At 63.1% G+C, this 57,105-nt stretch carries 51 protein-coding genes and 2 pseudogenes (1 of these 53 cut by a window edge); 28 read left to right on the plus strand and 25 right to left on the minus strand.

Annotated features, from left to right (window positions below):
• Positions 1-45 precede the first annotated feature (45 nt).
• The 6 genes from ACFQPG_RS07320 to ACFQPG_RS07345 all read right to left on the minus strand — a co-directional run bounded on the left by ACFQPG_RS07320 (position 46) and on the right by ACFQPG_RS07345 (position 6,696).
• A complete protein-coding gene (locus ACFQPG_RS07320; protein WP_380811473.1) occupies positions 46-1,113 on the minus strand; it encodes a GlxA family transcriptional regulator in 1,068 nt (355 codons plus the stop codon).
• A 69-nt stretch (positions 1,114-1,182) separates the two neighbouring features.
• Positions 1,183-2,319, minus strand: a complete 1,137-nt coding sequence (locus tag ACFQPG_RS07325) for a DJ-1/PfpI family protein (RefSeq protein WP_380811475.1) — start codon at positions 2,317-2,319, stop codon at positions 1,183-1,185.
• Between the two features lie 499 nt (positions 2,320-2,818).
• Complete coding sequence (locus tag ACFQPG_RS07330) at positions 2,819-3,577, minus strand: hypothetical protein (protein ID WP_380811477.1); 759 nt, start codon at positions 3,575-3,577, stop codon at positions 2,819-2,821.
• A gap of 382 nt (positions 3,578-3,959) precedes the next feature.
• Entirely contained in the window at positions 3,960-4,157 is a 198-nt protein-coding gene (locus ACFQPG_RS07335) for a hypothetical protein (protein ID WP_380811478.1), read from the minus strand.
• Between the two features lie 785 nt (positions 4,158-4,942).
• Complete coding sequence (locus tag ACFQPG_RS07340) at positions 4,943-5,599, minus strand: hypothetical protein (RefSeq protein WP_380811479.1); 657 nt, start codon at positions 5,597-5,599, stop codon at positions 4,943-4,945.
• Positions 5,600-5,739: 140 nt separating this feature from the next.
• On the minus strand, positions 5,740-6,696 hold the full coding sequence (locus ACFQPG_RS07345; RefSeq protein ID WP_380811480.1) for a toll/interleukin-1 receptor domain-containing protein: 957 nt from the start codon (positions 6,694-6,696) through the stop codon (positions 5,740-5,742).
• Positions 6,697-7,413: 717 nt separating this feature from the next.
• On the opposite strand from ACFQPG_RS07345, the gene ACFQPG_RS07350 reads away from it, so the two are divergent.
• On the plus strand, positions 7,414-7,830 hold the full coding sequence (locus ACFQPG_RS07350) for a hypothetical protein (RefSeq protein WP_380811481.1): 417 nt from the start codon (positions 7,414-7,416) through the stop codon (positions 7,828-7,830).
• A gap of 121 nt (positions 7,831-7,951) precedes the next feature.
• Here ACFQPG_RS07350 and ACFQPG_RS07355 read toward each other — a convergent pair whose 3' ends face one another.
• From ACFQPG_RS07355 to ACFQPG_RS07365, 3 genes are all read right to left on the minus strand, one after another.
• On the minus strand, positions 7,952-9,262 hold the full coding sequence (locus ACFQPG_RS07355) for a hypothetical protein (RefSeq protein WP_380811482.1): 1,311 nt from the start codon (positions 9,260-9,262) through the stop codon (positions 7,952-7,954).
• Positions 9,263-9,443: 181 nt separating this feature from the next.
• On the minus strand, positions 9,444-9,908 hold the full coding sequence (locus ACFQPG_RS07360) for a transcriptional regulator (protein ID WP_380811483.1): 465 nt from the start codon (positions 9,906-9,908) through the stop codon (positions 9,444-9,446).
• Between the two features lie 43 nt (positions 9,909-9,951).
• Positions 9,952-10,275, minus strand: coding sequence for a hypothetical protein (locus tag ACFQPG_RS07365; protein WP_380811484.1), 324 nt, complete (start codon positions 10,273-10,275; stop codon positions 9,952-9,954).
• 433 nt (positions 10,276-10,708) lie between these two features.
• Here ACFQPG_RS07365 and ACFQPG_RS07370 point away from each other — a divergent pair, with 433 nt between their 5' ends.
• On the plus strand, positions 10,709-13,549 hold the full coding sequence (locus ACFQPG_RS07370; RefSeq protein WP_380811486.1) for a hypothetical protein: 2,841 nt from the start codon (positions 10,709-10,711) through the stop codon (positions 13,547-13,549).
• Between the two features lie 57 nt (positions 13,550-13,606).
• On the opposite strand, the gene ACFQPG_RS07375 is transcribed toward ACFQPG_RS07370, so the two are convergent.
• Positions 13,607-13,852 (minus strand): antitoxin Xre/MbcA/ParS toxin-binding domain-containing protein, encoded by a 246-nt coding sequence (locus tag ACFQPG_RS07375; protein ID WP_380811488.1) that lies wholly within the window; start codon positions 13,850-13,852, stop codon positions 13,607-13,609.
• Positions 13,853-14,259: 407 nt separating this feature from the next.
• The gene (locus tag ACFQPG_RS07380) at positions 14,260-14,550 is read right to left on the minus strand and encodes a hypothetical protein (protein ID WP_380811490.1); all 291 of its coding nucleotides are present in this window, start codon (positions 14,548-14,550) and stop codon (positions 14,260-14,262) included.
• Positions 14,551-14,877: 327 nt separating this feature from the next.
• Between ACFQPG_RS07380 and ACFQPG_RS07385 the strand changes: the two genes are divergently transcribed.
• On the plus strand, positions 14,878-15,195 hold the full coding sequence (locus tag ACFQPG_RS07385) for a hypothetical protein (RefSeq protein WP_380811492.1): 318 nt from the start codon (positions 14,878-14,880) through the stop codon (positions 15,193-15,195).
• Between the two features lie 399 nt (positions 15,196-15,594).
• Positions 15,595-15,930, plus strand: a complete 336-nt coding sequence (locus tag ACFQPG_RS07390) for a hypothetical protein (RefSeq protein ID WP_380811494.1) — start codon at positions 15,595-15,597, stop codon at positions 15,928-15,930.
• Positions 15,931-16,233: 303 nt separating this feature from the next.
• On the opposite strand, the gene ACFQPG_RS07395 is transcribed toward ACFQPG_RS07390, so the two are convergent.
• The 3 genes from ACFQPG_RS07395 to ACFQPG_RS07405 all read right to left on the minus strand — a co-directional run bounded on the left by ACFQPG_RS07395 (position 16,234) and on the right by ACFQPG_RS07405 (position 18,508).
• Complete coding sequence (locus ACFQPG_RS07395) at positions 16,234-16,494, minus strand: hypothetical protein (protein ID WP_380811496.1); 261 nt, start codon at positions 16,492-16,494, stop codon at positions 16,234-16,236.
• Positions 16,495-16,597: 103 nt separating this feature from the next.
• Positions 16,598-17,068, minus strand: coding sequence for a GreA/GreB family elongation factor (locus ACFQPG_RS07400; protein ID WP_380811498.1), 471 nt, complete (start codon positions 17,066-17,068; stop codon positions 16,598-16,600).
• 738 nt (positions 17,069-17,806) lie between these two features.
• On the minus strand, positions 17,807-18,508 hold the full coding sequence (locus ACFQPG_RS07405) for a type 1 glutamine amidotransferase domain-containing protein (protein ID WP_380811500.1): 702 nt from the start codon (positions 18,506-18,508) through the stop codon (positions 17,807-17,809).
• A gap of 171 nt (positions 18,509-18,679) precedes the next feature.
• Between ACFQPG_RS07405 and ACFQPG_RS07410 the strand changes: the two genes are divergently transcribed.
• The 3 genes from ACFQPG_RS07410 (at position 18,680) to ppsA (ending at position 23,089) form a co-directional block, all read left to right on the plus strand.
• Entirely contained in the window at positions 18,680-19,771 is a 1,092-nt protein-coding gene (locus tag ACFQPG_RS07410; RefSeq protein ID WP_380811502.1) for a zinc-dependent alcohol dehydrogenase family protein, read from the plus strand.
• A gap of 74 nt (positions 19,772-19,845) precedes the next feature.
• The gene (locus ACFQPG_RS07415) at positions 19,846-20,601 is read left to right on the plus strand and encodes an SDR family oxidoreductase (RefSeq protein ID WP_380811504.1); all 756 of its coding nucleotides are present in this window, start codon (positions 19,846-19,848) and stop codon (positions 20,599-20,601) included.
• Between the two features lie 7 nt (positions 20,602-20,608).
• A complete protein-coding gene (ppsA, locus tag ACFQPG_RS07420) occupies positions 20,609-23,089 on the plus strand; it encodes a phosphoenolpyruvate synthase (RefSeq protein WP_380811506.1) in 2,481 nt (826 codons plus the stop codon).
• Here the strand turns inward: ppsA and ACFQPG_RS07425 are convergent.
• A pseudogene (locus tag ACFQPG_RS07425) lies at positions 23,046-23,420 on the minus strand (universal stress protein); the annotation flags it as partial. The gene ppsA and the pseudogene ACFQPG_RS07425 overlap by 44 nt on opposite strands.
• A 78-nt stretch (positions 23,421-23,498) precedes the next feature.
• On the opposite strand from ACFQPG_RS07425, the gene ACFQPG_RS07430 reads away from it, so the two are divergent.
• Positions 23,499-25,994: a cation-translocating P-type ATPase gene (locus ACFQPG_RS07430; RefSeq protein WP_380811508.1), complete on the plus strand. Its 2,496-nt coding sequence runs from the start codon at positions 23,499-23,501 to the stop codon at positions 25,992-25,994.
• A 50-nt stretch (positions 25,995-26,044) separates the two neighbouring features.
• Here the strand turns inward: ACFQPG_RS07430 and ACFQPG_RS07435 are convergent.
• Positions 26,045-28,174, minus strand: a pseudogene (locus ACFQPG_RS07435) (copper-transporting P-type ATPase); the annotation flags it as partial.
• A 166-nt stretch (positions 28,175-28,340) separates the two neighbouring features.
• Here ACFQPG_RS07435 and ACFQPG_RS07440 point away from each other — a divergent pair.
• On the plus strand, positions 28,341-29,393 hold the full coding sequence (locus ACFQPG_RS07440) for a 2-hydroxyacid dehydrogenase (protein WP_380811510.1): 1,053 nt from the start codon (positions 28,341-28,343) through the stop codon (positions 29,391-29,393).
• A 22-nt stretch (positions 29,394-29,415) separates the two neighbouring features.
• On the opposite strand, the gene ACFQPG_RS07445 is transcribed toward ACFQPG_RS07440, so the two are convergent.
• The 3 genes from ACFQPG_RS07445 to ACFQPG_RS07455 form a co-directional block, all read right to left on the minus strand.
• Positions 29,416-30,717, minus strand: a complete 1,302-nt coding sequence (locus ACFQPG_RS07445; protein ID WP_380811512.1) for a family 1 glycosylhydrolase — start codon at positions 30,715-30,717, stop codon at positions 29,416-29,418.
• Positions 30,718-30,746: 29 nt separating this feature from the next.
• Positions 30,747-31,025, minus strand: coding sequence for a hypothetical protein (locus ACFQPG_RS07450; RefSeq protein ID WP_380811514.1), 279 nt, complete (start codon positions 31,023-31,025; stop codon positions 30,747-30,749).
• Positions 31,026-31,266: 241 nt separating this feature from the next.
• Positions 31,267-32,085 (minus strand): universal stress protein, encoded by an 819-nt coding sequence (locus ACFQPG_RS07455; protein WP_380811516.1) that lies wholly within the window; start codon positions 32,083-32,085, stop codon positions 31,267-31,269.
• A gap of 121 nt (positions 32,086-32,206) precedes the next feature.
• Here ACFQPG_RS07455 and ACFQPG_RS07460 point away from each other — a divergent pair, with 121 nt between their 5' ends.
• From ACFQPG_RS07460 to ACFQPG_RS07515, 12 genes are all read left to right on the plus strand, one after another.
• Positions 32,207-32,692: an Hsp20/alpha crystallin family protein gene (locus ACFQPG_RS07460; RefSeq protein WP_380811518.1), complete on the plus strand. Its 486-nt coding sequence runs from the start codon at positions 32,207-32,209 to the stop codon at positions 32,690-32,692.
• 435 nt (positions 32,693-33,127) lie between these two features.
• The gene (gene acsA / locus ACFQPG_RS07465) at positions 33,128-34,813 is read left to right on the plus strand and encodes an acetate--CoA ligase (protein WP_380811520.1); all 1,686 of its coding nucleotides are present in this window, start codon (positions 33,128-33,130) and stop codon (positions 34,811-34,813) included.
• Positions 34,810-35,799 (plus strand): pyruvate dehydrogenase (acetyl-transferring) E1 component subunit alpha, encoded by a 990-nt coding sequence (gene pdhA, locus ACFQPG_RS07470; RefSeq protein WP_380811522.1) that lies wholly within the window; start codon positions 34,810-34,812, stop codon positions 35,797-35,799. The genes acsA and pdhA overlap by 4 nt, the downstream gene beginning before the upstream one ends.
• A gap of 5 nt (positions 35,800-35,804) precedes the next feature.
• Complete coding sequence (locus ACFQPG_RS07475) at positions 35,805-36,770, plus strand: alpha-ketoacid dehydrogenase subunit beta (protein ID WP_380811748.1); 966 nt, start codon at positions 35,805-35,807, stop codon at positions 36,768-36,770.
• A gap of 5 nt (positions 36,771-36,775) precedes the next feature.
• On the plus strand, positions 36,776-37,906 hold the full coding sequence (locus ACFQPG_RS07480; protein ID WP_380811524.1) for a dihydrolipoamide acetyltransferase family protein: 1,131 nt from the start codon (positions 36,776-36,778) through the stop codon (positions 37,904-37,906).
• A complete protein-coding gene (locus ACFQPG_RS07485) occupies positions 37,903-38,154 on the plus strand; it encodes an acyl carrier protein (protein WP_380811525.1) in 252 nt (83 codons plus the stop codon). Before ACFQPG_RS07480 ends, ACFQPG_RS07485 begins: the two co-directional genes overlap by 4 nt.
• Before the next feature lie 64 nt (positions 38,155-38,218).
• Positions 38,219-39,559 carry an erythromycin esterase family protein gene (locus ACFQPG_RS07490; protein WP_380811527.1) on the plus strand — a complete coding sequence of 447 codons (1,341 nt, stop codon included), beginning with the start codon at positions 38,219-38,221 and terminating at the stop codon, positions 39,557-39,559.
• Between the two features lie 2 nt (positions 39,560-39,561).
• On the plus strand, positions 39,562-40,224 hold the full coding sequence (locus ACFQPG_RS07495; RefSeq protein ID WP_380811529.1) for a dienelactone hydrolase family protein: 663 nt from the start codon (positions 39,562-39,564) through the stop codon (positions 40,222-40,224).
• Positions 40,221-40,877, plus strand: coding sequence for a phosphoribosyltransferase (locus tag ACFQPG_RS07500; protein WP_380811531.1), 657 nt, complete (start codon positions 40,221-40,223; stop codon positions 40,875-40,877). Before ACFQPG_RS07495 ends, ACFQPG_RS07500 begins: the two co-directional genes overlap by 4 nt.
• A gap of 27 nt (positions 40,878-40,904) precedes the next feature.
• Positions 40,905-41,408 (plus strand): flavodoxin family protein, encoded by a 504-nt coding sequence (locus ACFQPG_RS07505; RefSeq protein WP_380811533.1) that lies wholly within the window; start codon positions 40,905-40,907, stop codon positions 41,406-41,408.
• A 115-nt stretch (positions 41,409-41,523) separates the two neighbouring features.
• A complete protein-coding gene (locus ACFQPG_RS07510; protein WP_380811535.1) occupies positions 41,524-43,077 on the plus strand; it encodes a PAS domain S-box protein in 1,554 nt (517 codons plus the stop codon).
• Complete coding sequence (locus ACFQPG_RS07515; RefSeq protein ID WP_380811537.1) at positions 43,070-43,690, plus strand: response regulator transcription factor; 621 nt, start codon at positions 43,070-43,072, stop codon at positions 43,688-43,690. Before ACFQPG_RS07510 ends, ACFQPG_RS07515 begins: the two co-directional genes overlap by 8 nt.
• A 504-nt stretch (positions 43,691-44,194) precedes the next feature.
• Here ACFQPG_RS07515 and ACFQPG_RS07520 read toward each other — a convergent pair.
• Positions 44,195-44,728, minus strand: coding sequence for a divalent metal cation transporter (locus ACFQPG_RS07520; protein ID WP_380811750.1), 534 nt, complete (start codon positions 44,726-44,728; stop codon positions 44,195-44,197).
• A gap of 257 nt (positions 44,729-44,985) precedes the next feature.
• On the opposite strand from ACFQPG_RS07520, the gene ACFQPG_RS07525 reads away from it, so the two are divergent.
• The 5 genes from ACFQPG_RS07525 (at position 44,986) to ACFQPG_RS07545 (ending at position 51,043) form a co-directional block, all read left to right on the plus strand.
• Positions 44,986-45,513: a pyridoxamine 5'-phosphate oxidase family protein gene (locus ACFQPG_RS07525; protein ID WP_380811539.1), complete on the plus strand. Its 528-nt coding sequence runs from the start codon at positions 44,986-44,988 to the stop codon at positions 45,511-45,513.
• 44 nt (positions 45,514-45,557) lie between these two features.
• Positions 45,558-46,244, plus strand: a complete 687-nt coding sequence (locus ACFQPG_RS07530) for an ABC transporter ATP-binding protein (protein WP_380811541.1) — start codon at positions 45,558-45,560, stop codon at positions 46,242-46,244.
• Positions 46,241-48,589: an ABC transporter permease gene (locus tag ACFQPG_RS07535; RefSeq protein ID WP_380811543.1), complete on the plus strand. Its 2,349-nt coding sequence runs from the start codon at positions 46,241-46,243 to the stop codon at positions 48,587-48,589. Before ACFQPG_RS07530 ends, ACFQPG_RS07535 begins: the two co-directional genes overlap by 4 nt.
• Positions 48,586-49,794: an efflux RND transporter periplasmic adaptor subunit gene (locus ACFQPG_RS07540; protein ID WP_380811545.1), complete on the plus strand. Its 1,209-nt coding sequence runs from the start codon at positions 48,586-48,588 to the stop codon at positions 49,792-49,794. The genes ACFQPG_RS07535 and ACFQPG_RS07540 overlap by 4 nt, the downstream gene beginning before the upstream one ends.
• Positions 49,795-50,077: 283 nt before the next feature.
• Complete coding sequence (locus ACFQPG_RS07545; protein ID WP_380811547.1) at positions 50,078-51,043, plus strand: L,D-transpeptidase family protein; 966 nt, start codon at positions 50,078-50,080, stop codon at positions 51,041-51,043.
• Here ACFQPG_RS07545 and ACFQPG_RS07550 read toward each other — a convergent pair.
• Positions 51,040-51,744, minus strand: a complete 705-nt coding sequence (locus ACFQPG_RS07550; protein ID WP_380811549.1) for a VIT family protein — start codon at positions 51,742-51,744, stop codon at positions 51,040-51,042. The two genes, ACFQPG_RS07545 and ACFQPG_RS07550, sit on opposite strands and share 4 nt — an antisense overlap.
• 81 nt (positions 51,745-51,825) lie before the next feature.
• Here ACFQPG_RS07550 and ACFQPG_RS07555 point away from each other — a divergent pair, with 81 nt between their 5' ends.
• A complete protein-coding gene (locus ACFQPG_RS07555; RefSeq protein ID WP_380811551.1) occupies positions 51,826-52,422 on the plus strand; it encodes a hypothetical protein in 597 nt (198 codons plus the stop codon).
• Positions 52,423-52,497: 75 nt separating this feature from the next.
• On the opposite strand, the gene ACFQPG_RS07560 is transcribed toward ACFQPG_RS07555, so the two are convergent.
• From ACFQPG_RS07560 to ACFQPG_RS07570, 3 genes are all read right to left on the minus strand, one after another.
• Positions 52,498-53,751 carry an MgtC/SapB family protein gene (locus ACFQPG_RS07560; RefSeq protein ID WP_380811752.1) on the minus strand — a complete coding sequence of 418 codons (1,254 nt, stop codon included), beginning with the start codon at positions 53,749-53,751 and terminating at the stop codon, positions 52,498-52,500.
• 244 nt (positions 53,752-53,995) lie between these two features.
• On the minus strand, positions 53,996-54,376 hold the full coding sequence (locus ACFQPG_RS07565) for a VOC family protein (RefSeq protein WP_380811553.1): 381 nt from the start codon (positions 54,374-54,376) through the stop codon (positions 53,996-53,998).
• Complete coding sequence (locus tag ACFQPG_RS07570) at positions 54,373-54,717, minus strand: cupin (RefSeq protein WP_380811555.1); 345 nt, start codon at positions 54,715-54,717, stop codon at positions 54,373-54,375. The genes ACFQPG_RS07565 and ACFQPG_RS07570 overlap by 4 nt, the downstream gene beginning before the upstream one ends.
• 89 nt (positions 54,718-54,806) lie before the next feature.
• Here ACFQPG_RS07570 and ACFQPG_RS07575 point away from each other — a divergent pair, with 89 nt between their 5' ends.
• Positions 54,807-55,265 carry an Lrp/AsnC family transcriptional regulator gene (locus tag ACFQPG_RS07575; protein WP_380811557.1) on the plus strand — a complete coding sequence of 153 codons (459 nt, stop codon included), beginning with the start codon at positions 54,807-54,809 and terminating at the stop codon, positions 55,263-55,265.
• Between the two features lie 216 nt (positions 55,266-55,481).
• On the opposite strand, the gene ACFQPG_RS07580 is transcribed toward ACFQPG_RS07575, so the two are convergent.
• A protein-coding gene (locus tag ACFQPG_RS07580) for an EAL domain-containing protein (protein WP_380811559.1) crosses the window boundary here: on the minus strand, positions 55,482-57,105 show its 3' portion. The gene runs 890 nt beyond the window's last position; 1,624 of the gene's 2,514 nt are visible here — the last part of the coding sequence; its start codon lies off the right edge, out of view — the gene reads right to left on this strand; its stop codon occupies positions 55,482-55,484.

Consider the following 57,105-nt stretch of genomic DNA (forward strand, 5'->3'; position numbering starts at 1 on the left):
TGGCGCGTTTTCGAGAAGGTGCCGTTCAAGCCCAGCCTTGGTCACCTATGAGTGGCTCGAAAAGCGCAAGCGATGTGTGGCTGGGCTTGTACCGAGGTGCCGTTGGAAGGCGCGGCGAAGCTTTTGTTCGTCGCCATACCCTGATTGCACAGCGACGCTCTTCATGGGCAGATCTGTTTCTTCCACCGCGTGACGCGCGGCCTCGAGCCGCATCAACTCGACAGTCTTGGCAGGCGTGCGTCCCATCTTGGCGGTATAGACCCGTGCAAAGGTTCGCGGCGCCATGTTCGCGCGCTCAGCTAGCCTTGAAACCGACAGGTCTGCCGTCAGGTTTGCTGCGATCCAGGCGTGAAGCTCGGCAAATGCACGGTCGCGAGTTTGCATGGCGAGGGGCTCGCTAAATTGGGACTGCCCGCCCGCTCGCTTCATGAACACCACCATCTGCCGGGCAGCATCGATCGCTACCCGGGCACCATAGTCCTGCTCAATCAGTGCAAGGGTGAGATCGATGCCGGAACTCACCCCGGCCGACGTCCATAGATTGCCGTCTCGAACGAAGATGCTGTCCGGATCTACGTCAAGCGTAGGATGGCGGGTCTTCAACTTGTCGAGCCACGCCCAGTGGGTGGCCACACGCCTGCCGTCGAGTTGGCCTGCGGCTGCGAGCAAGAATGCACCCGTACATACCGAACAGAGCCTCCGGACCGATCCGGCCCGAGACAAAATGAAGTCGCGCAGCCCCGTGTCGACGCGATACTCGTCCCCGGAGCAGCCGCCGGGCACAATCAAAGTGTCGATTGGCCTGCTCGCTAGCGAGGAGGCTGGCACGGTGACGACTGGCAGACCCGATCCGGTATCTATCGGACCACCTTGCTCCGATGCCACAATCGTCTCGTACCGCCTCGGCCCATCCGGAGGCGTGCTTCTATTGGCCGTGGTCAGCGCCTGAAGTGGTCCAGCAAGATCAAGCAGATTCATACCGTCGTAGGCGAGCAGCACCACCGACAACGGCTGTTGCGGCTGCCTCAAGTCGTCAGGCTCGCTTGCCTCCCCCGCCATAGACGCTGTGTTATCAGAGGCCGAGGACAACGCCATATGGTCCTCCGTTTCCATGCGAACGGCCGCCGTGTCGGAGGAGGGGGCGAACTTGATCGGCCCGGTCGACTGAGCGAATTATCAAGGTCATTGCGGTGCCTCGAGGTCGCCCCACGGATATTCCATCGCAAGCGCTGAAAGGCGGGCGGTTCCGCTGCCATGACGCCGGGCTATCGCGTCAAAGGCCGCAGGCAGGGCAGCGCCCGCACGAACGGAATCGCCTAATGCGAAGCGCACGTCCGGCTTCACTGAGGAGGCCGCCTGCGTCTGCACGCGCAGTCCTCCGCGCAGCCGCACTGGGCCACCAGTGGCCGATACCACGCTCACCTCATCCCGCATGGTTCGGGACCAAGCTTCCGCGTACAATGACAGCGCTACCTCGTCCTCGCCATCACGGACTTCGAGCGCCACGACATCGTTGCGCTTGAAGCGCATGTTGGCCTTGTGAACGGAATGGTCACCAGGCCGCAACTTGAACACGTCGCTGTCATGGGCGGCTCCCCACGACTCTACGCCTAGTCGCGCGGCGGTGGCGTGAGCGACTTCAGGTCCCGCAATCGTCTCAACCAGCGCTAAACTGATCGGGAGCGAGGCAGACACTCCGGCGCTGGAGGCTACCGCGCCATCGGCCACATAGCGCAGGTTCGTCAGCCAAGTGACCCTCGGATAGTGCTTCTGACGATCGCGCAGCGAAGCCCAGTGACCGGTGGCGCGGCGTCCGTCGAGGGCACCAATCTCAGCCAAAAGCTCGACGCCGTCGCAGGTCGACACCAGCGCCGCGCCACGCGCGTGCTGCGTCCGCAGCCAAGCGCTTTCTTCCTTGTGCTTGTTCCCAGTGGCGGGGACGATCACATAGTCGGCTCCCTCCGGATGGGCCCGGTCGAACTCGGCTGCAGTCATGTCGGGTAGGAGAGTAAGGGGGCCAGCCTTTAAAGGGCCAGCCTTCATGTTCACAGCGATGACCTTTGCGGCTCCAGACTGTGCAAGCACGCCATAGGGCACGACGAAGTCTGAAAGGACGGCCGTGTCCTGCGCGACCACGACCACGACGGGTAGTGAGCCGGGACGCTTTGGCTTGTGGACGATAGGAAGACCTCCGGCCGGTGGGTTCTGAACCTGCGGCGATGCCGAGGACGGAGGGGCTGCGGCCGATGCACTGCCGCCGAGGAGACTGGCAGTCACAAGAAGGAGAGTGGCGGAACGTAAGCGACAATTCTGAGACATGGCGACTTTCTGTGTTTGTCGCTCCTCCTTCAACCGGATCCGGTTTGGCTCAAAGGTCGATTTTCCTTCATTTTCTGCCAGAAAAGCATATGTGGCCCCGGCACATCTTCGACGCCGGGGCTCGCAAGTCACAGTTCGGCTTTCCCAACTCAGGCCCAAGCCAGTCTGGACTGACGGTCCGGTTAGCCCGACCGGGTGAGCTAGAAGAGCGGATTAGCGCCGTCCCCTTCCCGCGATCGTCGGCTGAAAGCAGATGGGCAGCTTCCGGCCACTTGCCGATGTTGCGCTGGCTCAAACTCAATCGTCGATTTTTGGTGGGAAGCGGACCGGCTGCTTTCGAGTGACCGCAGGCGAATAGCCGACGCCTGTTCATACGAAGTGGACGCCGGCATGCGTCCTTTGAGGATGCCTTGGGCTCGTTGGAGGACTATAGAAGCCGGCCCTCGCCAGCCACAAACTGCTTGTGCCCACACTTCCCGAATGCAAGTCCTCTGCCGTTTCAGTGCAGAGCCTTAGCAATAGCATCCAGGTCCACAGGTACCACTGATGAACCGAACCGGCCCCTGTAGAAGCGACCTATCCGGACCCTGCGCTTCACGGGACTCGTGCTCTCGGGAGGAAGGCCTTGAAGCGCCCGCTCGCCGGAGCGCTGAAGGCGGATTGCGTGATCGACTAAATTGGAGCCACTCGGCTGCGCGAGCCGGCAAAGGTCGGTGGCAACGTATTTCACAATTCGGGTCAGCAGGAGGAAGTCGTCGAAAGTCAGCTTTTCTGGCTCACTAGGCGCAGGCACACCGTAGGCGGCACGGATAATCGGGTCGAGCGATGTGATAGTGGCATGCTGAGCGGCGAGCGACGCTCGGCTCTTGCGAGGATGGCTTAGATAATTGCGGGCTAAACGGTAGTAGTCGAGGATCATGAAGCGTTCGATCCAGATGCGCTTCTTGTTCAACTCCAAACCGCCGGGCAGGACATCAAGCACCCAATCAAGTGGAGCCTCGCCCTTATCTCTCGCACGAACTGGCGAGCCGGCCACGGTGCCGACTTCTTCAGCAAAATCGTATAGAAAACCCTCAAGTTGTTGGTAGGCGCCGACCAGAAACAGCGTGGCTGCTCGTGTCGGTAAGCTCGCGATATCCAGCTCAAGGACTGAGACGCCTTGTGCGGCTGCGCGCGCGTGCAGGTAAGCGGTAGGATCTCTGGAAGCCCTTGCGGCGTCCAAAAAGTCGCGAACAGCGACTTCGATCGCCTCATCCATGCCATCGTTGTGGCCCAGTGCATTCAACAGTGCGCGATAGGATGCAAACCGCCAGTTGATGCTACCAGAACCGTGACTTACGGCTGGCAAGCGCACCCTATGATGTAGAGCTATGCGTAGCTTGGCCGGGATCGGCTTACTTACCATGTCGTCCCCTCCCAGAGACTGCAACGCGGATCAAGGTCCGAACCTGCCCGTCTTGGTTCGAGATGCCAATGGCTTAACTCGGACATGGAGGACGACGAGCATCGTTTGACCTAGCCAATATGACGGAAGGTCGACCGTCGCGCGCCAGCAATCGCCGAACGTTCGAACCGCCTTAACCGCACGCCCGCCTTTTGGTGGTGGCAAGCGGAAAGGCCGCTACGGGAGCGTACAGGGTTTAGCGGACGTTCGGGTCAGCCCTTTCCACCCAGTTTAATCGGCAAGGCACTCCATTTGGCCATTGATCAACCTCCTGCTGAGGATAGCCGTTGGCAAGCAGCCAGTCGTCCAGGTGCTCTTGGTTATTCCTAGGCACGTACGGCTTGGGGAAGCCGTAGCGCCAGCCGGCAGGAGGATCGATCATCTGAACGCGCATGCGATGCTCCTTGCTATTCCTCATCTCTGGCGCCCGAAATGAGGAATAGACTGCTGTTCTATTCCTCACTGAGCACAATCTGACCCTCGCATACCATCTGCCCTTGTGTAGCCTGTCTCAGCAGAATGCCTGCCACTGGTGGATAGCGGAACGGCCGCTTTCGGTTGCGCACAGGCGGATAAAAGGCATTCGTCGTGCGGAGTGGACGCTCCGAACCGTTCTGGTGCTGTCGATCTGCAGCCAAGTCGACGTCCGGAGAGGCCTCAGCGTGGACGACGGAGCGCAATGGCTAACGGTCGGTCAAGTCCACGCTGAAGAGAATAGTGGAGCTGCCGGTAGGACCTGTTACGATCTGCCAGCAAGTGAAGGCAACGTCTCCGCGCCTGATGTCACGCGGATGCTCGGCCGGTTCCAAGTGAATGGGAAAGGTGCGTGATCTGCCGTCCGCGCTGCCGGCTATAATGGCGGCAGCACCATCGATCATCACCAGGGCTCCCCGTGCGGGATGAAGTTCGTCAGCCAAGGCGATACTCGTATGATCGACCTCGAAGCGAATGCCCGATATCGCGGCCCCTGGGGCTCGGCTCCACTCGTCCGCAAACGAAAAGGGTATCTGCCCGTCAAGACAGACGAGCGTGCGTCTATTGTTTAGCAGCCCTGCGAGGAAGCGCTGCTGCCCTTCATGCGCTGGCAGGAAAAGCGTGCCCAGTGGCTGAGTGGAGAGTGACGTAGAGGTGACTTGGCTTAGGTCTAGCATCTGTCTTAGCTCCAACTCCTAACCTAGCTCAAGCACGCTGACCAAGTTGAAGCGTCTTGGACTCATTCCCGTCTACGCCCACTCTAAAAAGGGAGCCGTCGGCCTCGATTTCGAATACGTGGCTCATGAAGCCTAGGTAAAGGGTATCTGCGGGATCCGTGATCGTCGTGCTTCGCGGCATATCCTCCAACTTTTCCGGGTCGCTAGCCGTGATGATCCGGTAGCTACAGAGGCGCCAAGATTTCGGTTCGCGCCCAAGCTCGTCAGTGATCGCCTGGAGCGCAACGACGGCAGCACCTTGCCGGTTGAGGTAAGCTGGGATCCGAAGAAGAGGGCGGAGCCTTGCAGCGATCTTCGGCCAAGCCTCGAGATTCTTCTGAATGGGGTCGCCCGCGAAGAAGGCGGCGGCGAACCAAACCCAGTTCGGCACCTCCTTCCCGACCTCAAGCAGCGTCAGAAAAGCTGGCAGACTTGCGCCCGGACCAACGTCGCCGTCCTCAAAACGCATCTTGAACTTGGCTTCGAGATCCTGACGAAACCGCTCTCGCATCTCGCCCCAGTCTTTCTCGTCACCGCAGTCACCGTATGTGCGATCAACAACCGCAACTAAGATCGTGCCCTCTTGCTCAAACGTCTGCTCGTTTGGGCCCACGGGAAAACGCGGATCAAATCCTTCGACAACCATAATTTCTCCACCCTTTGAGGCAGGCACATGGACACGACCTCCCTCAGCCACGGCAGGCCTCAAGCAAAACGATCTGTCCGCAGCTCTTCACGGGCCTACAAAAAGGCGTCTCTACTTTCCGCTTGTCCAAGGTTAGATCCTTAGCGTTGCTGCAGTGGGCTGATGAAGATGCTCCAGTAGAGCTCCGCAGCGCCCTCAAGACTGAGCTGCTCGTCACGGCCTCGGCCGTGAAAGGCCATGCCCATGGCACTCAGGAATAGCGCTTGGTCATCTGAGCCGACCGTCAGCTGCTCGTTGAAGCTGTTGCTCTGGTCAGTCTCTCCATGAGCGAAGCCGATACTGTTGGAACCAAAGCCGCTACTCATAAAGATCGTGCAACGCGCCTCGGCCTTGCCGTGTCGATAAACGGCAGCAGTGAACCGATTGGCATCTACTCGCCGGAAGTGACCTTCCACCCCGGGGTTGCGGTTGCCGAGTTCGATAAGCGAGCTTTCGAAGAAGCGTGCAAGATACTCGAATGCTTCCAATAGGAAGCGATCCTTGTCACGATCGGTGAAGGATTTTGCGAGCCGAAGATTACTGGATCTTGCCGGGACGCTGAGAGCGTCCGAGACCGCAGTTGTTCCGAACCCGCCGGCGGGCTGTGCGCCAGCGCGTGACGTCAGCCGTCCAGCAGCATCTCTGACCGCCTGTGCCACTTCCAGCAGGGCTGCGTCAGTGTTTGGCATCAGGGTCACCGGCTTGCCATCCGTTGGCACAGCCTGAAGCTTGCCAAAGGGCGCGTGATGCCAGTCGCATGGCCGTAAGATAACCGGGATCACTATCGCTTCGCCGGCATCGTGTCGCTCAAGCGCCCGATTCATTTCCCGATCGTAGCAGTAGTCCGATGCAAGGAAGTCTGGACTAACGAGAAGGAGAATAATGTCGTCCGTCTCGACGTGATTATCGATGGCCGTCGCCCATTCGTTACCGGCACCAATCCGGCGATCGTGCCAAGCCTCGATGATGCCCTGCCTCTTGAGCATGGCAAGTTGTCGCTCCAGCTGGTCTCTCAACGCTTCATCAGCATGTGAATAGGAAAAGAATAATCGGGCCACTGCTCTTATCTCTCGGATGTGAGCGCGACGCGCCCGTTCTCAGAACTGTTCGTGACTAAGCTGATGAAAAGTTCCAATTCGGGAACAGGGGTCGAAGCGAAAAAGTCCTCCAAGCGGCAACTCAGTCCCAGCCGGGCCGGTAATCACTGCGTCCGCAGCCCGGACAGCGGATCTGCGAGAACTGAACACCCTCTCGCTGAGCGTCTCGCTTCTCTTCTGGCGAATACAGATCAACCTTGAAACGCTCACCGCAATTTAGGCAACGGTACTTCTCTTTCATTGGCATACAGGCATGCTCCGCCAGCAGTCGTTGCGAAGGCGGCAAGCGATCGCATCGAAAGCTAAGTTCCCGAGCGCAGGCGAAAGTACACATCAACGGCGATATGTGAAGCCGTGGACGGCGGCTTGGGCCGACCATTCTGCTGCAATGGCAAAGTAATCTCTGAAGCTTCCGTGAGCAGACAGGCCAGTGCCTAACATTGGCGCGCATGAACGTACGTCCGGTTGTGGGAAGCGGCGATGCGGCACTGAACGTCGGCTTGTGGCTCGTCCCAACGACCCGCGGTAAGGGCGGTTAGAGACGGTCAGTGCGTGATATCTAATCAGCGGCTCGCGTTCCAATGTCAGCCTTAAGAGCCTAAAATGGTGCCGACCCCAATTTCGAGGAACTAGGGGCCGAATGCGTGCGCTCCCGGCGCAGCCATCGAAGGGACGACCATGGACGAATTTGCCCGGTTGATGAGCATGGAGGGTGTGCGTCCTCTTGATCAACCGAAAGAGAAATCCCGCAGTCGGACTGAAGAGCCAGGTCCCGTCTCCACTCAAGGCATCGTGGCTACGCCGGATCTGGTCCCTGCTGGCCACGCGTGGGTCAGGGGTCCCCGCGCGCGCACTGCGCTCGAGACAGCGCTTGAGCGCCTTGCCACCGAGATCCGCGATGGACGGCCTGGCTGGGCGACCGGCATCCGTCAGGACGGTAAAACGGTCACGTTGCCTGCTTCGTCAGGAGCGGCGGCGCTGCTTGGCACCGCAGATCGCCAGTCGCTGCGCCTTATGATTGTCGGCGGCAACGGGTGGACGTTCGTCATGCATCCGCTGATGGGGGTCGCAACCCTGGATGAGGATCCCACCTAGATCCTGCTGAACGGGCGTCCGAAACCGGGAAGCGGCAAAGCGGCCCTGAACGTCGGCTTGGGGGTCCTTTTGGACGTGGATGAGGCCGGATGACTAGCCAAACCTGAAGACAGTTTGGGTCTCAACGAAGGCGCTTCTGCCGGCGCCTAGGCGGTGGAATAAGCGCTCCCCCGCACTTGCCTGCAAGTTCGAAGATCACGTCTTCGATACCGCCAACAATCGTCCTGAGATAGTCGGGGCTGAAAATGACATAACGATCCGTCGTCTTGCTTAGTGGCCGATGACCCAACGCTATCTCAAGCTCGAAGATGCTGACCCCACGGTTGGCCAGGATCGTGGCCATAGAGTGCCGAACAAGTTTTGGTCCCCAGCCGAAAGGCAGCTTGAGATGGTCACTCATAGTGTCCCATCCCGACCGAATTGATGAGACCGGAATTTGACGGGCTTCTTCCTCGTTATCACTCCCAGCAACAGGCTTGTACGCGTGCCGACAGACGAGGAATTCGTCAGTCGCGTCCAGCCAGTCTTGAAGTGTATCAGTGACTGGCATCACGGGGCGATACTTCTTGGTCTGAATGCGCTGAGCGGGATTTAAGTCGTATCTGCGCTCTCGCTTCATCCATTGGCCACGGTTTGCAGAAACGCTCATATCGAGCACCGCATCAGGACGAGCGATCGTACAGATGGCACCAACAAGATACCGGCGCAGAGGTATGAGAAGGTCGGAGTGTGCGGAGTAGCTGCCGGCGCCAGTCGCCGAAAAGTCGAGGACTTCGGCCAAGCCATCTACGGAGAGGCGGTAAGTGCGCTTCGGGGTAACTTCGTCGCGGGTGAGATGCTTTATTTTAGGCGCCACCGACAACCGATCGTGTTCAACGGCGTGGTTCAACGCAGCCTTCAACTGGATAACCGCCTCTTCCGCTGTTGCGGGTGAGCGCTTCCGTACTGGGACCTCAACCCAGTTCCCGAGTTGGTCTTTCTTCCGCGTCACGATGGGGTCGGAGAGTGCCCACTTCCGGAAGCGGTCGATGAAAGCTTTGTTGAGCTGCGATGGAAGAAAGGGGTCCTTGATCCGCCCCTCTTTGACCTCATGATCGATGAAGCGGCTCATCAGCTTCAGCCGAGCTCTGATCGCCTCGGCGCTGGCCCGCTCCTGACCATGGAGAACGTAGTAGTCCACCAGTGCCTCGGAAACGGTGTAGCTCTGCTGATCCGAGGCTGTCGGTTTATGACACGCAAGGTAGTGCGCATCCAAGGCATCGCAGGCTAGCCGAACGTCGCTCTTGCCCGTGCTCTTGCGCCGTTGCTTCCCTGATGCTGGGTCATACCACCAGATGTAATATTTACTGCTGGCTGGATTCCCACCTGCGCCACGGACGAGATCGAGCCAGAACTCACCTCGCTGATAGATCCCGCCTTTGCTTGCCGACATTTCGCTTGCTCTTTCAGAATCTCAGCTTTCGCTTGTGCTAGCTTTTCCAGCAGACCGATCTCCGTCAGCATGTCGAGTTGATCTGCTGAGAGAGTAAGGCCCTTCCCACGTGACAGCGCTCTCGAGACCTTGCGGTCGAGATCTACGATTGCGACAGGGAAGGGCCGGTGGACACTCATGATCAGCCAGAGGTCTTCTTGCGATCAGGGAGGGGCTCGTAGACTGCCTTGAGAATATGAGAGATGCGATCAGCGCGGATGGGCTCATCGTGCGAGATCAAAGCTTCAACGAGGAGGTGAATACCCGGCTGAACCAACGCGTTTACGCGAATGCGGATCAATCCATCCGCCTGGGCCGTCGACTGCACACCCTCCGTTAGATCCATCGAAGCTGACCTGGTGGAAAGTTGCTGCAAAGCAGTCGGATCTAAGTCGAGAGCCATAGCGATGCGATTGGCATGCTCGCGGCTGAGAGGAATCTGACCGCGCACGATGCGGCTGATAGTGTACCGGGGAAGTTTTGTGGCTCGGCCCAGATCTGACTGGTTCCAACCGCGACGGCTTAGTTCGTCCTGTATGAGCTTGGCCTGCATCTGACGGTGGAGATCGGTTTTTCCCGGATCACTTTTGGCCCCAAGATTGGTCACGTGCCCTGCCTCTTCGATGTCGCATTCTGTAGCTAGCACGATGCTACAAATTGCGCAATCTAATGATTACCGCCCAGCAAAGTTCGTAGACTTCTCGTGCAGGGGAGGCCTGTTCTTGCGCGCGCTCGGAAAGGAAGATCTCGTGCTCGCAGAGACGCATGATAATCTTCAGCATATCGCGTAGCAGGCTGGTCGATGGCGCGCTGAGCATGTTGGCGTCCAGGCTATGATACAATGACATACGTGCAACGGGAGAGCTGATAAGTTCGGTTGCAGGTGCGCCGCGCTTCCCCATGACACTCAGCGCCAGGCTCAGGGGCGCGTTCGGGTGTTCAAGGATTGCGTCGAGTTTCTCAGTCAAATCCATGTTGCATGTTCTCGATTTCGGCTTCCGTCACACCCCCATGTGTGCCTGTTGCCGCTGCTGTCCATACTTGTTGCACCGGCACCGTATTAATACGGATGCGAGGCTGCGGCGTTCTCTCACCGTCGTACGGCAGAACTATGGCCGTTGTTGCATGTGTGTAGCCCTGAGACATAGGAAAGACCGCTGCATCAGTGGCACCTTTCCCGCAGACATAACTGCGCTGCCTGGAAAGACTTTCTAGGCCACAAGTAAGCAGAAATCGATCCCAACGAGACGCGAGAAACCAACGATTATGGCCTGAAGAACTCAAGATACGCTTTTCCCGTGAGCATCGCCTGTGAGTCCTTGCCCGTACGGCTCAGTGGGAAAGCGTCGGACAAGCCGCACAAGAAACACGTTGCCTTGCTGTCGCAAACGGTGCGACAATGTCGCCATGGATATGCTTACTGGTTCAATTGCGCGATCTGCCGATTATGGCCTGAGAGGCCGCACGGTCCGTGCGCAAATTACCGATCGCGTTCAGGAACTGGGAGCTTTGCTCAGAGAGCGCGGACTTGCTGTGCCGGAATCAACCCGCAATCCGGGGAGCCCTCACGTTGAGCTTATCGCGTCCCTTGTGAGCTCCAACGCAGCGTCGTTCGGCATGACCAATGGCCGCCCCTCGCGCGGACGGGTCGCCCTCTACGATCTAGTTAAAGAGCTTGGTTTCTGTGAGGCGAGCGTCGTCAAATCCTCCTTTGCAAGGTCGCCATCGAACATACGATCGCAGAAGCTCGACCACGCTATGGAGTCTTTGCTCAATTGGGCCGACGCTCTGCGTAGCTCCGGAGGGCGAGTGCCTCTCAATGGGGATGTTCCGAGCTTCAGTCTGATAAGCAGCATCGTCGATGTGCCGGCCGTCAAGCTCGCCAACCCCGCGCTCCCCTATCGCAGCTTCCTCCTGGCCCTCGCCGATGAAATCGGCGTCGTAGATCATGATATCGCTCGGAGGACGCTGGAAGGTAGTCGTGCGGACAACGCAACAAGTGCCCGAGTGCGCCGCCTCGCCGATTACCTTACCCATTCCTTTGTCCAAGCCGATCGACCGCTTCCGGAGTCCAGTCGCGTACCCGGCAAACCGCCTTATCGCGCTCTCTGCTCGGCTGCCGGTGTGAGCTGGAAGTCGAATAGTCGAGACGATGAGTTGCGTACCCTCATAGATCGTACGGGGCTCCTCGTGGGCGTGGGGCTGGACCGTTATCGTCAGAAAGCCACTTCTGACCTTCCAACCTACGAGGAGATGATCGAACTAGGCGGCCAGTGGTTCGCGCTAGAATCAGGATCTAAGTCAAGTCAGTCAGTCGCGAGGTTGCGCTGGGCTTTGCGGCATCTGCTTCGTGAATGGGGAGCAACCGAAGCAGATCGTCTCCACGAAGACTTTGTCCGACGATGCCGAGATGAGGCCCGGAATATTGCTGAGCGAATCGAAAATCGTGACACGCGGCGCCACTGGCTACGAGAGATCGAGAGGTGGCAGGCGTACGTCGGTCGAGTCATCGACAGCCAAGGCACACAATTGCCGGACACACTTGGTGGGGCGGTGCAGGCCCTTCTTAGGGCTAGTCCCTTCAAGAACATAGTCGAGCTAGCTCGCTCCGCGAACGTCCTTGAGCATATCGACGCAATCCGGGGCTGGATCGCGCAAGATCGAAATTCATTCCGTACCGAAACTAGCGTCGTAGAGAGATTGGAAGTCGCATTAGGAGTCGAGGTGGGAACGCTGACAGGTCGGCTTAGGCGCATCGTACGGCCTACGCGTGGTCACATTCGCTCTGAGTTCTGGCCACCTTCTTTGGATTCCAACGTGCTCCGCAAGGCTGCTCGCCCGTTCTTGCCCCTGAATTTCGCGTACATGCCTGAGGGGCAGAGGGAAGAATTCGGCCGGCAGATACGCCTCGAATGGGAAGGCCAGCTCGAGCATCGTCAGAAGCTGCGGGATGCTGAGCATTGGCAATTGCATCCCTTCCCCTCAGGGCTGAAAGAGGAAATCGCAGAGCTTGTCGATTTCAAAACCACCTCAGTACCAGAGCACCCACGTCGCAAGCCGTGGAAGGCTGGGACGGTAGACCGGAGTATCGCCACCCTCCGCGAGCTCTTCAGTGCAATGACTTTAAGCCCCAAAGACGGTGGGTTGGGGCTTAATCCTGAGCAACTGTGTCTTGCTCACCTTATCTCGCCACAAGTTGTTCGTTGGTACAGTCGGTGGTTGGCACAGCGCTACCCGAAAGGGCTAAATCTGGGTGCTCGCGTGAACCTTGCGCTCTTGGGGTCACTTACTGCCAGGGAGAAGAAGGTCAGAGTGCACATCGAGCCTGTGAAGGGCTATCTGCATTACAAATCAGCGCTTGCAGAGCGGCTTCGGGCGGTTGAAGGTCTTCTTACGAGCGTTGAAGTCACCGACATGCAAACTCCGGAAGGCTGGGCTCTGGCGGTCTCAGCAGCGAATTCTCAAGTCTGGCAAATCTTCTTAGGGCAGAACGAACGGTTCGCCCCAACTCGGGATCCCTTCGAACCTATTCTACCGATCCTTGAGTCTGATAGGCCACTGGACGCACTCTACACGATGCTTGAGCTGGCATATCACGACCTTCCGGATCGGGAATCTACTCCAGCTACTACTCGCGCGATCGCAGTACGATCGTTCGTCTTGGCCCTCATTGCCGTGCGTACGGCGTTGCGACGTAAGAACCTCGGCGAAATCACATATCGTGCAGATAACCGCGGAAAGCTGAAGTTTGACGGTGGAGTTTGGAAGATAGAGATACCAGCGCACGAGTTTAAGAATGAGGATGGATCATTCTTTGGCGTTCGTAAGGCAAAGTATAGCTGCTCTCTTGAACCAGAAGACAACGAGATCATCAACGAATACGTGATGGTATCAAGAAAGGTGCTGGGCGATTATAAAGACTGGCTCTTTGTTTCGAATGGAGGGTCCAGACGAACTGATGACCTTCTCTACCAAGAGTTCCAAGAACTCACATGGCGTTATCTGGTTCACCATCAGGTCACCGGAACAGGCATCATGGGTGTCGAGCGTTTCGGCTTGCATGCCGTCCGGGACATCACGGCCACCCACATCCTGAAAATGACGGCTGATGTAGGGCTTGCTGCAGACGCCCTCCAAGACACCCAGGAGATGATTCTAAGGCACTACGCCCACTACTTGCCAGATGATCGAACCAAACGCGTCCGGCGCTTCTTTTCAGCCGACTTACCGCGTGCCGCTTGGGGGTGAGACGCTTGCGAAATGGTTCAAGCTGGCTGAGGTCCAGTAGTGCCGTGGCGAGGCCTGCTACCAACGCTTTGGGGGAGCCGCTGCCTTGCCGTTCCGGTTTCGCGGCAAGACAGGCACTCCAAATGCACGATCGGTAAGCTCTTCGATCACCCAATTAGCGCCTTTGTGCGTTTTCGCGACCTCTATTGGAGCCTTACCCCCAAAGACGGCACTTGATCGCGTAAGATACTGCGAGACAGCCTCATCTGATTTGTAGACTAACCTAGCCCACTCTCGAACTCGATCCTGCGGTTTGCTCGCCATCACGTGGAGGTAGGTTTAGAAACCTGTCTTGCAAGCGAACGAAAACACGCTGGCCACACAGCCGTGAGCTTGGCCATTAAGGGCACTCAGACGTCAGAGGTGAGATCGCCAGTGCACCTCAGAAACGATTGAGATGGGTACGACTTGACCCCGCATCTCAGCAGCCCTGATGATCTTATTGCCGAAGGAAGAGTGCTTCCAAGACTCTGTAGCGTACGAGCCGATGACGAGCACATCTGTACGCTTGGTGAGCGTAACGCTGGTGCCGCCTCGATCCTCGACTGCCCTAGCGCAGTCCTTCCGTTGTCCGAAACTGAAGGTGCCAGTGAAGCAGAATGAGCGGCCCAAAAATGAGAGTACTGGGGCAGGGCTGCATAACGGCAGAGAGGAGGACCTCATCGCTTCTCCTAACTCGATGTCTGATGCCGTGAAGCTTTCGAGCGTGTTAGAAGGTCAATGCGCTCATCTTCGTCAGCAATCCCATCTTGGAGAATTCCTTCAATCCGATTGTAGAGCAACCGGATCATCGGGTGCGTGCTGATCGACAAGTTGCCGACCAACCACTTTTCTAGAAACGTGACCTCTGCCTCGCTCACCACGCCATCTGCGATTACGCCGCGAGCCAACCCGATGAGCTCGTCAATCTGGCGAGATTCCAATCGACCATTGTTCAGGCGGTTAAGTAGCTGCTCGTTCATGTCCATTGTTCCTTGGAGAGCAAAGCGCAGGCGCGTTGTCGTCTCCTGAAGGTGTCAGGATTGCGAGAGCCGTCAACCTCAAGGATGCCCGAGGAAAGCGCTTGCAGGCTGGCCGGTCTTCTGTAAGCCCTTTAGTGCCGACGGAGAAAAGCCGTTGGCGGGGCGTGGTAACCCCAGGATGCTGTCGACCGGTCGCGAGCTTTGCGGCCGGGTGGCCGTCGCGCATGTCCAAGGCTCGCCTAAAGGCGGCGGCGCCTGGAGCGACAGCCTAGGTTGCCAACACCCGGCTCTGCGCCGGTCCGCCCCAACCGAGATTGGAGGACCGGTATGCTTTTCTACTTTCCAACTGAGATCAAGCTGCCCGACTTGCCTGCGGCGCTCACGCAATGGTTGCACCTTTTGCATGGCAGCCCGCTAGACGCAGTCTCACAACTTCAGATCTCCGTGCTCGGCTGGAAAGGGGACAATCGTTACGAATTACGCGGCAGCGGAGGCTTCGACTCCTACATCATCTTTGATCGAAGCTTTGATGCCGGCGATGAGCCACTGCGCGAATGGGTACCGCGACTTTCGAGCAAGCTGTTTGATGATGAGGCCCAGGCCCGCTCACCAGAATGGTTCGAACGACCCACGGAGAAGCGCTAAGATGGCAATCCGTCATATACCTGAGGATGAGCTATTCCGTCGCTTAGATGCTTGGTTGGCAAGGCAGGAGAGCCCGCCCACACTCTGGGACGTAGTCCGGCAACAGGACGGGCTGATCGCAGCCGCTTACATCACTCGCGTCTTCCGCAAGGCAGCTCGAGAGGCGGTACTCAGTCGTGAGCGCCTTCGAGAGCTACTGCAACTGACTCTACTAGCCTTCGGCGGGGATGCAGCGGAAACTGAGCGCTTCTTGCGGGCACCCTCGCTGCTATTTGGCCGATCGCCGCTGGAGGCTACCGTAGAGTCTAACGATGGCATGGATGAAGCTCTGAGAACCTCGCGATACCTCTCCAAGAGCATGCTTTGAGCCTGTTCGACCGGATAGCTGGATCGTGGAGCTTGACGGCTGACGAGCGCCAAAGACTGCTTGGTGCCGATATGGAAAAGGTCGAGCGTTGGCGCGCCCAACCCTTTAGGGTTCCGCTGCGCCTGGTGGTTCTATCGATTTCGCTACTGATGACGCACAAAGCGATCCTGAAGGTGATTGGCGAAGGCGGGGCAGCCGGTGAGTGGCTGAGGGTGACAAGGCTGCTGGCACCCTTCAACGGTGATAGCACGCTTTCACTGATATTGGCGGAAGGACGACGTGGAATCGTATTGCTCCGAGATCACCTTGATCAAGAGGCAATCGCAGGTGAGCTGCCCGAGATGCAGCATGGCGGCGAGACTGCTTAGTCCTAATCTGCCAGCGCAGCCGGCGACATGGCTTGGGTGAAACTTGGGTGAATCTGGTGCAGGTTTCTGCCTTGTTCTACTTCTGTTTCGACGCTAGTATTTAATAAAACCGCTAATTCGCGCCCTTTTTGCATTCGTGACTTGCGTTGACATCGCAGGGGTCGCAAGTTCAATCCTTGCCACGCTCACCATTCCCTCCCCGGAAAACAGCGACTTAGAAGATCCTGTCCGATGTGGACAGCTGCGATCGTTGGTGCCTTAGGTCTTTAAGCAACAAGGGGTCGCTTAGGCCCTGCCGGATGATCACTCCTCCCTGGCGCCCCCAAGCAAGTCCATAAGGTTTCGTGCAGCATTACGATCAACTTCGTCCTCGAAGGTGACGTCCAGGTCGGGCGCTTGGCCCAGCATGTACAGGACCGACCAGAGCGCAAAGCGCCGTTGACGATCCGTCTCCAGGCCGAGATCCACCCGAAGCCGATCCGTGCCGCTCTCCATGACCGCGGGCGAGACCTCCGACAGGTCGGAAGCCCCGAAGTAGCGCTGCAGGAGATCGTCGAAGTTCATTCGTGAGGTCTAGCGGGCGATCGGACAGCTGTAATTGGCACTCTGGTTGAAGCCGACCAAGGAGCGCCGCCTCGAACGTCCATGCATCGTGGAGCCTAGACGTTCAGCGTGCATAGACTGAGGGCTCGACGGCGATGATGGTGAGAATGTGTCCGCCGGGGAGATCGATTTCGTCACCAACCTGGGCGCCAAGCATCGCCCGCACCAGTGGGGCAGTGAAGCCGACGCGGTCCGTGGCCGGCTCGCTCTCGTCGTGTCCGACGATCTCGATCGTCCGGGACTGACCTTCGCGCTGGTAGGTCACGCGGCAGCCAATCGCCACTTGCTCGCCGGTCGGCGCGGCGATGAGTTGGGCGCTGGCTTGGCGGGCGCGCCAGTAACGCGCCTCCCGTTTCACGGCACTACGCTCCTCTTCCGAAAGCGGATCTGTCAGGCGGGCCTCGAGCTCCGAAACGCGTGCCTCGATCAGCGACAGCCCCCGTGGTGTGACGAGATTCGGGCCGGGCGGAATCGGCAGCTCGAACTTGGGCTCGAGATGCTCCTCGTCGCTCTCGCGGCGGAAGGCGACGCTCATCGGACGGACTGTGCCTGGCTCATGTGCGTCAAGGTAGAGGTATCTGCTTCGGCTGAAAAGGTGACGGTGCAACGCAAGCGGCAGGAAGCAGCGACCGGTACAAGACGATCAAGCGCCCCCGATATGTGCAAGTCTTGCCCGAGGAAGAAAGAGCGGTTCGGCGCTGCCGCAACCGCAGCGAGGAAGTATTGGGAGAAATTTCTCGGTTAGCCAGAACAGCGCTCATCGGAACGGGACGGCTACGCGAGCGCAGCTCCAGTCGTCTTCTTGATCAATAGCCAAAGCCATCGTCGGGCAGCTGAACGTGGCTCCCCTCGCGCGCGTCCCGATCCAAGGTTGAAGTCGATGACAGCCCATATCCTGTCATGACGACAAGCGAGCAGAGCATGAAGAAGGTACGCAACACTCATCCCCTTTGAAGGTGATGAGAAGGAAACCTCGTGGAGGACGTTCGATTTCAAACATCTCGCTTCCGAACCGATCCCGAACTAAACCCCCTGGTCTCGATATCCTTCTTGCTGCTGCTCTGCGAAGCTGAGAAGATCTCAGACTGGGATCCTGATGATGGCTGATCTTGAACCCATCACGCGAGAGGTTCAGGAAGTCTACGTCGACTGGCCGTCTGTGGTACGTGAGAAGCTTCGCCGGGTGGGACATATCGATCCGCTGAGATTCACGCCTCCTTTCCACTGGCATGCCGTCCATCTCTTCACCAATTTTCGGGATGGCTAACATGGACTAGGCGTTCGCGCTCGCCATCTCCGAGGTGAGAGCTTCCAGCAAGGCTTCGGCCGTCGGTTCGCTTGAGGCCGGATTCTGGCCGGTGATGAGCAGACCCTCACGGATCACGTGCGGCTTGAAGGCCTCGGTTTTGCTGAAACTCGCGCCAAGCTGCTTCAGAACGTCTTCGAGCAGAAACGGCACGACTTCCGTCAGCCCGACCGCTTCCTCCTCCTCGTTCGTGAAACCGGTAACGCGCTTGCCCGCGACGAGCGGCCTGCCATCGTCGCCAGTGACGCTCTTCAGCACGGCCGGAGCGTGGCACACAAGGGCGACGGGTTTGCCATGTGCGAGCGTCTGCTCGATCAGTGCCTTCGATCGCGCGTCCTCGGCCAAGTCCCACAGCGGTCCATGACCACCTGGATAGAAAACGGCATCGAAATCTGACGATCGAATGGAATCTAGGCGTTCGGTCGACGCCAGTTGGGCCTTCGCCTCCTGATCGCCCTTGAAGCGGCGCGTGGCCTCGGTCTGCGAAGCTGGTTCATCGCTTTTGGGGTCGAGAGGCGGCTCGCCGCCCTTCGGACTCGCGAGCGTGATCTCGTGTCCGGCGTCCTTCAACACGTAATAGGGGGCGGCGAACTCCTCAAGCCAGAACCCGGTCTGCTTGCCTGTATCGCCAAGCCGGTCATGGCTTGTGAGAACCATCAGAATTTTCATTGAAGCGCCTCCGTACCGTTCCCACGCCCCCGATCACATGGGGACGCAAGCGTTCGCTTTCCACCTCGCTGAGTACCGCCCCGGCGCTTTAGCGCCTCGCCGCGAGGCCTTGTCCCGGATGCGGCGACTGCTTGAGGACTACCGACGCACGAAGGCCAAGCTAAAATTTGAATGGCCCGGGCCGGTGACCTGCGTATCATCTTGATCGCCTGGTCGATCGCGCTGCTGATCCGCCCCTTCGGCCTGCTGCGGGCGTGGGAAAGGAGGCTTTCAATGCCGACCTTGCATGGGATGCGACTTGAGATTCCACGCGAAGCGCTGAGGCCGTTCGAGCGGCCACTGACAGCGCCCCTGGGCAGGCAATTGTTAATCGAGGTCTCAGCCTGCGGGGTTTGCCGGACCGACCTTCATGTGGCGGACGGAGAGATTCGCGGCAGGCTGCCCATCGTGCCGGGACACGAGATCGTCGGCCAGGTGATCGCTCTTGGTGAGGACGCGTCCGGGTGGGAAGTGGGGGACCGTGTCGGGGTCCCCTGGCTGGCATGGACCTGCGGAACGTGCCCCTACTGCCGGGAAGGGCGCGAGAACCTGTGCGACAAGGCCTTATTCGCTGGCTTCACCCGAGACGGCGGTTATGCGACGCACTGCCTGGCCGAGGCGGATTACTGCCTGCCGATCCCGGACGTGTTCGGCGATGCCGAAGCGGCGCCGCTGCTGTGCGCCGGATTGATCGGTTACCGTGCCTACCGAATGGCAGGGGCCGGGGAGTGCCTTGGTCTCTATGGTTTTGGCGCGGCCGCGCACATCATCGCCCAGGTCGCAGTTTATCAGGGGCGGAGCGTCTTTGCCTTCACTCGGCCGGGCGATGCGGCCGGGCAAGGGTTCGCGAGAAGGCTCGGCTGCGTGTGGGCCGGCGGCTCCGACGAGCCAGCGCCTGAGCCGCTCGACGCGGCGATCATCTTCGCGGCCGTCGGACCGCTCGTGCCTCAAGCACTTAGGCAGGTGCGCAAGGGCGGCCGAGTGGTGTGCGCCGGCATCCACATGAGCGACATTCCCGCTTTCCCTTACTCACTCCTTTGGGGCGAGCGCAGCATCTGCTCGGTTGCCAATCTGACCCGGGATGATGGGCGCGCCTTCATGAAGGTCGCGTCGGAGGTGCCAGTGCATACCCATGTGCACACGCTCCCGCTGGCGCAAGCGAACGAGGCTCTTGCCAGGCTTCGCGCAGGGGAGGTCGAGGGGGCGCTCGTTCTGCGCCCCTAGGCTTCCGTATTCTTCCGGAGTGCGTGGCCGATCGGCTTCCCGCATGATTTCCGGAGCACAGCAGGAGGTCGGTCATGCCGGCAATCAGGGTGGCGCTGGTGACGGGGGCGAGTTCCGGAATTGGCCGGGCCACCGCTTTGGCCTTTGCTCGGGCAGGCTATTCGGTGGTGGTCGCCGACCTTGGCGAGGAGGGTGGGCAGGCCGCCGCGGCAGAATGTGTACAGCAGGACGGCGCCGAGTGCATCTTTGTGCGCTGCGATGTGGCCGATGAGGACAGCGTGCATGATCTCTTCGCCGAGATCGGGGGCCGCTATGGCCGACTGGATGCAGCCTTCAACAATGCGGGGATCGAGGGGCATCAGGCGCTCACGCACGAATGCACCGCCGGCAACTTTGATCAGGTCGTCGCAGTGAACCTGCGCGGTGTGTGGCTGTGCATGCGCGAAGAGGTGCGGATGATGCTGGCTGCCGGCCGTGGAGCCATCGTCAATTGCTCCTCCGTCGCGGGGCTGATCGGACTGCCGAGCATGCCGGCCTATGTCGCCTCAAAACATGGAGTTGTTGGGCTAACTCGGACGGCTGCGCTGGACTACGCCAAAGCAGGCATCCGCGTGAATGCCGTGTGCCCCGGCGCGATCCAGACCCCGATGCTCGAACGCTACATGGCCGGGACGGCGGCCGGCCGCGAAGCGATGGAGAAGACTGAACCAATCGGCCGCATCGGCCGACCGGAGGAGATCGCCAGTGCCGTGCTCTGGCTATGCAGCGATGGCGCGAGCTTCACGACTGGGCAGGCCCTGGCCGTCGACGGCGGCTGGACCGCGGCTTGAGGGAGTAATGCCGATGCAAGGCCTGGTGCTGCCGCTGGAAAGCGTCGGGAAAGGGGACGTTGCGTCCGTCGGCGGGAAGAACGCTTCGCTCGGCGAGATGCTGAGTGAGCTTGGGCGCGGGGGTATCCACGTACCGTCGGGATTCGCGACGACCGCCGAGGCTTATCGCAGACTGCTGCGTGAGAACGGGCTGGAGCAGCCGATCCGGGATGCGCTGGAGCAGTATCGAATTGGGAAGGCCAACCTTCGCGAAACGGGCGGGCGCGTCCGGTCCTTGGTCCTAAACGCGGCTTTCCCGCCGGAACTCGAGCACGGCATCCGCACGGCGTATGAGAGACTCTGCAAGGCGGCCGGGCAGCGCAATCTCGCCGTGGCGGTCCGCAGCAGCGCTACGGCGGAGGATCTCGCGGAGGCAAGCTTCGCCGGCCAGCAGGAAAGTTTCCTCAATGTGCGAGGGCTCGATGCGCTGCTCGACGCGTGCCGCCGCTGTTATGCCTCCCTCTTTACCGACCGCGCGATCACCTATCGCGAGCTCAAGGGCTTCGACCATCTCGACGTCGCCCTGTCCATCGGCATTCAGCGGATGGTCCGGTCCGACAAGGCGGGTTCAGGGGTCATCTTCACGCTCGATCCGGACAGCGGCTTCCCTCGCGTGGTGGTGATCAGCGCTGCCTGGGGCCTTGGCGAGATGGTGGTCAAGGGCGCGGTCGATCCAGACCGCCTGACCCTGTTCAAGCCGTTGCTCGAGGCGGACGGCGCGGTTCCGATCATTGGCAGGAGTCTCGGCGCCAAGGAGCGTAAGATGGTGCTCGGCCGCTCCGGCGAGCGCACGCGGATCGTGGCGACAAGCGGGCGCGAGCGGCGGAGCTTTGTCCTGACTGACGAAGAGGCACTGCAGCTCGCCCGCTGGGCCGCAACGATCGAGCGGCATTATGGCCGGCCGATGGACATCGAGTGGGCCAAGGATGGCCTCACCGGCGAGTTGTTCATCCTCCAGGCTCGGCCAGAAACGGTGCATTCCACGGCGGAGGGTGGCAGCTTCGACATCTACCGCCTGAAAGGAAAAGGGCCGGTGCTCGTAAGCGGAGCGGCAGTGGGGCAGGGAATCGTCAGCGGCCCAGCGGCGATAGTGCGGACCCCGGCGGACGCGGAGCAGCTCGCGGCGGGGTCGGTCCTGGTGGCGGAGGCGACGGATCCTGACTGGGTACCGGCGTTGCGGCACGCAGGCGGCATCGTCACCGACCATGGCGGCACCACCAGCCATGCTGCGATCGTCAGTCGCGAACTCGGCATTCCGGCCGTGATCGGCACCGGCAACGCGACACGCCTTCTGCGGAACGGCCAGGAAGTGACGCTGTCCTGCGCGAGCGGCGAGCGCGGGCTGGTCTATGCGGGGGCACTGCCTTTCACGCGTGAAACGCTGAACGTCGGGAGCCTGCCCGAGCCGCCCGTCGACGTGATGGTCAACATCGCCGATCCCGGCGGTGCATTCCGTTGGTGGCGGTTGCCGGCAAAAGGTGTTGGTCTGGCGCGAATGGAGTTCATCATCAGCGCGCTGATCCGCCTGCACCCGATGGCGGCGGCGCACCCCGAGCGGCTGACGGCGACGGAGCGGAGAAGAGTCGAGCAGCTGAGTGCCGGCCATGCGTCCCCCGCCGACTATTTTGTGGACAGGTTGGCTCGCGGCATTGCCACTCTCGCGGCGCCCTACCACCCGCACCCGGCGATCGTGCGCCTCAGCGACTTCAAGACCAACGAATATGCCGGACTGCTTGGCGGAGCGGCGTTCGAGGAGGCGGAGGAGAACCCGATGCTCGGGTTCCGCGGCGCGTCCCGGTACTACAGCGACCGCTACCGCGACGGCTTTGCGCTGGAGTGTCGTGCGCTCAGGCAAGTGCGTGAGGAGCTTGGCTTCACCAACGTGATCGTCATGGTCCCCTTCTGCCGCTCACCGGCCGAAGCCGACCGCGTACTCGCGGAAATGGCCAAGCACGGCCTGCAGCGCGGTGAGAATGGCCTGCAGGTCTATGTGATGTGCGAGATCCCATCGAACGTGATCTTGGCCGACGAATTCGCAAGACGGTTCGACGGCTTCTCGATCGGCTCCAATGACCTCACCCAGCTGGTCCTCGGCGTTGACCGCGACTCCGCCTTGCTGGCAGAACTATTCGACGAGCGCGACGAAGCCGTGATGCGGATGGTGACGGACACCATCGCCGGTGCGCACCGCGGCGGGATCAAGGTTGGCATCTGCGGCCAGGCTCCCAGCAACTCGCCTGAGTTCGCCCGCTTCCTGATCGCGCGGGGCATCGACTCCATCTCGCTTAACCCGGACAGCTTCGTGACGACGGTGAAAGCGCTCAGTCGGATGAATCCTCCTGCGAGCGCACGACCAGCACCGAACAGGACGCGCGCCGCGCGATCCGGGCGCCATGGGCTGTCAGCAGGTGGTCCTTCGGCCCGGGTCGGTGCGACGCGAGCACGATGAGGTCGGCATCGACATCCTCGGCGATGGCCAGCACGCCGCTCGCCACGGAGCCGCCCGCGATCTCGACCCGCACCGCGCGGTCGAACAGCTCTTCGGTGATGGAGATGAGCTTTGACCGCAGCACGTCCCCGAGGTTCCGATAACCGATCCCCGACCACTCCGAGCGCATCATCGCTGTCGTGTCAGGCACCACCGAGCCGACGATCAGCTCCGCTCCGCAGGCATCTGCGAGGAGTGAGGCGGCCGGGAAGGCCTGAAGGGTGCGGGGTTCGTCGGGATCGACTGCGACGAGGATGCGCTTGAACATCGTCTGTCCTCCAGCAGGGTCCATCCTGCAGCAGGCGCCAAGTCATGTCTCTCCGGAAATTGGCCTAGTCGCCCAAGGACCTTTGCGCTCTAAGGTGGGCGCATGGATTTGACCGCCTCCGTTGCGGGCTTGAACTCGGCCGAAGCGGAGGCGCGGCTCTCGCAGTTCGGCCCGAACATCCTGGCAGTCGCCCGGCGGCGCTCGCCCTGGACAATCGTGGTCGAGACGGTGCGCGAACCGATGCTGCTGCTGCTCGCTGCTGCTGCGGGCCTCTACCTTCTCTTCGGGGACCTTGCGGAGGGCCTGTTCATGACGGCGGGCGCGTGCTTGTCCGTGCTCATCTCCATCGCCCAGCAGGTGCGCAGCGAGCGGGCGCTCGCAGCGCTGCGCAGGCTGGCCGAGCCAAGGGCGGAGGTTATCCGCGACGGTCGAAAACGGACGATCCCGGCGGCGGAACTGGTGTCCGGTGACTTGGTCCTGGTATCCGAAGGTGGACGGATCCCGGCGGACGGGATGCTCGTCTCCGGTGATGCCCTGGAAGTCGACGAGTCGATCCTGACCGGGGAAGCGGCGGCTAACACCAAGGTTCCGGCGGACCCCGGAGCGGAAGCTAGTGGTGGGGCTCTTGGCGAAGCGCTTGGCTCTGCGCTTTACGCCTCCACTATGGTGATCCGCGGCCAGGGAGTTGAGCAGGTCACCGCGACCGGACAGGCGACGCGGGTCGGTCGGATCGGGTGCGAACTGTCGGTGCTGCAGGAGGAGCCGACCCGGCTGCAGCGGGACATCGCTCGGCTGGTGCAGCGGATCGGTGCCCTCGCCGTGATCTTCTGCGTGGCGGCGGCGCTCTCCTATGGGCTGCTTCGCGGCGACTGGTTCGGCGGGATGCTGGCCGGGCTGACGCTGGCCATCGCGCTGGTGCCCGTGGAATTCCCGATGGTGTTCCTCGTCTTCCTGGCGCTTGGCGCCTGGCGGCTGGCCAAGCGGAACGTGCTGGTGCGGCGTTCGGCGGTCATAGAGACGCTCGGCGCGACGACCCTGCTGTGCGTCGACAAGACCGGCACCATCACAGAGAACCGCATGCGGCTGCACAGCATCTGGCGGGAGGGCGCCGGCCACCGCCTCGACGGAGCGCCGGTGGACTGCCGCGAGCCTCTGCTGCGTATGGCGCGGCTAGCGTCAGCGACGCACCCGAACGATCCCATCGACGCTGCAATCCATGCCGCCATGAGCGGCTTGGGCGAGCGGGCGCCGCTACGTTCCTTTCCCTTGCGGCCCGACTTTCTCGCTTTCGTCCAAGTTTGGGGGCAGGACGATGCCAGCATCCTCTATGCGGCCAAGGGCGCACCGGAGACGATCCTTGCGCTTTGCGACATGGCCGAAGGTGAGCGGAGGCAAGCCGAGGCCACCGTGCAGCGCCTGGCTTCGAATGGGCTGCGCATCCTGGGAGTAGCAAGCGCTCGCTTTGGCGCCGACCCGGAGAGCGATCCCGGCAGTCTCCGGTACCGCTTCGAAGGGCTCCTCGCGTTCGAGGACCCGCTGCGCGGTGATGTCCCGGCCGCTTTCGAGGAGGCGCGTGCCGGGGGCGTGACGATCGCGTTAATCACCGGTGACTATCCGGCGACAGCGCTGCACGCGGCGAGAGCGGCCGGAATCGACGTGTCGGCCGGCGTGCAGACGGGCCCGGAATTGTCCTCTACTGCGGTGAGACCGGAGATGCGGGTGTTCGCGCGCATCGCTCCGGAGCAGAAGCTGGCGATCATCCGGGCCTTTCAGGCAAGCGGACAGATCGTCGCCATGACCGGCGACGGCGTCAACGACGCGCCGGCGCTCGCGGCCGCGGACGTCGGCCTCGCCATGGGGCAGCGGGGAACGGACGTGGCGCGGGAAGCGGCCGACCTCATCCTGCTTGACGACCGGGCTGCTTCGATCGTTGACGGGATTGGTCTCGGCCGCCGGATCTTCGCCAACCTTCGCGCCGCGCTCATCTACATTGTGGCGGTCCATGTCCCGGTTGCCGGGCTGGCGCTGCTGCCGCTGGTGCTGGGCTTGCCGATGATCTTCTATCCGGCGCACCTGGTCCTTCTGGAGCTACTCATCGACCCGTTGTGCGCGTTGGTATTCGAGGGCCGGGCCAGCGAAAGGGAATTGATGCGCCAGCCTCCACGGCGCATCGCCGAGCCGCTGTTCGGGTCGGCACAGCTGGGACAGGCGGCGGTGCAGGGGCTGACGGTGCTGGCGGTCCTGTTCGTCTTCTACTTTCTGCTCGTTGGCGGCGGAGGTGCAGTCGGGGAAGCGCGCTTCGCTACGTTCACGGCGCTGGTGTCCAGCCATCTGGCGCTGGCATGGCGGGCCGCGAGCGTAGGCAGGGGAGGCGCCTCCTTTCCGAGAAAGGTTCTCCTGGCTCTCAGCGCAGGTGCAGGGCTGGTGCTTGCCGTAGCCGGTCTGGTGCCGGGGCCAGCCGGGATACTGCATTTCGAGCCAACCAGCCTATCGCTTGCCGCGGGCGCGGTCGGGCTGGGCTCACTTACGGGCTTCTGGCTGGCTCCTGCGGCAGGCGGGCGAGTTCGTGGGGTCAGGCCAACGCTGCCCCACCGCTGAGAGCATGGCGACCTCGGAGCGGCGGCGTCCGTCCGTCTGGTTGAAGTCGGTCATGGCGTCACCTCGAGCCTGACCCGGTTGAGCCGCAGCGAGTTGCCGATCACCGCCACCGAGCTGAACGCCATGGCGGCGCCGGCGATGATCGGGCTGAGCAGCAGGCCGAAGGCAGGATAGAGCACACCCGCCGCGATCGGCACGCCGGCCGCGTTGAACACGAAGGAAAAGAACAGGTTCTGCCGGATGTTGCGCATGGTGGCGCGGCTTAAACGTTGGGCGCGGACAATGCCGCGAAGGTCGCCCTTCACCAGCGTGACATGCGCGCTTTCCATGGCGACGTCGGTCCCGGTGCCCATGGCAATGCCGACGTCCGCTGCGGCGAGCGCCGGTGCGTCGTTGATCCCGTCTCCTGCCATGGCCACTCGGCGGCCATCACGGCGCAGCTTCTCGACCATTGCCTGCTTCTGATCGGGAAGCACGTCTGCCAGCACCTGGTCGATCCCGCCGACGCCGCGAGCAATGGCCTCTGCCGTTCGGGCATTGTCACCCGTCATCATGACCAGATGCACGCCCTGGCGACGAAGCTCCTGCACCGCTCCGGTTGCGCTCTCCTTGAGAGGGTCAGCCACTGCCAGAAGGCCAGCAAGCGCTCCGTCGATGCCAACGAACATCACGCCTTGGCCATCGGTGCGAAGTGCATCCGCTCGGCTGCCGAGCGGGGCCGTGTCGATGCCGTTGTCCGCAAGCAACCCGGCGTTGCCAAGCAAGGCGGCCCGGCCATTTACGGTGCCGGTTACGCCCTTGCCGGTGACCGAGGCGAAATCGGTGCTGTCAGGTATGGTGAACCCGCGTTCCCCGGCGCCTGTGACAATGGCAGCCGCAAGCGGATGCTCGCTGCCTCTTTCCAGGGCAGCGGCGAGGCGTAGGACTTCATCTTCGGTGAAGCCCGGCTGCGCCTCTACTCCAGTGAGCTTCGGCTTGCCCAGCGTCAGGGTGCCTGTTTTGTCGACCACCAGCGTGTCGATCTTCTCCATGAGCTCCAACGCTTCGGCATTCTTCACCAACACGCCGGCGCTGGCGCCGCGGCCGGTGCCGACCATGATTGACATGGGCGTGGCGAGACCAAGCGCGCACGGGCAGGCGATGATCAGCACCGCAACCGCATTCACCAGCGCGTGGCTGAGCCGCGGCTCCGGACCCACCAGTGACCAGGTAATGAAGGTCAGCACCGACACGAGCACCACGGCGGGCACGAACCAGCCGGACACCTTGTCGGCCAGGGCCTGGATCGGAGCACGTGACCGCTGGGCCTCGGCGACCATGCGGACGATCTGAGCAAGCATCGTGTCGCGTCCCACCCGCTCTGCCCGCATCAGCAGAGCGCCGGTGCCATTGACGGTGGCTCCGGTGACCTTGGCTCCAGCTTCCTTCTCGACCGGCACCGGCTCGCCGCTGATCATCGATTCATCCACGGAGCTGCGGCCTTCCACGACCACTCCGTCGACGGGGACTTTCTCGCCTGGGCGGATGCGCAGCAGGTCGCCAACCGCAACCTGCTCCAGCGGAACGTCCTCTTCCCGCTCATCGCGCACTCGGCGAGCGGTCTTGGGCGCGAGGCCGAGCAGGGCACGGATTGCGCGGCCAGTTGCCGAACGCGCACGCAGTTCCAGAACCTGACCAAGCAGCACCAGCGTCACGATCACCGCCGCCGCTTCAAAATAGACGGGCACCAGCCCACCCATGGTGCGGAGTGTTGGTGGGAAGATACCCGGAAGGACTGTCGCAACGACACTGTAGCCGTACGCCACTCCGACGCCGAGGCCGATCAGACTGAACATGTTCAGGTGCCCGCTCTTCAGCGAACTCCAGAAGCGCTGGAAGAATGGCCAGCCGCCCCACAGCACCACCGGGGTCGCAAGGAGCAGCTGCACCCACAAGGACTGCCGCATCGGCAGGAACTCGATCCCCGCCAGTTCCGCTCCGAGGGTCAGCAGCACCAGCGGAACAGATAACCCCGCGCTGACCCAGAAGCGCCGAGTCATGTCGATCAGTTCAGGGTTGGAGCCATCCTCGAGATTCGGCTCGAGCGGCTCCAGGGTCATGCCGCAGATGGGGCAGTTGCCTGGATGATCCTGCCGAATTTGCGGATGCATGGGGCAGGTCCAGGTCGTGCCGGAGGCTACGTCAGGTCCTCGCGTGACGGGCTCGGCCGTTGCAGGGTGGTCGTGGCACTTTTCAACCATCGGCTGCTCCGTTGAACATCCGGAAACTTCAGGCGCGGCGCCATCGTGTCAAGGACTCGACCGATGTGCCCGCGAAAGGCATTCTTGCCCCACAGGAGGCAGACACATGAAGGTCGCCGTCTTCAGCACCAAGCCGTACGACCGTGCATTCCTGGAGGCAGAGGCTGCTCAGGCGGGTGGAGAGCATGAACTCCATTTCTTTGAGGCGCATCTTGGAGCCGCGACTTCCGAGCTGGCGCGCGGCTTCTCGGCAGTGTGTCCGTTCGTCAACGATCAGCTGACCGCGGAGGTCATCGGCCGCCTTGCGGACGGGGGGACGCTCCTGGTCGCCTTGCGCAGCGCCGGGTTCAACAATGTCGACTTGGCCGCTGCCGAAGCCGTCGGAGTGCAGGTCGCCCATGTTCCAGCCTATTCGCCTGCGGCCGTTGCGGAGCACGCCGCTGCTCTGGTGTTGACGCTCAACCGCAAAATCCACCGCGCCTATGCCCGTGTGCGCGAGGGCAATTTTCTGCTGGACGGGCTGCTAGGCTTCGACCTTGCGGGACGCACGGTGGGGATCGTCGGAACCGGGCGGATCGGGCTTGTATTCGCGCGCATCATGCGTGGGTTCGGCTGCGGGGTAATTGCGAGCGACCCATCTCAGAGCCCCGCTTTTGGTGAACTGGGCGGGGTCTACGTGGCTCTGCCTGAGCTGTTCGAACGGTCGGACATCGTCAGCCTTCATTGCCCGCTTACCCCAGAGACGCGGCACCTGATCGACGCGGAAGCGATCGGGCGCATGAAGCGGGGGGTCATGCTGATCAACACCAGCCGGGGCGCGGTGGTCGATACGCGCGCTCTCATCGCGGGACTGAAGTCAGGCGCGATCGGGTATCTGGGCATCGACGTCTATGAGGAAGAAGCCGACCTTTTCTTCGAGGATCTGTCGGGGCAGATCATTCAGGATGACGTGTTCGCGCGGCTGCTGACCTTCCCCAACGTGCTGGTGACGGCGCACCAGGGCTTCTTCACCCGCGAGGCGCTTGCTGCCATTGCGCAAACCACCTTGGCCAACATCTCCACCTTCGAGCGGACCGGCACGCCCCTGCACCCTGTCACGCCCGAGAAACATCTGTGCAGGGCGAGCGAACCCTGCTCCCACGTCGGCAGATCGGGTTAGGGGAGGGGCGCTCGGACACTGGTCACGCCTGTCGCAGGACGCCTTTCTCCGCATGATAATGACGCATCCACTCGCGCCTCCTTCGGGCGAAGGGTTCGTCGTATTCGCTCGGCATAATGATTGGCGCGGCGAGGCAAACGCTCCGCGCTGGAAGCACGTAGTGCCATTCGGCGATCAGAGCCTTGTAAGCCGTGCCGACTGCGCGAATGTTGCGGTCGAGGTCGAACAGGCCAACCGAATTGACCCGCCCATTGTCCTCCCGCAGCGCCGTGTCCCAGTCGACTTGGTCGGTCAGCGAGTACCAGGTGAAGCCCAGGGTCGGGATCCCGTTTTCCCGCACCTGCCGCAGAGAGGACCATTGCCGCCAAAGCCACTGCACTGCCTCGTCGCCCACCGGACCTTCCTGACGATTGGTTTCAGTGTGCATCAGGGGCAGGCCGAACCGCGAAAAGTATTGCTGGGCGATCTGGTCGTAGCCGATCACCTCGCCCGCTTCCGAACTCGCGCCCGAGGCGTCCACGCGGTGCTCGTTGGTGGCGTAATAGTCGACCCCAAGTACGCAATGGTGACGAAGCATCCTGCTTCGGAAGAAGGCATGCTCCTCGCGCGTCATGCCGTTGTCGAGGAGGTACTCGTAAGTGCCCGCGTCAACTGGCTGGCCGTAGTTAAGGTCCAGCGAGAGGAAGCGGCGCACGTTCAGCGCGTCCGCAGCGTCGATGGCATGGGCATCGCTGGGGTGGAAGTGCTCGGATGACTCGCTCTGGATGAAGATGGCGTCCGGCCGAACCTCGAGGATCGCGTTGCTGGCCAGGATATTGGCTTTGACGACATGCTTCAGCGCCGTGACGAAGGCGCGGTCGGTGCGGAGCTGTTCGTTCCACCAGCCGAAGCGGGCGCTGAAAAGAGCGCAGACGAACATCTCGTTGACGGGGGTGTAGAGCTGCACCCACGGGAAGCGCTCCGCGAAAGCTCTGGCGTAAGCTGCGAACAGGTCGGGAAAGTCCGGGTTCTGGAAGTCGCCGATCCAGTCCGGCACTCCGAAGTGGCAAAGATCGGCAATCGGGGCGATGTCGCGCCGCTTCAGGTCGCCGAAGGTCAGGTCCGCGAAGGACCAGTCATAGCGGCTGGCACCCAGCAAGGTGCGGTGGAGCGGTGGACCGTAGCGCAAGAAGCTGATGCCCAGTTCCTGCACGAGGTCGAAGTCGGTCGACCAGAGCCGGTAGTGGCCGCAGCGCTCGAACTGGTCGATCCGCGTGCGCCCACCAGCAATGGTCGGGCAGCTTCCCTCGATGCCGGTTGCAAACATGAAGTATGGGTTGATCATGCGGCACCCGGCGCGGGAGGAGCGGTGGTTCAGCGCTTGTCGGGCTTTGGAGCCTTGTCGCCCATCTGCATCGAGCCGTGCATCTGATGCATCATCTGCATCATCTGCTGCATCATCCCGCAGCAGTCGCACTTGCCGACACCCTGGGTGCTCATGCCTGGCATCGAATCACGCTGCGCCGCGCCGGAAGGTGGCGATTGGTGCTGGTGCTGCTGCCCCGGGGGCGGTGCTGCCGTGCTTTGAACGGAAGCGAAGGCGGGCGTGCCGGCAGCTACGAGCAGACCGAGCGCGAAGACCATGACCTTCATCTCTTCTTCTCCTCCTGTGACTCCAGTGGCTCGATACGCGTAGAGGCGGTCTCATCGGGTTCTTCGCCGAGCGTCCAGCTCGGGGCGTCGCTCGCTGGGAAAGACTCGCGGCCGGCCTCGTCGGCGAGCTCGGACTCACGCTGCTTTCGCTCTTCCCGCGGCGGGAGTTGCATGATCAATCTCCGAGGCCTCGATGGGGCATCCTATCACCTTCGAGGCACGCGGACGATGAGGAAGCCAGTTAGTGCGCCATCAGCAAGGGAAGCGGGCAGTCCAGCAGAAGGGTCCGCGTGACACCGCCGAATACCAGTTCGCCGATCCGGCTGTGATTGTAGCCACCCATGACGATCGTGCCGACACCTGCCCGCGAAGCTTCTCTGACGATGACGGTGGCCACGTCCTCATGCGTCGTCACGCCGGTTCTGAGCTCGGCATGAATGTCATGCCTGGAGAGATACTCCATAAGCCGCGTACTCGGGAACTCGTCCTCGCTGCTCCTTCTGACCTCCAGGGCAAGCACGCTTGCGGCGCCTTTCAGGAAGGGCAGTGCGGACCGGACGGCATTGGCGGCCTCGAAGCTTCCATCCCACGCGATCAGGACAGGGGCAACGGGGTCGATCGGGGTACCGTCCGCGGGCGGGATGTAGAGCGGAGTGCGGCAGCGATGCAGCAGATCTCCGAGCAGGCCAATCTGCATCATCCGTCGCGCGGCCAGCCCGCCATCCTCGCGCCCGGTCACGACCAGGTCAGCGAGTGCCGCATGCTTGATGATGACGTTGGCGACGGGGCCGGTGACCTGCTCGTAGTCCCAGCTGACATCCTCCGCGGCGAGTTGCTCCTCGATCTTGCTGCGAGCCTGGGCCTCCTCCTTGCCGAGCGCGTCAGCCACGTCCGGCAAGAAGATGGCGCCGTCAAAGGCTCCAACCGCAGCATAGGCTTCGATCGGAGTGACGTGGAGGCAGCTGAGGTGGGCCGAGAAGGCTCGGGCAAGGGCCAGCGCAGCCTCGAGCCGGGGCACAAGCGTCTGGTTGTCCTGAACGTGAAGCAGGATGCTCTTCATGGTCGCTTTCCTTCTCCGGCGATTGGACGCCGTCGGTCCAGCGATGGGAATCCGTAACATTGCGGATCACCCGACTCGGGATCGGCGTGGCAAAGTGGCTTTCTCTGGAAGGAGGCTTCAAATGACCGATAATCGTGTTCCGACGACGCTTCCACGGGACATCCGGGCCAGGTCTGTGGATCCTTTCCGCTGGCTGCGTTCGGAGATGGACCGCATCTTCGAAGACTTCGACTCCCCGCGCCGTTTCTTCGGAGCGCAGTTTCCGCCGCTCGACATGCACGAAGAGAAGGACCGCTACGTTCTGACGGTGGACGTCGCTGGCTACGACAAGGAGCAGATCGACATCTCCACCGAGGACGGCTCGCTGGTCCTGAAGGGCCGCCGCTCGGAACAGAGCGAACGCCAGGAGGGCGGCTATCTGATCAATGAGCGCCAGCAGGGTGAATTCGAGCGCCATGTGGCGATGCCGCGGCGCATCGACCCCAACCAGATCCGGGCGATCATGGACAAGGGCCAGCTCCGGATCGAGGTGCCCAAGGTCCCCGATCCCCAGGCACGGCGGATCGAAATCCAGTCAGAAGCAAGCGAGCCATCGCGGATGGCCTGACTGCCGAAAGTCGGGCGGCAGGCGGGTCGCCACTATCGCCTGTCGCTCGCACCGGAATCGGACGCATGGAAGCGAAGGCCGTCAAGACCCTGGATTGCCACGGCATCATGGCAATCGCGACGCTTCGCCCTCCCACCGGCGCACCGAGCATGACGTTCAGACCTATGTCCGCCCGGATCCGTTCCTACCGCCCGTGGTACGGTCCTGCCTACGGCTACTGGAGCCCTTACTGCCGCTACTATCGTCGCGGGGACCCACTCATATGCTGGGCGGCCCCTGAGTCACCATGCCGAAAATCTACGTAGGGGAAGCTTGCTGCCGACTTTGCCTCCGTATCTCTCCGAATAGCGGCGAGGTCTCTACCAACGTCAAATAGAGTGACGGCAACTCACCTCTTCAGGAGGAGGCCATGTGCGCAGCCGGGCTGGAAGTCTGATGGACATGCATCGCGCGGATCCCTGGTCGGAGTACCGGAGCTGGATCCACGGGCTGCCAGGCGGTGGCCTCAACATCGCCTACGAGGCTATCGGGCGGCACGTCGCCGAAGGCAGGGGAGAAAGCGAGGCGCTGCGCTGGCTGCCGAAGGGCGGGGGCCGCCGAAGCTACAGCTACGCCGAGTTGGACGCTGAAACCGCTCAGTTCGCAAATCTGCTCAATGATCTGGATGTCGGGCGGAGCGCACGGGTCTTCTCGCTGCTTGGGCGGGTCCCGCAACTCTATATCGCTGCGCTGGGGACGCTTCGCGCCGGCGCGGTCTTCTGTCCGCTTTACGCGGCCTTCGGTCCGGAGCCGGTGCGGGCGCGAATGGAAATCGGAGCGGCAGAGGTGCTGGTCACGACCGCCGCCAGCTACCGGCGCAAGGTGCTGCCGTGGCGAGGCGAACTCGCGAGCCTTAAACATGTGTTGATCGTCGGCGATGCCAGTGACCTCAAGGACGTGCTCACCTTCGACGATGGCTGCAGCCGGCAGGCTGCGGCTTACGCCACGGCGGAAACCAGGGCGGACGACCTCGCGCTGCTGCATTTCACGAGCGGCACCACCGGCCGGCCGAAAGGCGCAATGCACGTGCATGACGCGGTGGTGGCGCACCATGCGACCGGGCGGGTCGCGCTGGACCTTCGAGAAGGCGACATCTTCTGGTGCACCGCGGATCCCGGCTGGGTCACCGGCACGTCCTATGGGATCATCGCGCCGCTGACCAACGGCGCAACGTTGGTGGTGGACGAGGCCGAGTTCGATGCGGAGCGCTGGTACGGCGTGCTGGAACGCGAGCAGGTCACCGTCTGGTACACCGCGCCGACCGCCATCCGGCTGCTGATGAAGGCGGGCGACGAGCTGCCGAAAAAGCACGACCTCTCGCGCCTGCGGTTCCTCGCCAGCGTGGGCGAGCCTCTGCACGCCGAAGCAGTGCTATGGAGCGAGCGGGTGCTTGGCCGAGCGTTTCGTGACAATTGGTGGCAGACCGAGACGGGCGGGATCATGATTGCCAACCTGCCCGGAGAGGAGCTTCGCCTCGGCTCGATGGGCAAGCCGCTCCCCGGAGTGGAGGCCGCCATTGCCGACACAAAGGGCGAGACGCTGCGGATCATCGATGAGCCCGGCCTGCCCGGCCAGCTGGTGCTCCGGGCCGGATGGCCGTCCATGTTCCGTGGCTACCTGCATGAGGAAGCGCGCTACGCTGCCTGCTTCCGCGACGGCTGGTATCTGACGGGCGACCTCGCCAGGCGCGATGGCGAGGGCTTCTACTGGTTCATCGGGCGCGCGGACGATGTGATCAAGTCGGCCGGACACCTGATCGGCCCGTTCGAAGTGGAAAGCGCACTGCTGACCCACCCGGCGGTGGCGGAGGCGGCGGCGATCGGCCTGCCGGACGAGCGGGCAGGGGAGGTCGTCAAGGCGTTCGTCAGCCTGAAGGGGAGCTTTGCGCCGTCCGATGCATTGCAGCGGGCCCTCCTCGGTCATTCGCGCAAGCTGCTCGGCGCGGTGATCGCCCCGCGGAGCATCGAGATCCGTGACGCCCTGCCGCGCACCCGCTCTGGCAAGATTATGCGGCGCCTGCTGCGGGCGCGGGAACTGGGACTGCCGGAAGGCGACCTGTCCGCGCTGGAGAGCGGCGCGTGACGGCGAGCCCGAAGGTCCGGCTCGACCGCGCTCATTGCCGCGAGCTTGTGCGCCAGATGCTGCTGGTCCGCCGCTTCGAGGAAAAGTGCGCCGAACTCTACACCCAGGAGAAGATTCGCGGCTTCCTCCACCTCTACATCGGCGAAGAGGCAGTGGCGGTCGGCGTAATGCAGGCGATTGGGCCGCAGGATGCAGTGGTCGCCACCTATCGCGAGCATGGCCACGCAATCGTCCGTGGAGTCTCGCCGGATAGGGTCATGGCCGAGATGTATGGCAAGCAGGAAGGCTGTTGCCGTGGCCGCGGAGGGTCGATGCACCTGTTCGACGCAGCAACCCGCTTCTACGGCGGCAATGCCATCGTCGGAGGCGGCCTGCCGATCGCCATCGGGCTCGCTCTGGCGGACAGAATGCAAGGACGGCGCCACGTGACCGCCTGCTTCTTTGGCGAAGGGGCGGCGGCCGAGGGCGAATTCCATGAAGCGCTGAACCTCGCCGCCTTGTGGCAGCTGCCAGTACTGTTCGTGTGCGAGAATAATCTCTACGCCATGGGCACGGCGCTGGAGCGCTCGGAGTCCGAGACCGACATCCATGCCAAGGCCGCTTGCTACCGGATTGTATCCGAAGCGGCGGACGGAATGGACGTGGTGGCGGTGGAAGCGGCCGCTCGGCGAGCGATTGCGGCGATCAGCGAGGGCAGCGGACCACGCTTCCTTGAGTGCCGGACCTACCGTTTTCGCGCCCATTCCATGTTCGACCCGCAGCTTTACCGCGACAAGGCAGAAATCGAACGTTGGACCGAGAAGGACCCGGTCCGGCGCTTCCGCGAGTGGGCGGTGAACGCCGGGGAGCTGCACGAAAGCGATGTGCAGGCGATCGAAGCAGAGGTGGGCGCCATCGTCGACCGGGCGGTCGCCTTCGCCGAGACAGGGGGCTGGGAACCCGTGGCTGACCTTCTGAAGGACGTCGGCGCGGAGGCGCGGGCGTGACCATCATGACCTACCGCGAGGCAATGCGCGCCGCCATCCGTTCGGCGATGCAGGCGGACGAGCGGGTGTTCCTGATGGGCGAGGATGTGGGCCGATATGGCGGTTGCTATGCGGTCAGCCAGGGTCTGCTCGAGGAGTTTGGGCCCGAGCGCATCCGCGATACTCCGCTGTCCGAAAGCGGCTTCACCGGAGCAGGGATCGGCGCGGCGATCGCCGGCATGCGGCCGATCGTCGAGGTGATGACCTGTAACTTCTCGCTGCTCTCGCTCGACCAGATCATGAACAATGCCGCGACGATCCGGCACATGTCGGGCGGGCAGTTCCACGTCCCGGTAGTGATCCGGATGGCGACCGGCGGCGGGCGGCAGCTGGCGGCGCAGCATTCGCACAGTCTGGAAGGTTGGTATGCCCACATCCCGGGGATCAGGGTGCTGGCGCCAGCGACGGTGCAGGATGCGCGGACCATGCTAGGCACGGCGCTGGTCGACCCCGACCCGACCCTGATCTTCGAGAATGCGCTGCTCTACAGCGAGAGCGGGGAGGTGGACGAGAGCGCGCCGGGGGACATCGACCATCTCGCGGTCCGGCGGGAGGGCAAGGACCTCAGCCTGATCACTTATGGCGGTTCGCTGCGCAAAGGCCTGGAGGCTGCGGAGCAGCTGCAGGCCGCCGGCATGTCCGCGGAAGTGCTCGATCTGCGGGTGCTTCGGCCGCTCGATGAAAAGGCGATCCTCGCCAGCGTGCAGAAGACCCGGCGGGCACTGGTGGTCGACGAAGGCTGGCGGTCCGGCAGCATCTCCGCCGAGATCGTCACCCGGATCATCGAGGGCGCTTTCTGGAGCCTCGACGCGCCGCCGGCCCGTGTGTGCAGCGCGGAAGTGCCGATACCCTACGCCCGCCACCTTGAGCAGGCCGCGCTTCCGAGTACCGAGCGGATCATCGCCTCCGCCCGCGCGATGCTGGGGCACTAACGGGGATGGGCCTGTTCCGTATGCCCTCCCTCGGCGCCGACATGGAAGCGGGCACGCTTGTCGAATGGCTCAAGCATGAAGGCGACGCCATTCACCGCGGCGACGTCATCGCGGTGGTCGAAACGCAGAAGGGCGCGATCGAGGTCGAGGCGTTCGAGGACGGGCCGCTGACGAGGCTACTGGTGCAGGCGGGAAACAAGGTGCCGGTCGGGACCGCGCTGGCGATAATCGGGGATGTAACCTTGCCCGGGGCCGAGGAGCAAGTGCTGCCGTCGCAACCGACCCCCACGCCGATGCCGATGCCGACGCAAGCTCCGGCAAATGAGCCTCCCGCCAGTGGGAATGGTGCTAGCCCTGCTGCACGTAAGCTGGCGCAGGAGCGCGGCGTTGACCTTGCGACCGTCAAGGGCACAGGGCCGAGCGGGGCAATCACCCTGGCCGATGTCGAGCAGGTCGGACCGGCGAAGCCCGCGACATCCTCGATGCGGAACGCGATTGCGGCGGCGATGAGCCGTTCCAAGCGCGAGATCCCGCATTACTATCTGGCGCACACCTTTGACATCTCGCAGGCGGTTTCAGCGGTCGAGGACCACAACCAGTTACATCGCCCGCAAGAGCGTCTGCTGCTAGGCGCACTGCTGGTGAAGGCGGTCGCACTGGCGGTGCGGGACTTTCCCGAGCTGAACGGTTTCCATGACAACGGGGAGCGGCGCGAGAGCGAACCGGTCCATGTCGGCGTTGCTATCGCCATGCGCGGCGGCGGGCTGGCGGCTCCGGCGATCCACGACACGGACGAGCTGCCGCTCGCCGAACTGATGATGCGCATGCAGAACCTCGTTGGTCGCGTCCGGCAGGGCAGCTTCCGAAGCTCGGAGGTGAGTGATCCGACCATTACCGTGTCCAGCCTCGGCGAGCGCGGGGTCGAGGAGCTGCTTCCTGTCATCTACCCGCCGCAGGTCGCTATCGTCGGCTTCGGCACGCCGCAGCTTCGGCCCTGGGTCCACCAGGGTATGATCGAGCAGCGCCATGTGCTCACCGTCAGCCTGGCGGCCGACCACCGGGTCAGCGATGGCCATCGCGCCGCCTTATTCCTGCGCCGAGTCGCCGATCTCCTCGCAAGACCGGAGCAGCTATGACCCGCGAGGAGGCATTGACGATCCTCCGCGAGGAGATCTTGCGGATTGCCCCCGAGGCGGATTTCACGGGCGTTGCGGACGGCGATGATCTGCGCGACGGGCTGGACCTCGATTCAATGGACATCTTCAACCTGGTGATTGCGCTAAGCAAGCGCCTAAGGGTGGATATACCGGATGCGGACGCCGGGCGCCTTGTGACCTTGGACGGCGGCGCGGACTACCTGCTCGGCGCACACAGGCATCCGTAACTTACCGGACGGACAAGGCCCTGCGTAAGGACCAGGATGCCGCTTCTCGTGCAGGAGCGGCTCGATGCGGCTCGAACATGTGAGTGAGGACGCGAGCGCCACCGTGCAGTCAGTGGCAGCGGTGCTCCGCGACCATAGCGAGCCGCTCCCCGCTCTGTCGCACGGTGATGAATTGGGAGCGCTGTTTGATCGCTTCGCGAATGCGGACGTGGTCCTGCTCGGCGAGGCGACGCATGGAACGGCGGAATTCTATCAGGCGCGCGCACTGATCACCCGGCGGCTGATCGAGCGGCATGGATTCTCCGTTGTCGCGGTGGAGGGTGACTGGCCGGACGCGGCGCGTATCGATGGCTATGTGCGCCACCACCGGCCACGCCCTGTTGGTGGCGAGCCGTTCGTCCGCTTCCCGACCTGGATGTGGCGCAACGCCGAAGTGCTGGCTTTCGCCGACTGGCTGCGCGGCTTCAACGAAGGCAAGCCGGAGGCAGAGGAGGCAGGTTTCTTCGGCCTCGACGTCTACAGCTTGCGATCGTCGATCGCGGCGGTGCTGCATTATCTCGACGAGGTCGATCCGGAAGAAGCGCGGCGGGCGCGCTGGCGCTACGGCTGCCTGACGCCCTGGCAAGAGGATCCCTCCAGTTACGGCATGGCCGTGCTGACAGGCCGGCAGAGCCGGTGCGAGGACGAGGCCGTCGAGCAACTGCTTCAGCTCTTCGACAAGCGTGTCGGCTACCTCCGCAACGATGGCGAAGCGTGGTTCGACGCCGTCCAGAACGCACGGATCGTTCGTGCCGCCGAGGCCTATTACCGGGCGATCTACCGAAGCTCCACAGACAGTTGGAATTTGCGCGACCGGCACATGTTCCAGACTCTGCAGGCGCTGCTCGCCTGGCGGGGGCCGGGAACCAAGGCAGTCGTGTGGGCCCACAACAGCCATGTCGGGGACGCCTCGGCAACCGCCATGGGTTGGAACGGAGAGACCAACATAGGCGAGCTGTGCCGGATGGCCTACGGGCAGCGGATGGTGTCGATCGGCTTCGGCACCGACCAGGGGACTGTCGCCGCCGCGCGCGACTGGGGCGGGGCGATGGAGGTCAAGAGCGTCCGGCCATGCCGATTCGACAGCTGGGAAGCCGCCTTCCTGCACAGCGGTTCCGCCCGTTCGCTGACGGACTGGCGAGAGACTGGCAAGGAGCGGCTTCGCCAGACGTTGCGGGTGCCGCTGCTCGAGCGGGCCATCGGCGTCATCTACCGCCCGGAGACGGAGCTCACGAGCCACTACTTCCAGGCCGTCCTCGCGGATCAGTTCGATGCCTATGTCTGGTTCGCCAGGACCCACGCCGTCACGCCGCTCGGCCACGACGTGCCGCACGGCGCCCCTGCAACCTATCCGTTCGGGCTCTAGCGATGGACAACGCCGCCTCCCGGTCAGTCACCGTACACCGCGGTAGGCTGAGCCTTCCCGCCCTCCTCCGGCTGCCGGAGCGTGCGCGGGGTCTTGTCATCTTTGCGCACGGTAGCGGCAGCGGTCGCCTGAGCCCACGTAACAATCACGTCGCCGACGCACTCGCGCAAGCGGGCTTTGCCAGTCTCCTGCTGGACCTTCTCACCCCCAGCGAGGAAGCGGACAGGCGCAACGTGTTCGACATCGAGTTGCTGGCCAGCCGCTTGCTCGCGGCGATCGAATGGGCTCGGGAACAGTCGCGCCTGCAGCAGCTGCCGATCGGCCTATTCGGAGCAAGTACCGGGGCAGGGGCCGCGCTCGTGGCAGCAGCGGCGGCGCGCCACGTGATCTGGGCTGTGGTGTCGCGCGGCGGGCGGCCCGATTTGGCCGGGACCAGGCTCCATGAGGTCAAGGCTCCGACCCTGCTGATCGTCGGCGGGAACGATGGCCCGGTGATTGACCTCAACGAGGCAGCGCTGACGGAACTGCATTGCCCCAAGTCGCTTTTGATCGTGCCTGGAGCAGGCCACCTGTTCGAGGAGCCGGGCACGCTCGACCAGGTGATCGCGGAAGCAATTCGCTGGTACGGCTCCGCATTTCCCCAGGCTGAGGGAGACGTCGCGTGAGCCGCCTATTCGCCGACCGGCGCACCGCCGGAAGGGAGCTTGCGGCGATGCTCGGGCGGTTCCAGGATTTCTGGCCGCTTGTGCTCGCACTGCCGCGCGGCGGAGTGCCCGTGGGCTACGAAGTGGCTGCCGCCCTCGGCGTACCCTTGTCAGTGCTGATCGTCCGCAAGATCGGCTTTCCCGGTCACGAGGAATTCGGCATCGGAGCGCTGGTGCTCGCCCGTGAGCCGGAGCTGGTGATGAATGACGCCCTGGTGCAGCGGCTTCGGCCCGATCCGCAGCGGATCCGGCTGGAAGTCCAGCGGCAGCTCGCCGAGGGCGAGCGCCGCAGGGCGCTCTATGGCGCGACAAGCTTGCCAGACCTTCATGGCCGGACGGTGATCGTGGTGGATGACGGGATTGCGACCGGCGGAACTGCCCGCGCCGCCCTGCAGGCGCTTCGCCGCGAGCAGCCCGCCTGGATCGTACTGGCAGTCCCCGTCGGTTCTCCGGACAGCCTGGTCGAGCTTGCGACCGAGTGCGACGAGGTAGTCTGCCCTCATCAGCCGGCGGACTTCGGCGCAGTGGGTGCCTACTACGACGACTTCACCCAGACGAGCGACGCCGAGGTGCTTCAACTGCTGCGTGAGGCTGCACCGGCGGGCTCGGGTTAGGCAAGACCGCACCATGGGAGAAGGACGATGGCGAATTCCACGCTGGTCGTTTTCTATTCGCGGACCGGACATACCCGAATGGCGGCGCACGCGATTGCCGAAGCGCTGGATGCCGACCTTGAGGAGATCAGGGAGCCTCGGCGCAGGCGAGGGTGGTGGCGCTCGCTGGTCGATGTCTGGCGGGAACGAACCCCGCCGATCCTCCGCCCCACACGGCATCCAGGCGACTACCAGTTGGTCGTCGTCGGCTCGCCGGTCTGGGCCGCCCACATGTCGTCCCCCATCCGCAGCTATCTTCGGCAGTCAGGCCCGCTTCCGGTGGCGGCCCTGTTCGTGACGGAAGGCGGCAATGGCGGAGGCAAGGCGATGGAAGGCATGGCGGAGCTGTGCGGGAGGAAGCCGCTCGCGACGCTCGAGCTCACGCGGGCCCAGCTCAAATTGGGGGAATACCGTGACCGCATTGCCGCTTTCGCTGAGAGGCTGCGCGCGACAGGACGATCCACGACGCAAAGCGCTGTTGCGGCGCATTGACGACGGGGCCGAACCGGTTCGGAGCCTGGCGTTGATTGCACCCGCAGGGTCCACTCTGTATTCTGCTAAGCCAGATTAGGAGAGCTCTTGCAGAGCTCGGGAGCGAGTGCGTGCGGTGACTTCCACGCAAGCCTCAGAGGCGCATTCCAACCGTACCGGGATATCGGGTTCGCGTCCCCCGCGAGAGACGATCGATCTTCTGGTCGCCGCCCTTGCCTTCGCGGTTGCATGGGCGGCGAGCCTGGTACTCGGCCCCTGGTTGGGCACCGGGGCGCCGCTGCTTTTGTACCTCCTCCCGCTGATCGCATCCGCCTTGTTCCTGAGCCGCCCGGCGGCGCTGCTGGTCTCGGTTCTGGCCCTGCTTACCGGAGTAATCGGGTTTGGCCGCGACGGAAGCTCTTCAGCCGACAATATCGTCCAGCTCGGCGTTTTCGCCTTGGTCTGCGGCGGGGTATTGACGTTGACCAACCGGACGGCGCGCCTCCGGCAGCGCGATGCGCGCCTGCGGGAGGAAGCGGAGCGCTCCTCCGCGCTGCTCCAGGCAGCCGAGACAGCAACCCGGCAGCGGGAGCTGCACCTCCGCTCCATCCTCGCCACCGCGCCCGAAGCGATGATAGTCATCAATGAGCGCGGGCGTATTCAGTCATTCAGCGCGACGGCGGAAACCATGTTCGGCTTCACTGAAGCCGAAGTGGTGGGCGAGAATGTCAGTGCATTGATGCCTTCTCCGGACCGCGAGCGGCACGACGCTTATCTGGGTCGCTATCTTTGCACTGGCGAGCGGAAGATCATCGGGATCGGACGGGTGACGAACGCCCGCCGGCGAGACGGGACGACTTTTCCGATCCACCTTCATGTCGGGGAAACCCGCATCGGCGAGCAACGGATGTTCACCGGCTTCATCGAAGACCTGACGGAGCGGCACGAGACCGAGCACCGGATCCACGATCTTCAAGCGGAGCTGGCGCACGTGTCGCGGGTGGCGGCGATGGGCACGCTGGCGACCTCGCTGGCGCATGAGCTGAACCAGCCGCTGACCGCCATTGCCAACTACACGTCCACGGCGAAACACCTGCTTTCCGAACCGAGGGGCGAGAATCTCGACTTTGTCCGCGAAGCTCTGGGCGAATGTGCGACCCAATCTCTGCGAGCAGGTCAGATCGTCCATCGCCTGCGCGACTTCATCGGCCGCGGTGACGGTGAGCGGCGGATCGAGCCGCTGAGCAGACTCGTTAGCGAGGCGAGCGCCCTCGCGCTGGTCGGTACCGCCGGGCTGGATATCGACTTCGACATGTCCATTCCGACCGACTGCGAGGAGGTCGTGGTCGATCGCATCCAGATCCAGCAGGTGCTACTCAACCTGCTCAGAAATGCCACGGAGGCCATGCGCCCGTGTGCCGTTCGCCGACTGGCCGTGAGTGCCAGCCGTGCCGACCACGGCCTTGTCGAGGTTCTCGTCGCGGACAGCGGGCCGGGTCTCGCGCTGGACGTTGCAGAGCGTCTGTTCCAGCCGTTCGTGAGTACCAAGGTCGAGGGTATGGGGGTTGGCCTGTCCATCTGCCGCAGCATCGTGGCGGAGCATGGCGGCACGATATGGACGAAGCCATCTCCGTTTGGAGGAACGGCCTTCCACTTTACCCTGCCGGCGGGAGCCACAGCCGATGAGTGAGCAGCGCATCGTCTATGTGATCGATGACGAAGAGGCGGTCCGAAAGTCGACGAGCTTCCTGCTCAAGACCTCCGGATACGCGGTGAAATGCTTCGGCACCGGCGACGAGTTCCTGGCCTTGCGGAATCAGGAACCCGGTTGCGTCCTGCTCGACCTGCAAATGCCGGGACTCGGCGGTCTCGAGGTGCAGGACCAGATGCGGAAGCGTGGACAGGCGTTCCCGGTGATCGTCCTTACTGGTCATGGGGATATCCATGCCGCCGTCCACGCGATGAGGGCCGGAGCGCTCAATTTCCTGGAGAAGCCTTATGACCGTGAGATCCTGTTGCAGGCGGTCGCGGAATCCTTTGCCAGGCTCGATCGCGCCGATCGGGCGCAGCACGATGCGGAGGAGGCAAGGATCCGCCTCAATGCGCTCACCCCACGAGAGCACGACGTGCTTTGCGGTCTGGTCAACGGCTATCCCAACAAGACCATCGCTTACGACCTCCAGATCAGTCCGCGTACGGTGGAGGTTCACCGCGCCAACCTCATGAGCAAGCTCGAGGTCGCCACCCTGTCTGACGTGCTGCGCATCGCCTTCACCGCTGGCCTGGGGAATGGCGACGGTTAGCCGGGTGGCGGTGCTTGGTGTCCGGCGCTGATCGCTGCCACCTTGAAGCTTCGCTGCTGCCCATCAGAATCAACCAGGAGAACCGTTGCCCCGGGATGGAAGACGAGCCCTCCGAAGTCCCCCGCCGACATTTTTACCGGCTCCCCGCCGAACGACACCGCCCACCCGCTCTGGCTCCGAACGACATAGCCTCCCCGGTCCGGCTCACTCGGCCAGAACCGCCGGGCAGTCGCCCGCTGTGGCTCTCCGAGCAGCACGTCCCGATCGATCAGTCCGGCGCCATCAAGCGGTATGCGCAGGAGGAGGCACCGGCTCGCCGACCCCGCCGGGAAGTCGTCGGACGCAGCAAGTTCAAGGCGAACCAGGCACCATGGCATTGGCCAACGATGCCCCAGGACCCACGCTGCCCCTATTCGGGAGTTTCCGGATGCCACCGCAATTGATCAAGAAATGAAGGTGAAGAACAGCAGCAAGGCGGCGGCCATTACCAGTGTCGCAAGCCAGCTAAGGACCGTCAGCCCGGGTGAGAGGACCAGCTGGCCCCATCGCTTTGCGGTTGCTCACGATCATCATCATCAATGCCATGAGCGGAGCGGCAAGCACTCCGTTGACGACGGCGGCCCAGTAGAGCGCCTTTATGGGGCTCACGCCGACGAGGTTTAGCGCTGCTCGGCAAAAGTTGCGGCGACGATCACCGAATAGATGGAGGGTCGCGGCTGTAGCGAATACGACCTCCACGGAGACGATCGTGTTGAAAGCCATGCCCATCAGCGTGTCGGTCCGCAGTTCCTCAGCGCGGGACCGGCTGCCCTGGGAGTGCGGTGCAGTGGGCGGACATGATGGCGCCGCTCCTCTTTGATCTCCTGCGCTGCCTGCCAGAAGAACAGGGTAGGGGCTGATGGTCGTGCCGAGGATTGCGACCAATCCGGTGGCGTAGGCCGCATTCCACTCGAAATCCGGCACGACAAGCGTTCCCAAGGCATGCGGCCAAGGTACATGCACCACCGCGACTACTCCGACATAGGCGAGCAGCGACAGCGTGTCCTATCGGAGTGTATGCAGGCACCGCAGGTGGGCGGAATACGACCTTGCAAGCACCATGGCCGCTTGCAGACGTGCGTCGAGCGACGGATCGTCCTGAACATGGAGCAGGATGGTCTTCATCGGATCCTCCGTTCAACCATCGACCAATCGCGCCGGGCAAACGTGAGCGGAATTCGTAACTTTGCAATCGGGCGACTCGCATCGTTGTGGCACAGTGTTCCGGCTTGCTGCTCGAAGCGGGAGTGAAGCTCATGGAAGCCAAGGCTGTCAAAATCCTTGATCAACACGGCATCATGGCGATCGCGACGCTCCGCCCTGACGGGTGGCCGCAGAACACGTATGTGGCCTACGCCAACGACGGGACGCTGATCTACTTCCTTGTCTCGCGATCGAGCCAGAAGTTTGCCAACATCCGGGCCGATCAACGGGTGGCTATCGCCATCGGAAGCGATGAGGGCGACTTGCGGCAGCACCAGGGCCTCACGCTGGCGGCGATAGCGTCGGAGGTGACGGACCTCCATCAGCGGGAGAGGGCGCTGGAGCTGATGCTTCGGCGGCATCCCGCCCATGCGCGATTCGGGGTCCCGGATTTTGCCATGGCCGCGATGATGCGGGCGCAACCGAGCGTCATCAGCATCCTCGACTATACGCAGGGGTTCGGTCACGTCGACGAGATTACGCTCGGGGCGAGCGACGTGCCCGACATGAGCCCTGCGCGAACCGACAATTGGGGCTGGAAGCCTGCTCCGTCGGAGCCGGACAGCTCGTTCCTCGCTTGAGCACGGCCGACCCGTGGGCGCCTTCAAGCGCACCTATCTTCCGCGTGCAGGACTTGGCCAAGGTCTACGGCCAGGGGCCTTCCGCGGTTCATGCGCTGCGCGGCGTCAGCATGGAGGTGGGCGAGGGGCGCCTGTTGGTGCTGCTTGGCCCGTCCGGATCGGGCAAGTCGACCTTTCTCAACATCCTCGGAGGCCTCGACCGGGCCACCAGCGGACATGTCTGGTTCGGCGATACGGACCTGACGGAGTGCGACGACGATGCGCTGACCGAATATCGCCGCAGCAGTGTCGGCTTTGTGTTCCAGTTCTACAACCTGATCGCTTCCCTCACCGCGCGCGAGAATGTGTCGCTCATCACAGAGATCAGCGTGAACCCGCTTGACCCTGCGGAGGCGCTTGCCCTCGTCGGCCTTGAGCGAAGGCCGGACCATTTCCCCGCACAGCTGTCCGGCGGCGAACAGCAGCGGGTGGCGATTGCCCGGGCCATCGCCAAGCGGCCTCAGGTGCTGCTTTGTGACGAGCCCACCGGCGCGCTCGACAGCGCCACCGGGGTGCGCGTGCTCGCCGCGCTGGAAACGATCAACCGCGAGCTTGGGACCACGGTCTTCATCATCACCCATAATGCCGTGGTCGCCGAGATGGGCGATGAGGTCGTGCAGTTCGGCGACGGGCGCATGGTGGACCGGCGGGTGAATACCAAGCGTAAGCCGCCGCTGGAGTTGCGCTGGTGAGGCTGCGCCCGCTCACGATCAAGCTGCTGCGCGACCTGTGGCGGTTGCGCGCACAGGCAATTGCGATCGCGCTGGTCATCGCCGCCGGTGTTGGCATGGTAATCATGTCCTTCGGGATGATCCGCTCGCTGAACGCGACGCGGGCCGCATATTATGAGCGCTACCGCTTTGCCGACGTATTCGCGCCCGTGCGGCGGGCCCCGGATACGGTCGTTCGGCAGGTCCGGCTGATCCCTGGCATCGCTGCGGCCGAGGACAGGATCAGCGCCGCGGCCATTCTCGACGTGCCGGGGATCGTCGAGCCCGTGTCGGCGCGGGTCCACTCGCTGCCATCGGAGCGTGGTCTTAATACCCTGGTGCTTCGGAGCGGACGTTTCCCGGAAGGGGCGGACGAAGTCGTGATCAACGAAGCCTTTGCAGATGCAGCAAGGCTGGCTCCGGGCGATGGCTTGTCAGCCCTGCTCTATGGCAAAAGGATCGAGCTCAGAATCGTGGGCACGGTCCTGTCCCCCGAATATGTCTATGCTGTCGCGCCAGGGCAGATCTTTCCCGACAATCGCCGCTACGGCGTGATCTGGATGGGCCGCGAGCCGCTTTCGGCTGCGCTCAACATGCGCGATGGATTCAACGAGGTCATCGCTTCCCTCGCACCGGGCGCCAGGAGCGATGACGTAATCACCGATCTGGACCGCCTGCTGCAGCCCTACGGAGCGGCGGGCGCCTACGGTCGCGACTTGCAGATCTCCGACCGCTTCGTATCGAACGAGATCGACCAGCTCTCGACGGTTGCGGAAGTGCTTCCACCCGTTTTCCTGGCGGTCGCGGCCTTTCTCCTCAACATCGTCCTCACCCGCCTGATCGACACTGAGCGGGAGGTGATCGGGCTGATGAAGGCGTTCGGCTACCGGAACCGCACGATCATGCTCCACTACGGGCAGCTCGCCCTTCTGCTGTCGCTTCTGGGAATGGCCCTCGGGACCGGGCTGGGCACATGGCTCGGGCGAGGCCTAGCAGTCATGTACCAGAGGTATTTCGTCTTCCCATTCCTAGAGTTCCGCGCGGGCTTCGACAGCTATCTGGCGGGGTTCGGAGCGACCCTGCTGGCCGTGCTGGCCGGCGCCTTTCTGGCGGTGCGCAGGGCCGCTCGGCTGACCCCCGCCGAAGCGATGCGCCCCCCGTTGCCGACCGACTACTCCGGCACGGCGAGGCTTGTCTCGCTTGCACTGGACGAGCCAAGCCGCATGGTTCTGCGCAACTTGGTGCGCAGGCCGCTGCGAACCGGCCTCACGGTCCTGGGCCTCGGGGCATCAATGGCCCTGTACATTGCCAGTGCGAGCGCCCGGGACAACGTCGATCGAATGGTGGAGCTGACCTTCGGAAAGGCGGAGCGGTCTGACCTGATCGTGACCTTCGCCGAGCCCCGCGACGAGAGGGCCCTGCACGAGCTGCAGCGCCTTCCGGGAGTGATCCGTGCCGAGCCGTTTCGGGTCACAGGCGCCCGCCTGATCTCAGGCCAGCACGTCGTCCGCGAGGCGCTGAGCGGAAGCACAGCAGGGTCGGACCTCAGCCGCCTGGTGGACCTTGAAGGCAGGGTGATCGACCCGCCGCCGGCGGGAGCGATCATCTCCAGCCGCCTGGCGCGCAAACTGGGGGTAGGGCAGGGTGATACGGTTCGCGCTGAAGTGACGGAGGGGCTCCGGCCCTCGCTGTCCCTCCACATCGCCCGCGTGGTTGATTCGCCGCTCGGCTCGTCCGCACGGGTCGACAATGCCGCGCTCAACCGCTTGCTTACTGAAGGCGCGACTCTGTCCGGCGCCTATCTCGCCATCGATCCCGCGCAGGAAGAGCGCATCTACCAGCTGCTCAAGGAAACTCCGCAAGTCGCGGGGGTGACATCGCAGGCGGCGATCAGGCAAGGTGTCGAGGACACGGTGGCCGAGCAGATGGGGATCGTGACCTTGTTCAACACCGGCTTCGCCGCCTTGATCGTGCTCGGCGTGGTGTACAACAGCGCTCGCATCAGCCTGTCTGAACATGCCCGCGACCTCGCCTCCATGCGGGTGCTCGGCTTCCGGCGGGGAGAAGTGGCCTTCGTGCTGCTTGGCGAGCTGGCGCTCCTCGTGCTGCTGGCGATCCCGTTGGGCATCGCGCTTGGCATCGCTTTGTCGCGCTATCTGTCACAGCAGTTCAGCGCCGACTTCTACACCATTCCATTCGGGGTCAATCCTGCGACGCCTGCCGAGGGAGTACTGGTGCTGCTGGTCGGTGCCGCAGGAACGGCGCTCCTTATCCGTAACCGGGTTGATCGGATCGATCTGATCCGTGCGCTGAAGACCCGCGAATGAAGTCGCGATGGATCACCGGCCCGCGCATACTCCTGGTGCTGCTGCTGCTGGTCGTGGCGGCGGTGGTCTTCCTTCTGCTTCGAAAGCCCGCAGTGGAGGTGGAGACGGCCGAAATCCGTCGGGGGCCTTTGACCGTGACAGTTGACGACCTCGGCGAAACCCGCGTGCGAGACTTGTATGTGGTCTCCGCCCCGATCACCGGGCAACTTCAGCGTGTCCCGCTGAAGCCCGGCGACGCCGTTGCCCCCGGGGCCACCGTGCTGGCGCGGATCCAGCCGGTACAGCCCGACCCGCTCGATCCGCGCAGCTACGCTCAGGCGCTTGCGTCCGTGCGCTCGGCCAGTGCAGCACTCCAAGTGGCCAGGTCGCGCATTTCAGAGGCCGACGCTGCACAAACCCTCGCTGAGGGCGACTACCGTCGCGCCGCACAGCTTGCCGCGCGTGGCTTCGTATCCCGGGCCAGGGTGGACGAGGCCAGGGCTGCTCGCGACAGTTCGCGCGCTGCCGGGGCAGCCGCCCGCCAGTCCGCTCGTGCAGCAGAGGGCGATCTTGCCGGCGCTCGTGCCGCCCTGATGCAATCGAGCAGCCGGCCAAGCAGCGCCCGTGCCGTCAGCGTTACTTCGCCGGTCGGCGGCTTCGTTCTGACCGTACCTCAGGAAAGCGAGCGCGTCGTCGCAGCCGGAACGCCACTCGTGCAAGTCGGCAACCCGGACCGGCTGGAGATCGTCACCGACCTCCTCTCCTCCGACGCGGTGAGTGTCTCGCCGGGGGCAGACGTGTTCATCGAGGACTGGGGTGGCGAACTCCCCCTGAAGGGTCGCGTGCGTCTGGTCGAGCCGTTCGGCTTCACCAAGATCTCCGCTCTGGGAGTGGAGGAGCAGAGGGTCAATGTCGTGATCGACCTTGCCGAGCCGCGCGACGTCTGGCGGCGGCTCGGCCATGGTTTCAGGGTGACGGTGCGCATCGTGGTGGCCTCATCACCCGACGTGCTGAAGGTGCCGATCAGCGCTTTGGCCCGGCAAGGGGAGGGCTGGAGCGTGTTCACGATTGACCCACGTCGTCGTGCTCGGCAGACGCAGATTCTGCTCGGACCGATGAACGACCGCGAGGCGGAAGTGCGGCGCGGGCTCTCCGTTGGGCAGCGCGTCATCGTCCATCCGGGCGACCGTATCGCCGATGGCGTCCGCGTCAGAGAGGCACGCTGAACTCACCTGAGCCGGAACAGCGGCTCCGGCGGACATTCAGGGGGAGCATGCTCGGGTCCGGGATCCGGCGTCTGCGGCGGGGTCTCGGGAGGGGAAGGGTCGTAGAAGGGGCTGGGCTCTGGCGGCGGTTCGCCCGCTGGCTCCTCGAAGGGCAGTTCCTGCGGCCTGGTCTGCATGGCTTGGACTCCAATGGCCCTGCCCGGTTACGCTTTTGCGGGTGGGGGCGCCCTCCGTAATTTTCCGGGGATACGCGATACTCATGTCGTGGCAGTGTTCGCCCACCATGATCCATCGCGCTCTCGCTGCGGTCGGCGTGTCGCTTCTCCTCGCCGCCATCCCGGCAACGGGCGTGGCGCAGCATGTCCATCCCGGCAACGGCTCGATCGTCGACGCAATCGGTAGGCTCAAGACAGGCGAGTACATCTGGGAGCCCCAGATCGCCCCGAAGGGGCCCATGCTGTTGATCGTTAACGTCCGTTCGCAGCGGGCTTTGCTGTTCCGCAACGGAGTACCGATCGCTGCGTCGACCATCTCGAGCGGCCGCAAGGGGCACGAGACGCCGACCGGTATCTTCACTGTGCTGCAAAAGCATGTGGAGCACTATTCGAACAAGTACGACAATGCGCCCATGCCTTATATGCAGCGGCTCACGTGGCGCGGAGTGGCGCTGCATGGCGGCAACCTGCCCGGCTACCCTGCCTCGCATGGCTGCATCCGCCTGCCAAAAGGCTTCGCCCGGCTGCTGTATGGCACCACGACCGTGGGCATGACGGTGGTTGTCGCCGACCGCGAGGCGCTGCCCCGCGTCGCCGCAAGTCCCGATATCGCGCTTCGAGGAGAGAGCCCGCCGCCCGCCGGGCAGCCAGGGTCCGTTAGGTGGCATCCGGAGCGTTCGCCGAGCGGTCCGGTTTCGATCGTGGTCAGTATGGCAGACCGTCGGGCAGTGGTCCTGCGCAACGGGGTGGAGATCGGCTCGGCTCCGGTCACTGTCGATGGACCTGTATCCGGCACTTTTGCTTATGTCTTGGACAGGATCGATGCGTCTGGCCAGCACTGGTCACGGCTGCAGGTCGGGAAAGGCGACCCAGGGACGGAGGTCGCATCTGGCGAGTGGCGGCGCTTCCATGCTCCCGATGCGTTCCGTCGCGCTGTAGCGAGGATCGTGGCCCCCGGCACGACGGTCATCGTCACGACCGACAGCTTGGAGGTGGGAGCGACCGGAAGAGCGCTAACCGTGATCGACGACTAGCCGACCGCTGCGCCGAATAGCCGCCCGACTGCGAAGGTCACGGCCATGGCGAGCGCGCCCCAGAAGGTGACGCGCAGGACTGAGCGCATCGGCGGTGCGCCGCCTGCGCGGGCTCCCAAGGCGCCGAGTATGGCGAGGCAGAGCAGGGATGCTGCCGCTACAGCCGGGACAAGCGATTTGGATGAAGCGATAGCCGCGACCGCGAGTGGCGCGGCGGCTCCGCCGGTGAAGGTCAGCGCCGAGGTGAACGCGGCCTGCAGCGGCCGCGCCGTGAGGACCTCCGACAGGCCCAGCTCGTCCCGCGCGTGAGCACCCAGCGCGTCGTGAGTCATCATCTGGTCGGCGACCTGCTCCGCGGTCCCACGATTCACGCCACGCGCTTGATAGATCTCGATGAGTTCCTCACGCTCGGCATCTGGCTTTGTCGCCAACTCGCTCAACTCCCGCGCGAGGTCCGCGCGTTCCGTGTCGGCTTGGGAGCTGACCGACACATATTCGCCAGCGGCCATCGACATGGCGCCGGCGAAGAGCGCAGCGAGCCCGGCGATCAGGATCGCGCCGCGGCCGGGCTCCGACGCCGCGACGCCGACGATCAGGCTGCCGGTCGAGACGATCCCGTCGTTGGCTCCAAGCACGGCCGCTCGAAGCCAACCAATGCGGTCAACCGCGTGCCGCTCGGGATGATCGTGCAGGCGAGTCACAGGCCCATGGTGACTCCGTAGCATTGCGGATGTCCAGCAGCCCCTCGCAAATGATCTACTGGGCTACAAGGAGATGCGATCATGACGAGATCGATCGGCTTTCCACATGCGCTGGCGCTGCTTGCGTTCGTTCTCCTTACGGGCTGCGCTACGGCGACACCTTACCAGCCCTATCGACCCGAGTTGACCAGCGGCATCCATGGCGGTTTTTCCGAACAACAACTCGCGCCCGACCGTTTCCTGGTCCGCTTCCACGGAAATGAGTTCACCTCGCGTGACAGGGTCGAGGGCTATCTGCTCTACCGTGCTGCCGAGCTGACGCTGCAGAACGGCTACAACTGGTTCCTGATCGCCGACCGGCGCACCGAACATGACGTTCAGACCTATGTCCGCCCCGACCCGTCCTATCGCCCATGGTATGGCCCTGAATACGGCTACTGGAGCCCTTACTGGCGCTTTTATCGACGTGGCGTCGGGTGGGGCTCCTGGTACCCCGGCTATGGTGATCCGTTCTGGGCCGACCGGGTCGACATCAGCACGGTGGAGTCCTTCGAGGCTGTCGCAGAGATCCTGCTTAGGACGGGCCCACCGGCCTCATCGGAGATGCGCGTGTTCGACGCCCGACGGGTATTGGCAGACCTTGGTCCGACCATCCGGCGTCCTGGTGCCGGCTACTGAGGCGGCGTGACCCGGACCAGCTGAGGGCCAGTCCTGTCCCGGCGGTGACCGCACGATTCCCTAGACCTTCCGAGGTCATTCGAACAGCGCGCGCCAGCCAATCGTCGCCATCAACACCAGCGCGCTGACCGTGAGTCCCGCAAGCGCTCCAACACCTGTCCGGCGGGCATAGAGCGCCGTCACCAGGATCTTCACGGCCATGTTAGCGACGATGGTTCCCGCAAGCGCAATCGCTGCGAGTCGGCGGTCGATTGCCGCCTCTGGCAGGCCGGAGAGGGTGACGATTGCGGCATCTACATCGAAGCTGCCAGTGAGGAACAGGGACGTGGCGACGCCGCTCTCGCCGAACCTCGCCTGAGCCCACCTGGTCGCGACCGCGGCCAAGGCAACGATGGCGACAAAGCCAAACGCGGGCAGCAATTCCACGGGATTGCCCGGCACGTCGGCACCATCCTCCGCGGGCCTTGGAGCTCGCAGCCAGGCCCATGCAGCGACGAGAATGGCCCCAAGTACGGCAGGGCCGACAATGACCGTCAAGTGGGGCAGTGTTGAGGGCGAGAGGATGGCGACCAGAATCAGCACCCGGAGGTACATGACTGCGCTGGCCAGTAGGATGCCGGCGGTGAACGGGCCGGCCTCGCCCTTGCCGAGCCGCTGCGACAAGGATGCCGTGACCGCCGTTGACGAATAGGCCCCGCCGATCAGGGCCGTGGCAAGCACTCCTCGCCGAGCGCCCATGGTGCGGTTTGCGATGTAACCGGCGAACGAAAAGCCCGTGACCAGCACGACCACGAGCCACAGTTGGAACGGATTCCAGGCGCCGAGCGGACCCATGCTGCGGTTCGGAAGAAAGGGGAGGATGGCCCCTGCAATCACGGCGTAGCGGGCGAATGCATGGACGTCCCTGTCGTTCATGCGGGCAATGAAGCCGTGGCTTTGCTGGCGAGTGGCCAGGATCAGGGTTGCGACTGCCGCTCCGGCAACTGCGAGTTGCGGCTGTCCTGCGCCTGCCAGCAGGCCCAGTGCGAAAGCCAGGATTGCCGCAACGAAGCTCGTTGCGTCGCGAGCCGCGGGGTCGCGCCAGTAGGCCACCGCCAGCCCAGCGGTAATCGTGAAGGACAGCGCCGCTGAAACAGCCGTGCCAAGCGTGGTCCCCGCGATGGCGACGATCCCGCCCCCACCGCCGAGAAGGGTGTAGGTCCGGACCCCGGCCACTCGTGACCCCGGCGCCTCGTCACGGAGCCGCCACCCCCGTTCGACCCCAATCATCAATCCGCAGGCCAAGCTTGCGCCCAGCAGAAGAACATTCGCGGCTCCATCTCCTGTCATCGGGAGAAGATGGCTGAAATCGCGCACGGCTGTCGAGGGATCCTAGGCCCGGTGGAAACGCACGGACTGGTTGGAAGCCAGCGTTTATTGCACCCACGGGGCTAAGGAGTATCCTGCTAACCCAGGTTAGGAGAGTCCTGGCAAGGGCTCGTGAGCGGGTGCGTGCGGTGACTTCCACGCAAGCCTCAGAGCGTTTCCGTCATGCCGAGACGGTTCCGCGTCTTTCCAGTGACGGCCCCGGCTTTCAATCGACAGGGTCGATGCCCGGCGGAGTATGCGTCACTTCGAAACGGATGCCGTCCGGGTCCTTCATGAACAAGGCAGTCGCAGGACCGATGTGCTGGATCTCGGGAGTGGCAAAGCCAGCGTTCGACATCGCGAGCTTGACGGATCGGACGGTCTCTACGTCCGGGGCAGAGAAGCCCAGATGGTTCATGCCCGGGCCGTAGCGCTCATATCCGGGGAGGTCCGGGCGAGACTCCCGAAACTGGAAGAAGAAGCCTTCGTTGTCCGTCCAGATGTGCTCACGCTTCTTGGCGAAACCCAACATAGGCAGCAGCGCTTCGTAGTAGGGCATGCTTGCCGCAAGGCTGCTGACCACCAGGGTGATGTGATCGATCTTCAATGCTCTGCTCCATCTCCAGCGCATTCCGTATCTCGGTCGGCGCGTTCCACGACCAGAATACGCGCGTCTCCGCATGGGTATGCGATATGCTCCTCTCCGTCTTCGATGAAGATCATCTGGCCGGACGAGAGGCGCTGTATAACGGGTTCCCGGTCACCGCTTCTGACGTGCATGTCGACGATGCCATCAAGCACGAGGAAGACTTCGGGTCCGTCGTTGATGTGCCACTTGTAGGCATCCTTGATCCAGCGAAGCTTGACGCTCGCATCCCCGAATCCGCTGTAGGTTGGCCCGGACCAGTCCACAGGTCCCATGAGTGTTCGAGTGTCGAATGCGCGCATGATCATCTCCCTTCAGGCACAATATGTCTCGACAGGGCGCGATTGATCGACAAGCAAGACGACGGATCGAACGGCAGAATGCAAGGTGGATGGCTCTCGTGGTGAACCGAAAGCTGGACGAGATCGACGAGCATCTGCTCTCTTTGCTCGACAAGAATGCCCGGAAACCAGTCGTGGCGCTTGCCAAGGCGGTGGGCCTGTCCCGCACTGCGGTGCAAGGGCGTCTTGCCCGTCTCGAAGATGAAGGCACGATCCGCGGCTACACAGTGGTGCGAGGGCGTGTCCCCGACGATGCACCCGTGAAGGCATTGTTGTTGCTCTGCATCGGCACCCGCCCGTGCGCGACGGTTATCCGGCGCTTTGAGGATTGGCCGGAAGTAACGGCATGCTGGTCCGTGGCAGGTCCAACAATCGACGCCGTGCTGATGGTCAAGGCAAGTAGCAACGAAGCTCTGGGGGAGGTGAGGGCCCGCCTCGCGGAGGTGCCCGGCGTCACCTCCATCACAACGGCCCCGATTCTGAAAACCGTCGTCGAGCGCCGGGCGTGACCATCTAGAAGACAAAGGTCCGGCAAGTGCGCCCTACAAGGACCCAGTGCCGAGCGAAATTCGCAGGACCAAGTTACGCCTGCCAACAGGGACCGGACGCGCGGAGCGGGGCGCGAGAGGACCCAATACTGTCCCGGGGCCCAGCCGGCTACTCAGCAGGACGCGCTTGGAGCGGCCCTGCTATTGGCTGTTCAGCCAGTCAGGCGTCCAACCAAGTTAGGCGGCGAAGCGTGTCTCGTCCCACTTGCTGACGAGAGATCGAGCCCCAATGCCCGGAACGGCTTTGCTGAAAAGAAAGCCCTGACCGGAATGGCACCTGTGCTTCCTCAGGAAGTCTGCCTGGCTCTCAGCCTCTATTCCTTCGGCGACGATCTTGATGCCAAGGCTCCGGCCGAGTTTGATCACAGCTCGAACGATGGCGGCATCATGATCACTCGTGGACAGCTTCCTGATGAAGGAGCGGTCGATCTTGATCACGTCGACAGGAAAGTGATTTAGGTGCGAGAGCGAGGCATAGCCCGTTCCGAAGTCATCAAGGGCGATCTGGACGCCTTCTCGGGAAAGCGCCTTCAGCGCATTCTCGACATGCTCCGCTCCCCTCCCGAGGAAAACGGTCTCCGTCACTTCAAGCTGCAAGCAGGAGGCGGGAAGGTTGGCGCGGTGCAACCGCTCGATCAGCCGGTCGGCAAATTGTCCGTTCCGGAACTCCGCCGCCGCCGCATTGACTGCAATATGCTGGAAGGGAACGCCGGCGTCGGCCCAGTTACGCATGTCGGCGATAACGCTGTCGATCATAAGATCGCTGATATCCGCTGCCAGCGCACCGTCCTGGAAGGCACCAGCGATTCGTTCGGCGGTCTGAATGCCTTTAGATGGGTGTTTCCAACGCAGCAGCGCCTCAAAGCCATCAAGGCGGCCCGTACGCAAATCGACTTTCGGCTGGTAATAAGGGACAATCCTCTTCTCTCGTACCGCGTCCCGGGCCAGGCTGAGCACCGACAAGCGCTTCTGGGCGTCTGCGCGCATCGCTGCCTCGAAAATTCGAAAGACACCTCGTCCAGCACTCTTCGCGACATAAAGGGCGATGTCGGCATGCTTCAGGAGCACCGTGCGGCTGTCTCCGTCGCGCGGGAAGCTGCTCGCACCAATGCTGGTTCGGATGTCCAACAGCTTACCGTCGAAATGACAAGGCGCCTTGAGTCCAGTCTTGATCGATTGAACTACCGCTTCGACGTCGTCCTTCTTGCCCACCCCTTGCAACAGCACTGCAAACTCGTCGCCCCCAAGCCGCGCAACCATGTCGTCTGCGCGCACCAGTGCTCTTAAGCGGGTTGCGAACTCGGTGAGAAGCGCATCGCCGGCGTCGTGCCCTAAACCGTCGTTGGTGCGCTTGAAGTCATCCAGATCCAGCATGAGCACGGTGACGTAGCCACCGGTCGCGTGAGCGTCGGCAATGGCTTTGTCGAGAGTTTGCTGGAACAGAGCGCGATTGGGCAATTGGGTCAGCGGATCATGATTAGCGGCCCATCGCACGCGATCTTCCGCAGTCTTCTGGTGAGTGATGTCGCGAGCGATAGAAATCAGACTGCTCAGCTGTGCCTGATCGTCCGTAATCGGTGCAACTAGGATGTCGAGCCAGCAGTCCCCGTGCGCGTTGCGCCGCCTCGCGGTGAAGCGACCAGTCGCGCCAAGGGTCGCCTGGGTGATTGCAACCACTGCAGCACTGCGGCTCGAATCCGGGAAATTCTCTGCCCATGAGCGGCCGAGCAGGGGCGCTGTATCGCTCAGGCCAAGCGTCTGGAGAGCGGCGGGGTTGAGATATTTCACATTTCCGAGGACG

It is taken from the genome of Sphingomonas sp. GCM10030256 (assembly GCF_042666415.1).
Taxonomy (GTDB): domain Bacteria; phylum Pseudomonadota; class Alphaproteobacteria; order Sphingomonadales; family Sphingomonadaceae; genus Sphingomicrobium.

Coding starts and splice junctions, on each gene's coding strand:
- ACFQPG_RS07320 (WP_380811473.1), bottom strand. CDS start 1,113: ATGGAAACGGAGGACCATATGGCGTTGTCCTCGGCCTCTGATAACACA.
- ACFQPG_RS07325 (WP_380811475.1), bottom strand. CDS start 2,319: ATGTCTCAGAATTGTCGCTTACGTTCCGCCACTCTCCTTCTTGTGACT.
- ACFQPG_RS07330 (WP_380811477.1), bottom strand. CDS start 3,577: ATGGATGAGGCGATCGAAGTCGCTGTTCGCGACTTTTTGGACGCCGCA.
- ACFQPG_RS07335 (WP_380811478.1), bottom strand. CDS start 4,157: ATGCGCGTTCAGATGATCGATCCTCCTGCCGGCTGGCGCTACGGCTTC.
- ACFQPG_RS07340 (WP_380811479.1), bottom strand. CDS start 5,599: ATGGTTGTCGAAGGATTTGATCCGCGTTTTCCCGTGGGCCCAAACGAG.
- ACFQPG_RS07350 (WP_380811481.1), top strand. CDS start 7,414: ATGGACGAATTTGCCCGGTTGATGAGCATGGAGGGTGTGCGTCCTCTT.
- ACFQPG_RS07355 (WP_380811482.1), bottom strand. CDS start 9,262: ATGTCGGCAAGCAAAGGCGGGATCTATCAGCGAGGTGAGTTCTGGCTC.
- ACFQPG_RS07365 (WP_380811484.1), bottom strand. CDS start 10,275: ATGGATTTGACTGAGAAACTCGACGCAATCCTTGAACACCCGAACGCG.
- ACFQPG_RS07370 (WP_380811486.1), top strand. CDS start 10,709: ATGGATATGCTTACTGGTTCAATTGCGCGATCTGCCGATTATGGCCTG.
- ACFQPG_RS07375 (WP_380811488.1), bottom strand. CDS start 13,852: ATGGCGAGCAAACCGCAGGATCGAGTTCGAGAGTGGGCTAGGTTAGTC.
- ACFQPG_RS07380 (WP_380811490.1), bottom strand. CDS start 14,550: ATGAACGAGCAGCTACTTAACCGCCTGAACAATGGTCGATTGGAATCT.
- ACFQPG_RS07385 (WP_380811492.1), top strand. CDS start 14,878: ATGCTTTTCTACTTTCCAACTGAGATCAAGCTGCCCGACTTGCCTGCG.
- ACFQPG_RS07395 (WP_380811496.1), bottom strand. CDS start 16,494: ATGAACTTCGACGATCTCCTGCAGCGCTACTTCGGGGCTTCCGACCTG.
- ACFQPG_RS07400 (WP_380811498.1), bottom strand. CDS start 17,068: ATGAGCGTCGCCTTCCGCCGCGAGAGCGACGAGGAGCATCTCGAGCCC.
- ACFQPG_RS07405 (WP_380811500.1), bottom strand. CDS start 18,508: ATGAAAATTCTGATGGTTCTCACAAGCCATGACCGGCTTGGCGATACA.
- ACFQPG_RS07410 (WP_380811502.1), top strand. CDS start 18,680: ATGGCCCGGGCCGGTGACCTGCGTATCATCTTGATCGCCTGGTCGATC.
- ACFQPG_RS07415 (WP_380811504.1), top strand. CDS start 19,846: ATGCCGGCAATCAGGGTGGCGCTGGTGACGGGGGCGAGTTCCGGAATT.
- ppsA (WP_380811506.1), top strand. CDS start 20,609: ATGCCGATGCAAGGCCTGGTGCTGCCGCTGGAAAGCGTCGGGAAAGGG.
- ACFQPG_RS07430 (WP_380811508.1), top strand. CDS start 23,499: ATGGATTTGACCGCCTCCGTTGCGGGCTTGAACTCGGCCGAAGCGGAG.
- ACFQPG_RS07440 (WP_380811510.1), top strand. CDS start 28,341: ATGAAGGTCGCCGTCTTCAGCACCAAGCCGTACGACCGTGCATTCCTG.
- ACFQPG_RS07445 (WP_380811512.1), bottom strand. CDS start 30,717: ATGATCAACCCATACTTCATGTTTGCAACCGGCATCGAGGGAAGCTGC.
- ACFQPG_RS07450 (WP_380811514.1), bottom strand. CDS start 31,025: ATGAAGGTCATGGTCTTCGCGCTCGGTCTGCTCGTAGCTGCCGGCACG.
- ACFQPG_RS07455 (WP_380811516.1), bottom strand. CDS start 32,085: ATGAAGAGCATCCTGCTTCACGTTCAGGACAACCAGACGCTTGTGCCC.
- ACFQPG_RS07460 (WP_380811518.1), top strand. CDS start 32,207: ATGACCGATAATCGTGTTCCGACGACGCTTCCACGGGACATCCGGGCC.
- acsA (WP_380811520.1), top strand. CDS start 33,128: ATGGACATGCATCGCGCGGATCCCTGGTCGGAGTACCGGAGCTGGATC.
- ACFQPG_RS07475 (WP_380811748.1), top strand. CDS start 35,805: ATGACCTACCGCGAGGCAATGCGCGCCGCCATCCGTTCGGCGATGCAG.
- ACFQPG_RS07480 (WP_380811524.1), top strand. CDS start 36,776: ATGGGCCTGTTCCGTATGCCCTCCCTCGGCGCCGACATGGAAGCGGGC.
- ACFQPG_RS07485 (WP_380811525.1), top strand. CDS start 37,903: ATGACCCGCGAGGAGGCATTGACGATCCTCCGCGAGGAGATCTTGCGG.
- ACFQPG_RS07490 (WP_380811527.1), top strand. CDS start 38,219: ATGCGGCTCGAACATGTGAGTGAGGACGCGAGCGCCACCGTGCAGTCA.
- ACFQPG_RS07495 (WP_380811529.1), top strand. CDS start 39,562: ATGGACAACGCCGCCTCCCGGTCAGTCACCGTACACCGCGGTAGGCTG.
- ACFQPG_RS07505 (WP_380811533.1), top strand. CDS start 40,905: ATGGCGAATTCCACGCTGGTCGTTTTCTATTCGCGGACCGGACATACC.
- ACFQPG_RS07515 (WP_380811537.1), top strand. CDS start 43,070: ATGAGTGAGCAGCGCATCGTCTATGTGATCGATGACGAAGAGGCGGTC.
- ACFQPG_RS07525 (WP_380811539.1), top strand. CDS start 44,986: ATGGAAGCCAAGGCTGTCAAAATCCTTGATCAACACGGCATCATGGCG.
- ACFQPG_RS07540 (WP_380811545.1), top strand. CDS start 48,586: ATGAAGTCGCGATGGATCACCGGCCCGCGCATACTCCTGGTGCTGCTG.
- ACFQPG_RS07545 (WP_380811547.1), top strand. CDS start 50,078: ATGATCCATCGCGCTCTCGCTGCGGTCGGCGTGTCGCTTCTCCTCGCC.
- ACFQPG_RS07555 (WP_380811551.1), top strand. CDS start 51,826: ATGACGAGATCGATCGGCTTTCCACATGCGCTGGCGCTGCTTGCGTTC.
- ACFQPG_RS07560 (WP_380811752.1), bottom strand. CDS start 53,751: ATGACAGGAGATGGAGCCGCGAATGTTCTTCTGCTGGGCGCAAGCTTG.
- ACFQPG_RS07570 (WP_380811555.1), bottom strand. CDS start 54,717: ATGCGCGCATTCGACACTCGAACACTCATGGGACCTGTGGACTGGTCC.
- ACFQPG_RS07575 (WP_380811557.1), top strand. CDS start 54,807: ATGGCTCTCGTGGTGAACCGAAAGCTGGACGAGATCGACGAGCATCTG.